This is a genomic window from Amycolatopsis sp. NPDC102389 (assembly GCF_044765885.1).
Classification (GTDB): Bacteria; Actinomycetota; Actinomycetes; order Mycobacteriales; family Pseudonocardiaceae; genus Amycolatopsis.
In genome coordinates this window covers 1-56,615 of record NZ_JBIWKX010000045.1, presented here as the reverse complement: position 1 = coordinate 56,615, position 56,615 = coordinate 1, and the positions used below count along the sequence as shown (strand labels likewise).

Annotated in this window: 54 protein-coding genes and 1 pseudogene (1 of these 55 running past the window's edge); 39 read left to right on the top strand and 16 right to left on the bottom strand. The window is 69.9% G+C overall.

The genetic code is table 11. From position 1 onward, the window contains the following. The 4 genes from ACIRGA_RS30420 to ACIRGA_RS30405 form a co-directional block, all read left to right on the top strand. A protein-coding gene (locus ACIRGA_RS30420) for a DNA translocase FtsK (protein ID WP_400947350.1) crosses the window boundary here: on the top strand, positions 1-1,278 show its 3' portion. It extends 1,050 nt beyond the left edge of the window; the window shows 1,278 of its 2,328 coding nt (coding positions 1,051-2,328); its start codon lies beyond the left edge, outside the window; the stop codon is at positions 1,276-1,278. 84 nt (positions 1,279-1,362) lie between these two features. Beyond that, positions 1,363-2,541, top strand: a complete 1,179-nt coding sequence (locus tag ACIRGA_RS30415; RefSeq protein ID WP_400947348.1) for an ATP/GTP-binding protein — start codon at positions 1,363-1,365, stop codon at positions 2,539-2,541. Further along, positions 2,538-3,113 carry an RloB family protein gene (locus ACIRGA_RS30410; protein ID WP_400947345.1) on the top strand — a complete coding sequence of 192 codons (576 nt, stop codon included), beginning with the start codon at positions 2,538-2,540 and terminating at the stop codon, positions 3,111-3,113. Before ACIRGA_RS30415 ends, ACIRGA_RS30410 begins: the two co-directional genes overlap by 4 nt. A gap of 43 nt (positions 3,114-3,156) precedes the next feature. Further along, positions 3,157-3,636: a hypothetical protein gene (locus tag ACIRGA_RS30405; RefSeq protein ID WP_400947342.1), complete on the top strand. Its 480-nt coding sequence runs from the start codon at positions 3,157-3,159 to the stop codon at positions 3,634-3,636. Here ACIRGA_RS30405 and ACIRGA_RS30400 read toward each other — a convergent pair. Next, positions 3,633-4,274 (bottom strand): nitroreductase family protein, encoded by a 642-nt coding sequence (locus ACIRGA_RS30400; protein WP_400947340.1) that lies wholly within the window; start codon positions 4,272-4,274, stop codon positions 3,633-3,635. The two genes, ACIRGA_RS30405 and ACIRGA_RS30400, sit on opposite strands and share 4 nt — an antisense overlap. A 10-nt stretch (positions 4,275-4,284) precedes the next feature. Next, a complete protein-coding gene (locus ACIRGA_RS30395; RefSeq protein WP_400947338.1) occupies positions 4,285-5,133 on the bottom strand; it encodes an alpha/beta fold hydrolase in 849 nt (282 codons plus the stop codon). A gap of 58 nt (positions 5,134-5,191) precedes the next feature. On the opposite strand from ACIRGA_RS30395, the gene ACIRGA_RS30390 reads away from it, so the two are divergent. After that, the gene (locus ACIRGA_RS30390) at positions 5,192-5,725 is read left to right on the top strand and encodes a CGNR zinc finger domain-containing protein (RefSeq protein WP_400947335.1); all 534 of its coding nucleotides are present in this window, start codon (positions 5,192-5,194) and stop codon (positions 5,723-5,725) included. Between the two features lie 349 nt (positions 5,726-6,074). On the opposite strand, the gene ACIRGA_RS30385 is transcribed toward ACIRGA_RS30390, so the two are convergent. Next, positions 6,075-6,602 (bottom strand): amino-acid N-acetyltransferase, encoded by a 528-nt coding sequence (locus ACIRGA_RS30385; RefSeq protein WP_016332644.1) that lies wholly within the window; start codon positions 6,600-6,602, stop codon positions 6,075-6,077. An 88-nt stretch (positions 6,603-6,690) separates the two neighbouring features. Between ACIRGA_RS30385 and rimO the strand changes: the two genes are divergently transcribed. The 4 genes from rimO (at position 6,691) to ACIRGA_RS30365 (ending at position 9,783) form a co-directional block, all read left to right on the top strand. Then, the gene (gene rimO, locus ACIRGA_RS30380) at positions 6,691-8,139 is read left to right on the top strand and encodes a 30S ribosomal protein S12 methylthiotransferase RimO (RefSeq protein ID WP_400947332.1); all 1,449 of its coding nucleotides are present in this window, start codon (positions 6,691-6,693) and stop codon (positions 8,137-8,139) included. Further along, positions 8,136-8,777: a CDP-diacylglycerol--glycerol-3-phosphate 3-phosphatidyltransferase gene (gene pgsA / locus ACIRGA_RS30375; protein WP_400947330.1), complete on the top strand. Its 642-nt coding sequence runs from the start codon at positions 8,136-8,138 to the stop codon at positions 8,775-8,777. The genes rimO and pgsA overlap by 4 nt, the downstream gene beginning before the upstream one ends. Beyond that, the gene (locus ACIRGA_RS30370; RefSeq protein ID WP_400947327.1) at positions 8,774-9,235 is read left to right on the top strand and encodes a CinA family protein; all 462 of its coding nucleotides are present in this window, start codon (positions 8,774-8,776) and stop codon (positions 9,233-9,235) included. The genes pgsA and ACIRGA_RS30370 overlap by 4 nt, the downstream gene beginning before the upstream one ends. Positions 9,236-9,336: 101 nt before the next feature. Further along, positions 9,337-9,783 (top strand): helix-turn-helix domain-containing protein, encoded by a 447-nt coding sequence (locus ACIRGA_RS30365; RefSeq protein ID WP_400947325.1) that lies wholly within the window; start codon positions 9,337-9,339, stop codon positions 9,781-9,783. 52 nt (positions 9,784-9,835) lie between these two features. On the opposite strand, the pseudogene ACIRGA_RS30360 reads toward ACIRGA_RS30365, so the two are convergent. Next, a pseudogene (locus ACIRGA_RS30360) lies at positions 9,836-10,320 on the bottom strand (carboxymuconolactone decarboxylase family protein). Positions 10,321-10,485: 165 nt separating this feature from the next. Between ACIRGA_RS30360 and ACIRGA_RS30355 the strand changes: the two are divergent. From ACIRGA_RS30355 to ACIRGA_RS30340, 4 genes are all read left to right on the top strand, one after another. After that, on the top strand, positions 10,486-11,367 hold the full coding sequence (locus ACIRGA_RS30355) for an RNA polymerase sigma-70 factor (protein WP_400947322.1): 882 nt from the start codon (positions 10,486-10,488) through the stop codon (positions 11,365-11,367). Between the two features lie 220 nt (positions 11,368-11,587). Further along, on the top strand, positions 11,588-12,430 hold the full coding sequence (locus ACIRGA_RS30350) for a PspA/IM30 family protein (RefSeq protein WP_350581813.1): 843 nt from the start codon (positions 11,588-11,590) through the stop codon (positions 12,428-12,430). Positions 12,431-12,503: 73 nt separating this feature from the next. Beyond that, entirely contained in the window at positions 12,504-13,487 is a 984-nt protein-coding gene (locus ACIRGA_RS30345) for a hypothetical protein (protein WP_400947320.1), read from the top strand. 369 nt (positions 13,488-13,856) lie between these two features. Next, a complete protein-coding gene (locus ACIRGA_RS30340; RefSeq protein ID WP_400947318.1) occupies positions 13,857-15,491 on the top strand; it encodes an amidase family protein in 1,635 nt (544 codons plus the stop codon). Here ACIRGA_RS30340 and ACIRGA_RS30335 read toward each other — a convergent pair. The 5 genes from ACIRGA_RS30335 to ACIRGA_RS30315 all read right to left on the bottom strand — a co-directional run bounded on the left by ACIRGA_RS30335 (position 15,451) and on the right by ACIRGA_RS30315 (position 20,297). Beyond that, positions 15,451-16,500 (bottom strand): quinone-dependent dihydroorotate dehydrogenase, encoded by a 1,050-nt coding sequence (locus tag ACIRGA_RS30335; protein WP_400947315.1) that lies wholly within the window; start codon positions 16,498-16,500, stop codon positions 15,451-15,453. The genes ACIRGA_RS30340 and ACIRGA_RS30335 overlap by 41 nt on opposite strands. 23 nt (positions 16,501-16,523) lie before the next feature. Next, entirely contained in the window at positions 16,524-17,084 is a 561-nt protein-coding gene (locus tag ACIRGA_RS30330; RefSeq protein ID WP_400947312.1) for a GNAT family N-acetyltransferase, read from the bottom strand. Positions 17,085-17,445: 361 nt separating this feature from the next. After that, entirely contained in the window at positions 17,446-18,495 is a 1,050-nt protein-coding gene (gene add / locus ACIRGA_RS30325; protein ID WP_400947310.1) for an adenosine deaminase, read from the bottom strand. 125 nt (positions 18,496-18,620) lie between these two features. Continuing rightward, entirely contained in the window at positions 18,621-19,424 is an 804-nt protein-coding gene (locus ACIRGA_RS30320; protein ID WP_400947308.1) for a DNA-formamidopyrimidine glycosylase family protein, read from the bottom strand. Between the two features lie 6 nt (positions 19,425-19,430). Next, a complete protein-coding gene (locus ACIRGA_RS30315) occupies positions 19,431-20,297 on the bottom strand; it encodes a ParA family protein (RefSeq protein ID WP_400947306.1) in 867 nt (288 codons plus the stop codon). Between the two features lie 109 nt (positions 20,298-20,406). Here ACIRGA_RS30315 and ACIRGA_RS30310 point away from each other — a divergent pair, with 109 nt between their 5' ends. The 3 genes from ACIRGA_RS30310 to ACIRGA_RS30300 all read left to right on the top strand — a co-directional run bounded on the left by ACIRGA_RS30310 (position 20,407) and on the right by ACIRGA_RS30300 (position 23,224). Continuing rightward, positions 20,407-21,141: a methyltransferase domain-containing protein gene (locus ACIRGA_RS30310; protein ID WP_400947304.1), complete on the top strand. Its 735-nt coding sequence runs from the start codon at positions 20,407-20,409 to the stop codon at positions 21,139-21,141. A gap of 251 nt (positions 21,142-21,392) precedes the next feature. Then, on the top strand, positions 21,393-22,610 hold the full coding sequence (gene dinB, locus ACIRGA_RS30305) for a DNA polymerase IV (protein WP_400947366.1): 1,218 nt from the start codon (positions 21,393-21,395) through the stop codon (positions 22,608-22,610). A gap of 197 nt (positions 22,611-22,807) precedes the next feature. After that, positions 22,808-23,224 carry a DUF3040 domain-containing protein gene (locus ACIRGA_RS30300; protein WP_400947302.1) on the top strand — a complete coding sequence of 139 codons (417 nt, stop codon included), beginning with the start codon at positions 22,808-22,810 and terminating at the stop codon, positions 23,222-23,224. Between the two features lie 525 nt (positions 23,225-23,749). On the opposite strand, the gene ACIRGA_RS30295 is transcribed toward ACIRGA_RS30300, so the two are convergent. Genes ACIRGA_RS30295 through ACIRGA_RS30285 form a run of 3 tightly spaced genes read right to left on the bottom strand, consistent with a single transcriptional unit; the run spans position 23,750 to position 28,630 of the window. Beyond that, positions 23,750-26,260 carry a transglutaminaseTgpA domain-containing protein gene (locus ACIRGA_RS30295; protein WP_400947299.1) on the bottom strand — a complete coding sequence of 837 codons (2,511 nt, stop codon included), beginning with the start codon at positions 26,258-26,260 and terminating at the stop codon, positions 23,750-23,752. After that, positions 26,257-27,531: a DUF58 domain-containing protein gene (locus tag ACIRGA_RS30290; protein ID WP_400947297.1), complete on the bottom strand. Its 1,275-nt coding sequence runs from the start codon at positions 27,529-27,531 to the stop codon at positions 26,257-26,259. The genes ACIRGA_RS30295 and ACIRGA_RS30290 overlap by 4 nt, the downstream gene beginning before the upstream one ends. A gap of 19 nt (positions 27,532-27,550) precedes the next feature. Beyond that, positions 27,551-28,630 (bottom strand): AAA family ATPase, encoded by a 1,080-nt coding sequence (locus ACIRGA_RS30285; RefSeq protein ID WP_400947295.1) that lies wholly within the window; start codon positions 28,628-28,630, stop codon positions 27,551-27,553. Between the two features lie 287 nt (positions 28,631-28,917). On the opposite strand from ACIRGA_RS30285, the gene ACIRGA_RS30280 reads away from it, so the two are divergent. The 20 genes from ACIRGA_RS30280 (at position 28,918) to ACIRGA_RS30185 (ending at position 49,219) form a co-directional block, all read left to right on the top strand. Then, positions 28,918-29,271 carry a hypothetical protein gene (locus tag ACIRGA_RS30280; RefSeq protein WP_400947293.1) on the top strand — a complete coding sequence of 118 codons (354 nt, stop codon included), beginning with the start codon at positions 28,918-28,920 and terminating at the stop codon, positions 29,269-29,271. A gap of 4 nt (positions 29,272-29,275) precedes the next feature. Continuing rightward, a complete protein-coding gene (locus tag ACIRGA_RS30275) occupies positions 29,276-29,818 on the top strand; it encodes a DUF3558 family protein (RefSeq protein WP_400947290.1) in 543 nt (180 codons plus the stop codon). An 11-nt stretch (positions 29,819-29,829) separates the two neighbouring features. After that, a complete protein-coding gene (locus tag ACIRGA_RS30270; RefSeq protein ID WP_400947287.1) occupies positions 29,830-30,408 on the top strand; it encodes a PE-PGRS family protein in 579 nt (192 codons plus the stop codon). Then, positions 30,405-31,157: an ESX secretion-associated protein EspG gene (locus tag ACIRGA_RS30265; protein ID WP_400947284.1), complete on the top strand. Its 753-nt coding sequence runs from the start codon at positions 30,405-30,407 to the stop codon at positions 31,155-31,157. Before ACIRGA_RS30270 ends, ACIRGA_RS30265 begins: the two co-directional genes overlap by 4 nt. Positions 31,158-31,209: 52 nt before the next feature. After that, complete coding sequence (locus ACIRGA_RS30260) at positions 31,210-31,737, top strand: YbaB/EbfC family nucleoid-associated protein (protein WP_400947279.1); 528 nt, start codon at positions 31,210-31,212, stop codon at positions 31,735-31,737. Next, the gene (locus ACIRGA_RS30255; protein ID WP_400947276.1) at positions 31,734-32,057 is read left to right on the top strand and encodes a type VII secretion target; all 324 of its coding nucleotides are present in this window, start codon (positions 31,734-31,736) and stop codon (positions 32,055-32,057) included. The genes ACIRGA_RS30260 and ACIRGA_RS30255 overlap by 4 nt, the downstream gene beginning before the upstream one ends. Then, entirely contained in the window at positions 32,054-33,193 is a 1,140-nt protein-coding gene (locus ACIRGA_RS30250; RefSeq protein WP_400947273.1) for a WXG100 family type VII secretion target, read from the top strand. Before ACIRGA_RS30255 ends, ACIRGA_RS30250 begins: the two co-directional genes overlap by 4 nt. After that, on the top strand, positions 33,186-33,779 hold the full coding sequence (locus ACIRGA_RS30245; protein ID WP_400947270.1) for a hypothetical protein: 594 nt from the start codon (positions 33,186-33,188) through the stop codon (positions 33,777-33,779). Before ACIRGA_RS30250 ends, ACIRGA_RS30245 begins: the two co-directional genes overlap by 8 nt. A 469-nt stretch (positions 33,780-34,248) precedes the next feature. Further along, positions 34,249-34,680, top strand: coding sequence for a division/cell wall cluster transcriptional repressor MraZ (mraZ, locus tag ACIRGA_RS30240; RefSeq protein WP_005156436.1), 432 nt, complete (start codon positions 34,249-34,251; stop codon positions 34,678-34,680). Positions 34,681-34,884: 204 nt separating this feature from the next. Continuing rightward, positions 34,885-35,844, top strand: a complete 960-nt coding sequence (gene rsmH, locus ACIRGA_RS30235; RefSeq protein WP_400947268.1) for a 16S rRNA (cytosine(1402)-N(4))-methyltransferase RsmH — start codon at positions 34,885-34,887, stop codon at positions 35,842-35,844. Further along, a complete protein-coding gene (locus ACIRGA_RS30230) occupies positions 35,841-36,548 on the top strand; it encodes a hypothetical protein (RefSeq protein ID WP_400947266.1) in 708 nt (235 codons plus the stop codon). Before rsmH ends, ACIRGA_RS30230 begins: the two co-directional genes overlap by 4 nt. Next, entirely contained in the window at positions 36,548-38,476 is a 1,929-nt protein-coding gene (locus ACIRGA_RS30225; RefSeq protein ID WP_400947264.1) for a peptidoglycan D,D-transpeptidase FtsI family protein, read from the top strand. The genes ACIRGA_RS30230 and ACIRGA_RS30225 overlap by 1 nt, the downstream gene beginning before the upstream one ends. 415 nt (positions 38,477-38,891) lie before the next feature. Then, positions 38,892-40,397, top strand: a complete 1,506-nt coding sequence (locus ACIRGA_RS30220; RefSeq protein ID WP_400947364.1) for a UDP-N-acetylmuramoyl-L-alanyl-D-glutamate--2,6-diaminopimelate ligase — start codon at positions 38,892-38,894, stop codon at positions 40,395-40,397. Beyond that, positions 40,394-41,926: a UDP-N-acetylmuramoyl-tripeptide--D-alanyl-D-alanine ligase gene (gene murF, locus ACIRGA_RS30215; protein ID WP_400947261.1), complete on the top strand. Its 1,533-nt coding sequence runs from the start codon at positions 40,394-40,396 to the stop codon at positions 41,924-41,926. The genes ACIRGA_RS30220 and murF overlap by 4 nt, the downstream gene beginning before the upstream one ends. Next, positions 41,923-43,008, top strand: coding sequence for a phospho-N-acetylmuramoyl-pentapeptide-transferase (gene mraY, locus ACIRGA_RS30210; RefSeq protein ID WP_007029326.1), 1,086 nt, complete (start codon positions 41,923-41,925; stop codon positions 43,006-43,008). The genes murF and mraY overlap by 4 nt, the downstream gene beginning before the upstream one ends. 3 nt (positions 43,009-43,011) lie before the next feature. Further along, the gene (gene murD, locus ACIRGA_RS30205; protein ID WP_400947258.1) at positions 43,012-44,415 is read left to right on the top strand and encodes a UDP-N-acetylmuramoyl-L-alanine--D-glutamate ligase; all 1,404 of its coding nucleotides are present in this window, start codon (positions 43,012-43,014) and stop codon (positions 44,413-44,415) included. Continuing rightward, on the top strand, positions 44,402-45,880 hold the full coding sequence (ftsW, locus tag ACIRGA_RS30200; RefSeq protein WP_400947255.1) for a putative lipid II flippase FtsW: 1,479 nt from the start codon (positions 44,402-44,404) through the stop codon (positions 45,878-45,880). The genes murD and ftsW overlap by 14 nt, the downstream gene beginning before the upstream one ends. Next, the gene (gene murG, locus ACIRGA_RS30195; protein WP_400947252.1) at positions 45,877-47,004 is read left to right on the top strand and encodes an undecaprenyldiphospho-muramoylpentapeptide beta-N-acetylglucosaminyltransferase; all 1,128 of its coding nucleotides are present in this window, start codon (positions 45,877-45,879) and stop codon (positions 47,002-47,004) included. The genes ftsW and murG overlap by 4 nt, the downstream gene beginning before the upstream one ends. Beyond that, entirely contained in the window at positions 46,997-48,406 is a 1,410-nt protein-coding gene (gene murC, locus ACIRGA_RS30190) for a UDP-N-acetylmuramate--L-alanine ligase (protein ID WP_400947249.1), read from the top strand. Before murG ends, murC begins: the two co-directional genes overlap by 8 nt. Positions 48,407-48,409: 3 nt before the next feature. Continuing rightward, positions 48,410-49,219, top strand: coding sequence for a cell division protein FtsQ/DivIB (locus tag ACIRGA_RS30185; RefSeq protein ID WP_400947246.1), 810 nt, complete (start codon positions 48,410-48,412; stop codon positions 49,217-49,219). Positions 49,220-49,290: 71 nt separating this feature from the next. Here the strand turns inward: ACIRGA_RS30185 and ACIRGA_RS30180 are convergent, their stop codons facing one another. Next, positions 49,291-50,040 carry a TetR/AcrR family transcriptional regulator gene (locus tag ACIRGA_RS30180; protein WP_400947244.1) on the bottom strand — a complete coding sequence of 250 codons (750 nt, stop codon included), beginning with the start codon at positions 50,038-50,040 and terminating at the stop codon, positions 49,291-49,293. Between the two features lie 95 nt (positions 50,041-50,135). Here ACIRGA_RS30180 and ACIRGA_RS30175 point away from each other — a divergent pair, with 95 nt between their 5' ends. After that, positions 50,136-50,969: an NAD(P)H-binding protein gene (locus tag ACIRGA_RS30175; RefSeq protein ID WP_400947241.1), complete on the top strand. Its 834-nt coding sequence runs from the start codon at positions 50,136-50,138 to the stop codon at positions 50,967-50,969. A gap of 117 nt (positions 50,970-51,086) precedes the next feature. On the opposite strand, the gene ACIRGA_RS30170 is transcribed toward ACIRGA_RS30175, so the two are convergent. Next, complete coding sequence (locus ACIRGA_RS30170) at positions 51,087-51,866, bottom strand: hypothetical protein (protein ID WP_400947239.1); 780 nt, start codon at positions 51,864-51,866, stop codon at positions 51,087-51,089. Positions 51,867-51,989: 123 nt separating this feature from the next. Then, positions 51,990-54,062 (bottom strand): PASTA domain-containing protein, encoded by a 2,073-nt coding sequence (locus ACIRGA_RS30165; protein WP_400947236.1) that lies wholly within the window; start codon positions 54,060-54,062, stop codon positions 51,990-51,992. Positions 54,063-54,247: 185 nt separating this feature from the next. Between ACIRGA_RS30165 and ACIRGA_RS30160 the strand changes: the two genes are divergently transcribed. Next, positions 54,248-54,616: an Rv2175c family DNA-binding protein gene (locus tag ACIRGA_RS30160; protein WP_400947234.1), complete on the top strand. Its 369-nt coding sequence runs from the start codon at positions 54,248-54,250 to the stop codon at positions 54,614-54,616. Here ACIRGA_RS30160 and ACIRGA_RS30155 read toward each other — a convergent pair. Further along, a complete protein-coding gene (locus ACIRGA_RS30155; RefSeq protein ID WP_400947231.1) occupies positions 54,585-55,751 on the bottom strand; it encodes an MFS transporter in 1,167 nt (388 codons plus the stop codon). The two genes, ACIRGA_RS30160 and ACIRGA_RS30155, sit on opposite strands and share 32 nt — an antisense overlap. Positions 55,752-55,773: 22 nt before the next feature. Here ACIRGA_RS30155 and ACIRGA_RS30150 point away from each other — a divergent pair, with 22 nt between their 5' ends. After that, positions 55,774-56,325, top strand: coding sequence for a CGNR zinc finger domain-containing protein (locus ACIRGA_RS30150; RefSeq protein WP_400947229.1), 552 nt, complete (start codon positions 55,774-55,776; stop codon positions 56,323-56,325). The last annotated feature ends 290 nt before the right edge of the window (positions 56,326-56,615 follow it).

Genomic DNA, 56,615 nt, shown 5'->3' with positions numbered 1-56,615 from the left:
AACATCGCCTACGCGGTGGCGACCGACAACGTCCGGCTGCTGGCGCCGATCCCCGGCAAATCCGCGGTCGGCATCGAGGTGCCGAACTCCGACCGCGAGATGGTGCGCCTCGGCGACGTGCTGCGCGCGCCGTCGACGGTCAAGGACAACCACCCGATGGTCATCGGGCTCGGCAAGGACATCGAAGGCCATTTCGTCACCGCGAACCTGACGAAGATGCCGCACCTGCTGGTGGCGGGGTCCACCGGTTCCGGTAAGTCGAGCTTCGTGAACTCGATGCTGGTGTCGCTGCTCGCGCGGTCGACGCCGGACGAATGCCGGATGATCCTGATCGACCCGAAGATGGTCGAGCTGACCCCGTACGAGGGCATCCCGCACCTGATCACGCCCATCATCACCCAGCCGAAGAAGGCCGCCGCCGCGCTGGCCTGGCTGGTGGAGGAGATGGAGCAGCGGTATCAGGACATGCAGGTCAACAAGGTCCGGCACATCGACGACTACAACAAGAAGGTGCGCTCGGGCGAGATCACCGCGCCGCCGGGCAGCGAGCGCGTCTACCAGCCGTACCCGTACATCATGGCGATCGTCGACGAGCTCGCCGACCTCATGATGACCGCTCCGCGCGACGTCGAGGACGCGATCGTCCGGATCACCCAGAAGGCGCGTGCCGCCGGTATCCACCTGGTCCTGGCGACCCAGCGCCCGTCGGTCGACGTCGTGACCGGCTTGATCAAGACCAACGTGCCGTCGCGGCTGGCGTTCGCGACGTCGTCGCTCACCGACTCGCGGGTCATCCTCGACCAGCCGGGCGCGGAGAAGCTCATCGGTATGGGTGACGCGCTGTACCTGCCGATGGGCGCCGGGAAACCGGTCCGCATCCAGGGCGCCTTCGTCGGCGACGAAGAGATCTCCGCGGTGGTGAACTTCGCCAAGGAGCAGGCGCAACCGGACTACCAGGACGGCGTCACCGCGGCGAAGGCGGGCGAAAAGAAGGAAATCGACTCCGACATCGGCGACGACCTCGACGTCCTGTTGCAGGCCGCCGAGCTGATCGTCACCTCGCAGTTCGGCTCGACGTCGATGCTGCAGCGGAAGCTGCGGGTCGGCTTCGCCAAGGCCGGGCGCCTGATGGACCTGCTGGAAAGCCGGGGTGTCGTCGGTCCTTCGGAGGGCTCGAAGGCGCGGGACGTGCTGATCAAGCCGGAGGAGCTGGAGTCGGTGCTGTTCATGATCCGCGGCGGTGGGGACGCGAACGGCGGGGACGTCTCCGACGACTGAACCGAACCTGGATGATGCTTCAGGCCGTTCTGTGCGGTTTACTGGCACAGAACGGCCTGAAACTTTGTCAGGGAGGTGGTCAGGATGCTGCGAAGCTTCCGGTTGGGCAATCATCGCTCGTTCCGAGACGAGCAGGAGCTGCTCCTGATGCCCGCTTTGCCGGGTGACGACCGCCCGGTGGTGCCGGTGGCGGCCATCTACGGGGCGAATGCCTCCGGCAAGTCGAACCTGCTCGATGGGCTCTTCACCATGAGGTCCCTGGTGGAGGGTTACTGGAGCCTTCTCCACAAGAGCCATTTCCGGCTCGGTTCTGACGGCGGCAGACGCCCGTCGACGTATGTCGTGGAGTTGATGCTCGACGGCATCCGGCACACCTACGGATTCCGGATCGACGGTGAGACCGCGGCCGACCGGGTGGCGGAGGAATGGCTCTACACCTACCCGGAGAAGCGGCGGCGGGTCGTCTTCGAACGGACGGGTGGCAGCGTCCGATTCGGGAGTACGACGGCGGACCTCAAGAGCAAATTCGCCGTGCTGGAGGAGTTGATCCAGCCGAACGCCCTGTTGCTCAGCGTTTGCGACCGTCTGCAATTGGGCCCGCTGGTCCCGGTCTATCGCTGGTTCAAGCAAGAACTGCGGGTCTGGCTTAGGAACCAGCAGTGGGAACCGCTCGAGGTGCAGCGCAGAGTCACCGAGTTCATCGACGTGGACCCGGAGAACCGCGAGCGGTTGATCGCCTTGCTGCGAGCCGCCGACACCGGGATCACCGACATGGTCGTCTGGCAGGAGAAGGGCAGCGACCAGCGGTCGGTGCGACTCCAGCACGGACCGGCCGCCGAGCCCTTCAGTCTGTTCGACGAATCGGCCGGGACCAACAATTGGCTCGGGCTGCTGCCGACCGTGTTGACCGTGCTCGACAACGGGTGGGCCTTCGTCGTCGACGAGATCGACACCAGTCTCCATCCCAAGCTCGTGGCGGAGCTGATCGGTTTGTTCCGTGATCAGGACATCAATCGCCGCGGCGCCCAGCTCGTCTTCACCACCCACGACACGAGTCTCCTGGGCACCATGCTCGGCGACAACGTGCTGGATCGCGACCAGATCTGGTTCGTCGACAAGAACGCCGAAGGGGCCAGCGAGCTCTATCCGCTCACCGACTTCAAGCCGCGCAAGGACCAGAACACCGAGCGCCGCTATCTCGCCGGTAGCTACGGGGCTGTTCCTGTGCTCGGTGACTTCGCCGAGGCAGTGCTGGGCAGATGAGTCGCAGGGAGAACAGTGGCCGGAGGCGGCCGGCGTTCCGTGAACAGCGAACTTCGGTACTCGTCGTCTGCGGTGCCGAGGCCACGGAGCCCGCGTACTTCGAAGGGCTCAAGCGTGCTCGTCGCAACCCAGCCGTCACGATCAAGATCAAAGCGAAGCGCGGCGACCCGGACTCGGTGGTCAAGTACGCGGCGGGAATGCGCGATCGTGCGGAGGGAACGCACGACGAGGTGTGGTGCGTCGTCGACGTCGACGAGTTCGACCTCGACAAGGCCGCGGCGACGGCCCGCAGGCTCCGGATCAATCTGGCGATCTCGAACCCCTGCTTCGAGTTCTGGTTGCTCCTGCATTTCGAGGCCTGTTCGGCGCCGCTGGCGTGCTACGGCGACGTCGCGAAACGCCTGGTCAAGCACGTGCCGGGATTCAGCAAGTCGGCGTTGCGGTTCGCGGACTACGAGAGCGGGATCGAACCGGCGGTTCTGCGCGCGAAGAAGCACGAAGTCGAGTTGGGCTCCGAGCACGGCCGGAACCCGTCGACCGGCGTCTGGGCCTTGGTCGAAAAGATCAACTGAAGACCGATGCAACGGACCGGAGCCTCCGTTACGTCTCTAGCCCGTGGACCTCAAGAAGCTGCTCGTCGTCCTCTGCGCCCTGGTCGGCCTCGCCTGCGGAGCCGGCAGCTCCGCCGCGCGTGAACAACCCGCGGCGCCCCTGCCCACGCCGGCCCAGCCCACACTGGCCCAGCCCGCGCCGGTGCAGCGGCCTCAGCCTGCTCAAGGCGCCGTCGAGCTGGGGAAGACCGTCGACCTCAAGCTCGGTGAAACGACCGAGGTCGCGTCGAAGGACGTCAGCATTCGCTTCGCTCGCTTGGTGTCCGATTCCCGCTGTGCCCAGGGAATGGTCTGCGTCTGGGAAGGGGAGGCCGTGATCGAGCTGACTTTGGCCGAACCAGGACGCGGTGAGCGGGCGACGGCGGAAGTCGCCTCCACGGGACGTGGGGGCAGGCAGTCCGTCGAGTTCGCCGCCTGCCGGGTGGACCTGGTCGCCGTGAGTTCGGGGGGCGACCAGGTCACCCTGCGGGTGTCGAAGGCTTAAAGCGCGTTTCCCCAGCCGTCGAGGTACGCGACTTCGGACAGCGGCACGCGCGCCGCGGGTTTGAAGTCCGGCACCGTCGTGTAGGCGACCGGCAGCAGCCCGACCTGCGTGACGTCGGCGGGGATGCCGAGGATTTCGGCCGCCTCCGCCTCGTGCGTCAGGTGGTACGTGGTGAGCGTCGAGCCGAGGCCGCGTGACCGCAGCGCCAGCTGGAAGTTCCACACCGCCGGGAAGATCCCGCCGTAGAACGCGGCGTCGGTCGCGTTGTCGCCGCTCGGCCTGCCGGTCAGGCACGGGATGACGAACACGGGCACCCGGTCGATCACGTCGATCAGGTGCTGGCCCGAAGCGAACGCCCGCGCCACGGAGGGTTCGGTGATCGCCTCGCCCAGCGCTTCCGCGTTCGCCGCCAGGTACGCCTTCCCGACCCGCCGGAACAGCTCGGACAGCCGGTCCTTCACGCCCTGATCCCGCACGACGAGCCACCGCCACGCCTGCTGATTGCCCGGTGTGGGCGCCTGCAGCGCGAGCCGCAGGCACTCGTCGAGCACCTCGGGCTCGACCGGCCGGTCCAGGTCGAGCTTGCGGCGGACCGCTCGCGTCGTGCTGAGCAGGTGGTCGGTGACCGAGGTGTCCATATGCCGCCCTTCAGTGATGTGCCGCCAGGAAGCGGTCGATCAGGTCGCTGATCGGCTCGAGATCCTCTTCCAGCGCGAAATGCCCGGTGTCGAAGAAGTGAACCTCCGCCGAGGGAACATCATTCCGGAAGGCTTCGGCCCCCGCCGGGAGGAAGAACGGGTCGTTGCGGTCCCAGACGGCGAGCACGGGCGGCTGGGCTTCCCGCAGCCACGCCTGGAACTTCGGGTACACGGGCGGGTTGTTCCGGTAGTCCCAAAGCAGGTCCTGCATCGCCTCGACGCGGCCGGGACGGTCGAGGAAGTACTGGTCGAGCAGGTAATTCGACGGATCGATGGTCTCCGGGTCGCGAGCGCCTTCGGTGTACTGCCACTTGACCTGCTCTGGCTGGAGGACTTCCGCGAACCCGCGCCGCGCCTCGGTTTCGTCCGTGAGGGAAGCGAAGTCCGGCATCGCCGGGCCGAGCCCTTCGATGTAGGCGTTGCCGTTCTGCGTGATCAGCGCCGTGACCTCGGACGGCCGCGCGACGGCCAGCCGCAGCCCCGCCGGGGCACCGAAATCGAAGACGTAGAGCGCGTATCGCCGCAGTTCCAGGGCGTCCAGGAATTCGCCGACCACGTCGGCGAGCCGGTCGAAGGTGAACGTGAAGCCCTCGGGCGTGACGGTCTGCCCGAATCCGGGCAGATCCGGCGCGATGAGCCGCCACCGGCCGGCGAGCCGGCGCATCAGCCGCACGAACTGATGCGAGGACGTCGGGAAGCCATGCAGCAGAAGCAAAACGGGTGCGTCGGGCGCACCGGCCTCGCGATAGAAGACCTCGACGTCGCCGAGTTTGACGGAGCGGTGCCGGATGGTCGCCATGAACACTCCCTAATGGTTAGAACTGTCTTGAACCATTAGTACCTGATAGTGTCAAGGCATGCTCGATCTGGACTCGCTTCCCGGTGACGATCTCGCGGTGAATCTCGCCGACACGGTGATACTGGCCGTCTCGCCGTCGATCGATCTGCTCGACGAGGGGCACGCCAGGTTCTGGTCGACACAGGCTTCGCTCCTGCCCGAAGGCGCCCGGCCGCCGTCGGCGGAGCAGACGAGGAGGCTGCGTTCGGCGGTCCGTGAGCTGCTGGAAGCGGTCGTGGCCGCGCGGGAGCCCGAGGCGTGGGCGGTCGAGCGGGTGAACGCGGCCGCGGCCGCCGTCCCGACCAGCCCGCGGTTGACCGTCGAAGGCGCGAAGACGTTCTGGCACGGCCAGGACGGGGGCGAAATCGCTCTCGCCGCCGTCGCGGTCGCGGCGATCGATCTCGTGTCCGGGCCGCGCGCGGCTCAGCTGCGACGCTGCGGCGCGCACGACTGCTCGATGCTGTTCGTGGCGGCCAACAGCAGGCGGGTCTGGTGCACGCCGTCCCTGTGCGGCAACCGGGTCCGGGTCGCCCGCCACGCCAAGAAAGGCTAAGGGGGACCATCGCCGCATGCGATGCGGTGAAAGCGCCCTTCAGCGCATCCGATGCGGGGCCTCAGGGCAGCTAGGTGCGGTCCTAGAGATCGTGTTTGCGGTCCTCGCGTCCAGGCGGTCCTTGACGGCGCCGGCGATCCAGTCGGCGAAGGCCTGCTGGGCGATGCTGCGGACGGGCCGGGTGGGCTGACCCGGAGGCGATAGCAAAGGTCCTTTGCTCTCCCCCTCCCGCGACGCCAAAGGTCCCGCTCCCTTTCCGCAGGTCAGCATGCCGGCGATACTTACAGGACAGCGCCTTAGTGGCGAAGGCGCCCTTCACTGCATCCGATGCGGGGAAAGTCCCCTTCAGCTAGAGCTCCAGCAGCATCCGGCTGTTGCCCAAGGTATTCGGCTTCACGTACGGCAGGTCGAGGAACTCCGCGACACCCGGGTCGGCCGAGCGCCGCATCTCCTCGTAGACCTCCTGCGTCACCGGAGTGCCGTCGATCTCGACGAAGCCGTGACCGGCGAAGAAGTGGGTCTCGAAGGTCAGCACGAACAGCCGCTTCAGCCCGATCTCGCGCGCGAAGTCGATCAGCTGCCCCACCAGCGCGTGCCCGATGCCGCGACCGCGAGAGTCCTTGTCGACCGCGATGGTGCGCAGCTCCGCGATGTCTTCCCACAGCACATGGAGCGCGCCGCAGCCGAGCACGTCGTCACCGTCTTCGACCACCCAGAACTCCTGGACGCTCTCGTACAGGGTGACGAGTTCCTTCTCCAGCAGCACCGTCCCGGCGTCGGAGTCGACCAGCGCCTTGATCTTGCGGACGTCCGCGATCCGCGCCCGGCGGACGGTGGGGCGGCGGTGCGGGAGGGGGTCTGAGGGCACGTCCACCATTAAGCCATCCCCGGCGGCAGGCCCGGTCGAAGGCTCGCCCGAGCGAGCGATCGCCGACCCCGCGAACAGGCCAGCTACCCTAAGGCACGTGCCTTCTCCCACCACTGATCCTGTCGCCACCCGTCGCGTTTCCTTGTTGACCCTCGGTTGCGCCCGCAACGAGGTCGATTCCGAGGAACTCGCCGGACGGCTGGCGGCGGGCGGCTGGGAGCTCGCCGCCGAGCCCGAGGACTCCGACGTCGTGGTCGTCAACACCTGCGGCTTCGTCGAGTCCGCCAAGAAGGACTCCGTCGACACGCTGCTCGCGGCGTCCGACACCGGCAAGAAGGTCGTCGCCGTCGGCTGCATGGCCGAGCGCTACGGCAACGAGCTGGCCGAGAGCCTGCCCGAGGCCGACGCGGTTCTGGGCTTCGATCACTACGCGGACCTCGCGGAGCGTCTCGACGACGTCGTGGCCGGCCGCAAGGTCGAGTCCCACACGCCTTCCGACCGCCGCAAGCTGCTGCCGATCAGCCCGGTCCAGCGGCCGACGGCCGCCGAGTCGGTCGAGGTGCCGGGGCACGCGCAGCACGGCTGGGGCCCGCGCGTGCTGCGGACCAGGCTCGACACCTCCCCGGTGGCCGCGCTGAAGATCGCCTCCGGTTGTGACCGCCGTTGCTCGTTCTGCGCGATCCCGTCGTTCCGCGGGTCCTTCGTGTCCCGGCAGCCGGACGAGATCGTCGCCGAGGCGATGTGGCTCGCGGAGAACGGCGTCAAGGAGGTCTTCCTCGTCTCGGAGAACTCCACCTCCTACGGCAAGGACTTCGGCCGTGACGGCGCCCGCGCGCTGGAGCTGCTGGTCCCGCGTCTGGCCGAGGTGCCCGGCATCGAACGCGTCCGCGTCTCGTACCTGCAGCCCGCCGAGACGCGCCCTGGCCTGGTCAAGGCCATCGCGACCACGCCGGGCGTCGCCGACTACTTCGACCTGTCCTTCCAGCACTCCAGCGAGACCGTGCTCCGCCGCATGCGCCGCTTCGGCTCCACGGACTCCTTCCTCGCGCTGTGCGACCAGATCCGGGAGTACTCGCCGAACGCGGGCATCCGCACCAACGTCATCGTCGGCTTCCCCGGCGAGACCGAGGACGACCTCGCCGAGCTGGAGCGCTTCCTGAACGGCGCGCGGCTGGACGCGGTGGGCGTCTTCGGGTACTCGGACGAGGACGGCACCGAGGCGGAGACCTTCGACGGCAAACTCGACGAGTCCGTGGTGGCCGAGCGGGTCGCGCGGATCTCCGCGCTGGTCGAGGAGCTGACCTCGCAGCGCGCCGAAGACCGGATCGGCGACTTCGTCGACGTCCTCATCGAGCAGGCCGAGGACGGCGAGGACCCGATCGGCCGCGCCGCGCACCAGGCCCCCGAGGTCGACGGCGAATGCGTCCTGATCGAGACGGACGACCTGCCCGCGCTGGCGGTGGGTGACTTCGTGCGCTGCGAGGTCGTCGACTCCGAGGGCGTCGACCTGATCGTGCGGCCCGCGCCGCCCGAGGCCGACCGGTGAATGCCGCCCCGAGCGACGCCGGGGCCGGTGAGGGGACGGGCGGTGAGCACGCCAGGGTTCCCGAGGCCACCCCGGTCCCGACCCTGAACCTGGCGAACCTGCTCACGATGTCGCGGCTGGTGCTGGTGCCGCTGTTCGTGATGGCGCTGTTCGCCGGGGACGGGGACGACACGTTCTGGCGCGCGATCGCCACCGCGCTGTTCGCGATCGCGTCGTTCACCGACCAGGTCGACGGCTGGGTCGCGCGCAAATACGGGCTGATCACCGACTTCGGCAAGATCGCCGACCCGATCGCCGACAAGGCGCTGATCGGCGCCGCCCTGATCGGCCTGAGCGTGCTCGGCGAACTGGGCTGGTGGGTCACCATCGTCATCGCGATCCGCGAGCTCGGCGTGACGCTGCTGCGGTTCTGGGTGATCCGGCACGGCGTCATCCCGGCCAGCCGGGGCGGCAAGGCCAAGACGCTCGCGCAGATCGCGGCCATCACCGCGTACCTGCTGCCGTTGCCCGCGTCCGCCGAGCCGGTGCGCTGGGTACTGATGGGGATCGCGCTCGTGCTGACCGTCGTCACCGGGCTCGATTACGTCGTGCGCGCGGTGCGGTTGCGCGCCGCCGGAAGGCGTGCCGCGGGCGCATGAAACCTGAGACCTTGATCACTCACCTGATCGAGCGCGGGGAGACGGTGGCGACGGCCGAGTCGCTGACCGCCGGGCTGGTCTGCGCGACGCTGACCGAGGTCCCCGGATCGAGTGCCGCCGTCCGGGGCGGCCTGATCGTCTACGCCACCGACCTCAAGGCATCGCTGGCCGGAGTCGACGAAGCCCTCCTCGCCGCGCATGGCGCGGTACATCCCGAGGTCGCGGCGCAGTTGGCCGCCGGCGCGAAGGATCGATGCGGCGCCACCTGGGGCCTCGGCCTCACCGGCGTCGCGGGGCCGGCCGGGCAGGACGGCGTGGCACTCGGCACCGTCCACGTCGGTCTCGCCGGGCCGGGCACGCTCACCGTCCGTACGCTGGACTTGAGCGGTGATCGAGCCGCGGTCAGGGCAGGTGCGGTCTCGGGCGCGTTCGCCCTGCTGGGGGAACATCTCGCATGATCGCCGCGTTCGCCCTTGGCGTATTGCCGTGTCAACACCTGCGCCCAGGGCACCGCTCTGGGTAACGTAGGGGGTAGTCAGTCCTGGAAGGGAGGCGCGTGATGACCGTGCTGTTGCGCGAGGCGATCGGCGACCGGCTCCGACACGCCCGCACGAACCAGCGTCGAACGCTGCGGGACATCTCCCGCGCCGCCAGGGTGAGCCTCGGTTACCTGTCCGAGGTCGAGCGCGGGCAGAAGGAGGCGTCCAGCGAGCTGCTGGCGTCCATTTGCGAGGCCCTGGACCTTCCGCTGGGCGAACTCCTGCACAAGGTCGCGGCGGACGTCTCGGCGATGGACAACGTCGAGGTCGCCCCGGTGGACGAGAAGGTCGAAGCGGGCAAGCGGCGCGCTCCGGAGCGGGAGAGCGCCGAGGCGGGCGTCGAAGGTGGCCGCCTGGTGTCCGAGCTGATCGGCAACGACCTGGCCGACCTGCGGATCTCGCCGCCGCCGCGGATGAGTCCCGCGCTGCGGACGACGATCTCCGCACCGAAGATGGTCGCCGCCTAGCAAAGGTCGTGAACGGGAGAGGCCCCAGGCAGTCCGCCTGGGGCCTCTCCCGTCAGTTCGCGGCGTTGTCGAACGTGCCCGCCACGTAGGAGCCGCCCTTGGTGTGCGTGATCACGAGCAGCCGGTTGGCGGCGTTGATCATCGCGACCAGGTAGACCAGCGCGGCGATCTGGTCGTCGTCGTAGTGCTTGCGCACCTGGGCCCAGGTTTCGTCGGAGACACCCTGGTGCGCGTCGGCGAGCCTGGTGCCTTCCTCCGCGAGGGCCAGTGCCGCCTGCTCGGCCTCGGTAACACCGTGGATTCGCGCCAGGCGGCGACCAGGTTGACGCGCACTGCGGGTTCGCCGGCGGCCGCCAGGTCCTTGGCGTGGGCGTCGACGCAGAAACCGCAGCCGTTGAGCTGGCTGGCCCGCAGCGATACCAGCTCTTGGGTGACCTTCGGCAGGGTCGAGCCCTTGATCGCCACACTCACGTTGGCGAAGCGCTTGCCGATCTTGGCGCCGAGCTCGTTGCTGTGCAGATCGAAACGGGAATCCATGATCTGGTTCTCTTTCGTGGTCGTGTGCTGAACCGGACGACCACCAGACACCGGCGGACGGACCGCGCTGACAGGACGAGAACGTGACGTGCGCCACGGCCTCGACGTGTCAGAAATCGACGGGACGCGGCGTCTGGTGGGGACACCTGTCGAAAGGAGCCGTCCATGTCCGACAGCGCCACGGAGGCGTTCGTCGCCCACCGGAACCTGCTGTTCACCGTCGCCTACGAGATGCTCGGTTCGGCCGCCGACGCGGAGGACGTCCTTCAGGAGACGTGGCTGCGCTGGTCCGGAGTCGACCTCGCCACCGTGGAGAACCCGCGGGCCTATCTGGTCCGGATCACCACCCGGCAGGCGCTCGGCAGGCTGCGCACGCTCGGCAGGCGCAAGGAGTCCTACGTCGGGTCTTGGCTGCCCGAACCGCTGCTCACCAGCCCCGACGTGGCCGAAGACGTCGAGCTGGCCGACAGTGTCTCGATGGCGATGCTGCTGGTGCTGGAGACCCTCACGCCGACCGAACGCGCGGTGTTCGTGCTGCGCGAGGTGTTCGACGTGGCCTACGGCGAGATCGCCGAAGCCGTCGGCAAGACCCCGGCCGCGGTCCACCAGATCGCCCACCGGGCCCGGGCGCACGTCGCAGCCCGGCGGCCGCGGGGTGCCGCGTCGCCCGGCGAGACCAAGGATGTGCTCGACGCGTTCCACCGCGCGGTCCGGACCGGTGACCTGCAGGGACTGCTCGACGTGCTGTCCCCGGACGTCGTCTTCCTCGGCGACGGCGGCGGAGTGGTGCAGGCCGTGCTGGAACCCGTGGTGGGGGCCGCGCTGGTCGCGCCGCTGCTGGCCGCGAGCCGTCCGGTGCGGGACGACGCGGCGACGATGCGGCCGGCGCTGGTCAACGGCCATCCCGCGCTGATCCTCCGGCTCGGCGACGAGGTCGACACCGTCATCGCGCTGCGTGTCGACGACGGCCTGATCACCGGGCTCTACGCGGTCCGGAACCCCGAGAAGTTGTCACGCCTGGAACAGGAGACCGCGCTGCGGCGCTGACTCCGGCCGTTTTCACCCACCGTCACCGGCCGGTGAACCCGAAAGGTCGTGGACATCACAGTCAGGGGGATCCCTGAATTCCGTCGGGGTCGCCTGGAACGCGGGACGCCGACCTGACACGATGGAACTCAACGCCGGGGTCGGGACGTTGCAACATCACAGAGGGGACGCCCCACCTCGAGGTAACAGCCCGTGGGATGCGAGAAGGCAGGCGGAGGAGATGGCCAACCCGTTCGTGAAGTTCTGGAAGTACATGATGGCGGCGTTCTCGTCGAAGATCGACGAGCACGCCGACCCGAAGGTACAGATCCAGCAGGCCATCGAGGAGGCGCAGCGCAACCACCAGGCGCTGACCCAGCAGGCCGCCTCGGTGATCGGTAACCAGCGTCAGCTGGAGATGAAGCTGAACCGCCAGCTCGGCGACGTGGAGAAGCTGCAGGCTTCGACCCGCCAGGCGCTGGTGCTCGCCGACGAGGCGCGCGCCAAGGGCGACGAGCAGAAGGCGACCGAGTTCGAGAACGCGGCGGAGAGCTTCGCCGCCCAGCTCGTCACCGCCGAGCAGAGCATCGAGGACCTCAAGACCCTGCACGACCAGTCGCTTCAGGCTGCGGAGCAGGCGAAGAAGGCCGTCGAGCGCAACGCGACCATGCTGCAGCAAAAGCTGGCCGAGCGCACCAAGCTGCTCTCGCAGCTGGAGCAGGCGAAGATGCAGGAGCAGGTCTCCGCTTCGCTGAACCAGATGAGCCAGCTGGCCGCGCCGGGCAACACCCCGTCGCTGGAAGACGTTCGCGACAAGATCGAGAAGCGCTACACCACCGCGCTCGGCTCGGCCGAACTCGCACAGAACTCCGTCCAGGGCCGGATGATGGAGGTCCAGGCCTCCACGACCCAGCTCGCGGGGCACTCGCGGCTGGAGCAGATCCGCGCGTCCATGAAGGGTGACTCCGTCGCTCAGGTGACCGACGGCAAGACCGCCGCCGCGCCGAAGGCGTCGGGCTCCGCGGACATCCAGCGTGAGATCCAGGCACGGGTTCAGGCCGAACAGGGCAAGAACCCCGCCTGACACACCGACTGGAGCCGGTCCCGCATCCCGCGCGGGTGCGGGACCGGTCTCAGCAGAAGACAGGGGAGAGGGCATGGGGCAGGGCAGGCGCAAGGACTTCGGGGAGTTCACCGCCAAGCTTGAGAAGCACATCGAAAAGCTGCCCGACTACGCCCAGCGCGCGCAGGAGAAGCTGCAGCGCTACATCCCGCCCTCCGAGGAGGGTTCTTCGCGGCCCGCTCGGCCGGCGCCGCCCCGGCCGCGCCCGCAGATGCCGCAGATGCCCGCCATGCCGAAGATCTCGCAGCAGCTGACGTCGATGGCCGCGGGGCAGATCCCGGTCGTGGCCGACGCGAAGGCCAAATGGGCGCGCTGGAACGAACCCGCCGCCAAACTGGAGCGACGCAAACGCCGTGCCTCGCGCGCGCTGACGTTCTGGATCCTCCTCACCTTCCTTTGTGGACTGTTCGCCGTCGTCGCGGGCACCGGTCTGCTAAAGGACGGTCAGGCCGACGTCCTCCAGGCCATCGCGGGCGGCGCTTTCGCCGTCATCTTCGGCACCTTCGGGGTCAAGTCGGGGCTGCGGCTGCGGACGCTCAACCGCACCGTGCTGCCCGCCGCTCCCGCCACCCCGCCGCCGCTGCCCCCGGCGCGGTCGGTCGCGCGTGAGCCGATGGAGCGCCTCGCCGAGAGCGAGGCTTCGCTGGCGGAGTTGCTTCGCCAGCTTTCGCAGCCGACGTCGCTCGGCACCATGCCGGTCTCGGAGATCGCCGTCGCGGACGCGCGCACCACCGCCGCCGAAGCGGCGCAGGCCCTGCGCGGGCTGGCGGGCCGGATCCAGGCCATCGAACGCGGCCGTGACGCCGCGCCCGAGCGGGAACGCGGCGCCCTCGACGCCGCCGTCAAGCAACTGCGTGAGCAGCTCGACGACGGCCTCGACGGCTACGGCGGTCTCGTCGCGGCCGCGGGGCACACCGTCGCCGCGAGCTCGGACGGCATGACGTCGTCCAAGGAGTCGCTGTCCGACGCGACCGACAAGCTCGCCGGCCTCGCGATGGCCCTGCGCGAACTTTCCTGAGTTCGGCCGAGTGGGGGGGGGGGGGGGGGGGGGGGGGGGGGGGGGGGGGGTGGGCCGGCCCCCCCCCCCCCCCCCCCCCCCCCCCCCCACCACCTGAGCAGGCGCTTTCCGGGACCATCGTCTCATTCGTCGTCGCTAATACTCCATTGCGTAACGACTCGCTCACTGTGCGATACCGAAACGCTCGCGTAACCCGAATCCGCTGGTGACGGCAACCCGCGATGCCTAACGTTTCTCACATGCACGCAGTGCTCCTCCCAGCTCGGGCCTGAACCCAGCCCGCGTGAGCGGGCGTCCCAGGGTGGCGGACCGGACACAGTGGATCTCGCGCAGTGGTCTTTCTCGTCCCCACCGAGGAAAGGACGCCCAGTGACGACGCTCCCCCCGGAACCAGAGCCGGCCCCCGTCCCGCCTCCCAGCTCCTACCAACGCGTCATAGCCGCCTACGACCGGATATCCGAGGTCGACCGCCCTGACGTCTGGATCACCCTCCGCCCCCTGGAAGACGCCCTCGTGGACGCGAAAGCCGTCGATGAACGGCTTCGCGCGGGTGCGGACCTGCCGCTCGCGGGCACCTTGGTGGCGGTCGCCGACGTGGTCGATGTCGCCGGTCTCTCCTCGGCGGAAGAAGACGGCTGCTGTGTCGGCGCCACCTCCGTGTCCCGGCTGACCGCGGCGGGCGCGGTCGTGATCGGCAAGACCAACTGCGATCGGTTCGGCAGCGACCTCGAACACACCCGCAGCCCCTACGGCGCCGTGAGTGCGGCGCTGAACACCGCCCGCGTCTCCGGGAGCGCGAGCAGCGGCGCGGCCGTCGCCGTCGCGCTCGGCCTCGTCGATCTGGCGGTCGGCACGGACACGGCGGGAGCGGGCCGGGTTCCCGCTTCGCTCAACGGGATCGTCGGCCTGAAACCGACGCTGGGGCTCGTCCCGAAGACCGGCGCCGCGCCGTGCGGCGGGATCGCCCTGTTCGCCCGCAGCCTCACCTTGGGGCAACGCGCGCTGGGACTGATGACCGGTCCCGACGGGATCGACCCGCTCGCCCGCGATTGGCCGCCGGACGTCCGGCTGTCGGCGGGTGACCGGCCGCGGGTGGCGATCCCGGGCTCCGACACGCTCACCGGCCTTTCGCTGCAGTCGCGATCCGCTTTCCTCGGCGCGGTTTCGGCGCTGAGGGCGTCCGGGGCGCTCGTGGAGACCGTGGAGGTCTCGGCACTGCTGAAAGTCGGCGAGCTGATCCACGACGACGGCTTCACCGCCGACCGGCAGCGCGTCGCCGAGGCCGGGATGCTCGCGCTCCGGACGCTGTCCGAGTACGACGCCCTGGTGCTCCCGACCGTCGCGGACCACCCCGAGGTCGCCGAGGCGTTGTCCGATCCGGACGGTGTGTCGAAGCGGCTGGAGCGCTTCACGGCGTTCGTCAACCTGCTCGACCTCGCCGCGGTCACGGTGCCGTCGTCGCCGTCGGATCTCGGGCCGTACGGGGTGTCGGTGGTGGTGCGGCCGTTCGACGACCAGGTCGCCATCGACCTCGCCGCCGTGCTCACCGACGAACAGGCCGAGTTCCCTTATCCCGCACCGGGTGCGGATCTCGTGGTGTTCGGCGCGCAGCTGCGCGGGCAGCCGTTGAACGGGAGCCTGGTCGCCGCCGGGGCGCGTTTCACGGGCCTGGTCCAGACCGGTGAGGGCTACCGGATGCTGTTGCTGCCCACCGATCCGCCCCAGCCTGGGGTGGTGCCGGTGAGCGCCACGGGCGAGCACACGATGCTTTCGGGTGAACGCTGGCGGCTCTCGCCCGCCGCTCTCGGTGCCTTCGCGGCCACGCTGCCCGCCCCGTTCGTCCTGGGCCGGATCCGGCTGGAGAACGGGGAAACGCCGCTGGCGGTCCTGTGCGACCAGGCCGCCACGGCGACCGCGACGGAGCTGACGCGATACCAGTGCTGGCGTGCCTACCTGAGGTTCGTCAGTACGGCCGGGCCGCGAGACCTCGGGCGACCCGCTTGACCAGACCGGGGCCGTGCAGGGCGAAACCGGTGTAGAGCTGGACGAGACCGGCGCCGGCGTCGAGCATCCGGGCGGCGGCGCCGGCGTCGAAGATCCCGCCGACGCCGATGATCGGCAGCTTGCCGCCGGTCTCGTCGTGCACGAACCGCACCACCTCGACCGAGCGCGCGGTGAGCGGGCGGCCGGACAACCCGCCCGCCTGCTCGCCGATCGCGGCTTCGGGCGGGGCGATCCCTTCGCGGGACAGCGTCGTGTTGGTCGCGATCAGCCCGGCGACCCCGTGTTCGAGGCAGACCTCCAGCAGTTCCGCGAGCGCTTCGTCGGTGAGATCGGGGGCGACCTTCACCAGCACCGGCGTCGGCTTCGCGTCGCCGGCGAGCTCGGTCGAGGTCTTCCGCAGCTCGCCGAGCAGTTCGGCCAGCGCGGACTTGTCCTGCAGCGCCCGCAGCCCCGGCGTGTTCGGGGAGCTGACGTTGATCGCGAAGTAGTCGGCGTACGGGTACAAGGCCCGCAGCGAGAACCGATAGTCCTCGACGGCTTCGCCAAGCGGCGTCACCTTGGACTTGCCGATGCTGACGCCGAGCGGCACCGGCGGTTTCCCGGTCGCGGCGAGGCGGGCGGCGAGCGCTTCCGCGCCTTCGTTGTTGAAGCCCATCCGGTTGATCACCGCGTCGGTCTCGGCGAGGGTGAACAGCCGCGGTTTGTCGTTGCCCGGCTGCGGATACCGGGTGACCGTGCCGACCTCGACGAAGCCGAAGCCGAGCGCGGGCCAGGCGTGCAGCGCGCGGCCGTTCTTGTCCATCCCGGCGGCGAGGCCGACCCGGTTCGGGAAGCGCAGGCCGAGGAAGGTGACCGGATCGTCCGTCCGGTAGACGCGGCCGAGCGCGGCGAGCGCGGGGGAGACCCGGCTCAGCCTGGCGAGCGCGCCGATGGTGCGTTCGTGCACGGTTTCGGGGTCGCTGCCGGAGACCCGGTAGAGAGCGGGGCGGACGATCTTGTCGAAGAGCACGGCCCCATCATGCCTGGTGAGCTCTAGCGCTTCGCCTTCCACTCGTCTTCGAGCATCGCGAAGACGAGTTCGTCGGTCCACTCGCCCTTCACGATCTCGTTCTCGCGCAGATGCGCTTCCTTGCGCATCCCCAGGCGCTCCATCAGCGCGGCCGAGGCGGTGTTGCGTCCGTCACAGCGGCCGATGATCCGGTGCAGGCCCAGTTCTTCGAAGCCGAGCCGCAGCAGTTCGGTGGCGGCCTCCGCGGCGAACCCCTTGCCGTGGTGATCGGGATGGAAGACGAACCCGATCTCGCCCTGACGGTGCTCGCTGCTGAGGTACTCGAGGTTCAGATCGCCGATCAGCTGCCCGGTCTCGGTCAGCTCCACGGCCACCGCGAGGAGCTGGCCCTCCTTCGACAGGCTGCTGCTGTGCACCCGTTTGGCGAGCGCGGCGGCGGATTCGGCCCGGCTGCGCGGACCCCAGTAGAGGTAGCGGGCGACGTCGGCGCGCGACTGGAAGGAGTTGAGTTCGTCGAGATCCGCCGAGGTGAAGGCACGGAGGGTCAGGCGCTGGGTGATGATCGGGAAATCGGGCCTCAGCATGGCGTCAGGCTATCCAGTCGACGGGGTTCCCGGGTGCGGAACTGCGGCGGACGGTCCTTCGGGGCGGCGGATGGTCGCCCGGCCCCGGAAATAGGGGTACCCCCGAGGCGGCTCCCGAACGCCGGGAATCGGCGTCCGGGCCCGAGCCGGACCGGTGCTCGGGAACCTCGGGGGCCCGGTGACTGCCTGGTATTCGCTATCAGGCATCACGCGAAGCAGAGACGACGAGCCGAAGGTGGCTCCAACTTGCGTTGTATCGCTGCTCTGAAGTCCTACGCGTGGGGTCCGCTAGCGGACAGCCACCTCACGAGTCCTGTTGGAATACAACTTTGGACCACCTCCTCTCTCGTGTACCGCCACGCTATGCGAGGAGTTCGGGGTCCTGCAACAAGATTTCTTCGATCTCCGTCAGCAGGACGGCCTTGTCCGCCGACGGCAGAAAAGAGGCCTCCACGGCGTTCTTCGCGAACAGGGCGATTTCGGCCGCCGTCAGCCCGAGCGTTTCGGCCACCGCCGTGTACTCGCCGTCGAGGGTGGCGCCGAACATCGGCGGATCGTCGGTGTTGAGCGTGACCAGCACGCCGTGGTCGAGCAGCCGCCGCACGGGATGCGCCGCGATCGACGGGAACCGCCCGGTCCGGAGATTCGACGTGGGGCAAACTTCCAGCGGGATCCGTTGCACGGCAAGGTATTCCAGGAGCGCCGGATCGGTGTGCGCGCCGATGCCGTGCCCGATCCGCTCGGCGCCGAGATCGTGCACCGCCGACCAGACGGTGGCGGGCCCGGTGGTCTCGCCCGCGTGCGGGACGCTGTGCAGTCCTGCCTCCCTGGCCGCGGTGAAGAACGGGGCGAACTGCGCGCGGCCGACGCCGACTTCAGGGCCTCCGAGCCCGAAGGACACCAGCCCTTCGGGGCGTTCGCGGAGCGCGAACACGACCGTCTCGCGGCCGGCGACGACCCCTTTCTCGCCGGGAATGTCGAAGCACCAGGCCAGTTCCACGCCGTGGTCGGCCCGCGCCGCGGCCCGTCCGGTGGCGAGACCGGTGAGGAGTTCGTCCGGCGGCATACCGTCGAGGACGTGGTTGTACGGCGTCACGGTCACCTCGGCGTAGCGGGCGTTCTGCGCGGCCAGATCGGCCGCCAGCCCGGTCACGAGGGTGTGGATGTCGCGGGCGTCGCGCACGAGCGACGTCACGGCCAGGTAGTTGCGGAGGAAATGCGGGAAATCGCGGAAGGTGAAGAACTCGGCGAGCGCCGCGGGCTCCGTCGGCACCCCCGCGGACGGGCGGCGGCGGGCCAGCTCCAGCACCGTGGGCAGGCTCGCCGAGCCGACGAGATGGACGTGGAGTTCGACCTTGGGCAGGGCGTGCACGAACGCGCGCAGCGCCTCGCCCGTGAGGATTCCGGGCATGACAAAGCTCCCTGGGAGATGAGTGAAGGTGACGTACGGGCGGAACGGGCGGCTCAGGGAGCGAGGTCGCCGCGTTCGGTGTCGGCCCCGTAGAGCGGGAGCTTGAACGACGTCACCGGGTCAGCCTACCGGTCCGGGCGGGGCCCAGGCTGGCAATTCGGGCAGAACCAGGTCGGGCGCTGCTGGTATCCGTCGCCCTGTTGGAGTACCTCCACCTTGCCGCCACAGCGGAAACAGCCCTGTCTCGTCCGCTCGTAGACCCACTGGCGCCTGCCGCGGCGCGGATCGCCGGTGGTGATCTGCTCATGCCGCCAGGCGTTGGCGACCAGCAGCTTCCGGCCGAGCGCCACCGCCTTCGCGGTGTCCACTTCGGACACTGGCGTCCACGGGGACACCTTGAGCAGGAAGCAGATCTCGACCTTGTACAGGTTCCCGATCCCCGCCATGATCCGCTGATCCAGCAGGGCGTCGCCCAGTTCGCGATCAGGGTCCGCGGCCAGCGCGGCCGCCGCCCGCTCCGCGAGCTCGTCCGTCCATTGTGGATCGAGCAGATCCGGGCCGAGGTGGCCGACCAGGCGGCTTTCCTCGTCCGTGGGCACGAGTTCGAGGTCGTGCACGCGGAAGCCGATCGCCTGCAGATCTTCGGTGGCCAGGATGACCCGCGCCTGATGGGCCGGATTGCGCCAGCGCGCTCCCGCCCGGTAGACGTCCCACGTGCCGTCCATGCGCAGATGGCTGTGCAGGGTGAGATCGCCGGAGAACCGCGTCAGCAGATGTTTGCCGACCGTGCCGACGCCGAGCACGTCACGTCCGGCGAGATCCGTCGTGGCCAGCTGGGGGACCCTGAACTCGCCTCGCAACAGTGTCTTGCCCGCCAACGCCTTGTCGAGGACCTTGCCGGCGAGGAAGACGGTGTCGCCTTCGGGCATCGGCGTCTATCCCGTGCCGGTGTCGCTCAGCTTGGCGGGGGTTTTGCCGGTCTCGGGCTCTTCCTCGCCGCGGACGCGATGCCGTCCGGCCCGGCTCGAGCGCAGGACCTTCGCCAGCACCATGTTGAAGGTGAGCGCGATCTCCTGCGCGCCGGGGGAGTGCCACTCGTGGATCGGGCTGCACGCGCCCTGCGCCTGCTGCACCGCGAGCCGGTCCGGGATGGCGGTCGGCATCACCAGCGGGCCGAAGTTCTCCCGCAGTTCGGCCACGCGGAACTGGTGCTCGTAGGAGCGCACGCGGAGCTTGTTGACCACGACGCCGATCGGCCGCAGCCCCGGGTTCTGCTCTTCGCGGATCTTCTCGATCGCGTCGAGGGCGCGGCGGGCGCCGGAGACGGCGTACATCGTCGGCTCGGTGACGATCAGGGCGCTGTCCGCGGCCACCAGTGCGGAACGGGTCAGCCTGCCGAGCGACGGCGGGCAGTCGAGGATCACCAGTTCGTAGGGTTCCTCGCGCAGCGGGTTCGTGTGCAGCTCGTCGAGCGCGCGGGAGAGGTTCTCCAGGCGGCGGCTGTCGGCGTCCGGCTCGTTGAGCATCTCGAGCTCTTCCGCGCCGACAAGGACGTCGATCCGGTCGCTCCACACGCTGGGCGCGATCGCGCGTTCGAGCACCGAGCGCACCGGCGTCTCCAGGACGTCGGCCAGCGTGCGATCGGTGAAAGGCGGGTCCAGCGAGGTGGTGGCGTTGCCTTGCGGGTCGAGGTCGGCCACGAGAGTCCGGGCGCCCCTACGCAGCGCGGCGGACGCGACACCGAGGGCGACCGTCGTTTTACCGACGCCACCCTTCAGGCTGAGAACAGCGACCGTGTGCACTCGATACAGCCTACGGGCAGTCGGCGGGGTGGCCCCTTGGCAAGGTGTCGAACACCGCATCGGACTACACCCGGCGGGCCGGCGAAGGCGGGCATTACCCTGTGCGTTTATGAAGACGGACACCGTGGCCACGCGGGGATCGGGGGCGGTTCGCCGGGTTCTCGAAGCAGAACTCCGGGCCGCACGGGCGCGAGGCGCACAACAGCCGCACGTCGTCGACGTCGGCGGCGGCAGCGGGGGCTGGGCGGTGCCGCTGGCCTCGGCGGGCTGCCTGGTGACCGTGGTCGAACCGAACCCCAACGCGCTGGCGACCCTGCGCCGCCGCGCCGAGGAAGAGGGCGTCTCCGGCAGCATCACGGTGATCGCCGACGACTCCGACGCGCTCGGTGCCCACGTCGCCGCCGGATCGGCCGACCTAGTGCTCGCGCACGGCCTGCTCGAAGTCGTCGACGACCCGGCGCTGGTGCTCACCGCGCTGGCCGCCGCGGTCAAACCCGGCGGCGCGGTCTCGGTGCTGGTGGCGAACCGGCACGCGGCGGTCCTGCAGCGGGCGCTGGCCGGACGGCTCGGCGAGGCGCGGGAACTGCTCGCGGCCGAAAGCGGCGTGCTCGGCGGTGGCCGGGAGACCGTGCTGCGGCGGTTCGACGCGGAGGCGCTGCGCGCTCAGCTGATCGAGGTCGGGCTCGAGGTGACCTCGCTGCAGGGCGACGGCGTCGTGGCGGACTTCGTACCCGGGGGAGTGCGGGAAGAGGACCTGGCCGAGTTCGAGCTGGCGGCTGCGTCGGTTCCGCCGCTGCGGGACATCGCCAGCCGGCTGCACGTGCTGGCCCACCGCCCCGCCTGAGCCATGCGGCGACCGGGCTGCCCGGAGTCCCAGAAGTGTCGGTGCCTCCGGCTAACGTGCCTACAGGGTCGCCGGAGGGCGCCCCGCGCCCGACGGCGACTTCACCGTCGCGCGCCCTCTCTGGGCCGAAGGCCCCCGGAAACGTTTTGGCAGGGCGCCTCCATGACCACCGCAGCCGACATCGACTACGTGCGCCCTGGCAAAACGTTTCCGGCAGCGCGCGGCAAATGAACACTGAACTGCCCGGAGGGATGGCCCGCTACCGGGTGACGAGCGGGGCCACCACCTGGCCCGACGACACCGGGTGCGGCTTGCTGCACGTCGACATGGACGCCTTCTTCGTGTCCTGTGAGCTGCGCACCCGTCCGGAGCTGACGGGCAAGCCGGTGGTCGTCTCCGGTGGCGGCCCGAGGTCGGTGGTCGCGGCCGCGAGCTACGCGGCGCGCGAGTTCGGCGTCCGGTCGGCCATGCCGTTCTCGACGGCCAAACGGCTCTGCCCGCAGCTGATCTGCATCACCCCGACACCCGGGCTCTACGGCGAGGTGTCCCAGGGCGTCATGGGGATCTTCCGCGAGCTGACGCCACTCGTGGAGCCGCTGAGCCTGGACGAGGCCTTCCTGGACGTCAGCGGGGCGCTCAAGCGGCTGGACTCCTCGCCCGCGCGGCTCGGCGCCCGGATCCGGGAGCGGGTGGCCGCCGATTTCGGCATCAGCTGCTCGGTCGGCGTCGCGAAGGTCAAGTTCGTCGCGAAGCTGGCGTCCGGGATGGCGAAACCGGACGGCATGGTCGTCGTCCCGGCGGCCGAGACGCTCGCGTTCCTGCACCCGCTGCCCGTGTCGGCGCTGTGGGGCGTCGGCAAGCGCACCGAGGAGCACTTGCGTCAGCAGGGCCTAGACACCATCGCCGACGTGGCCGCCGCTCCGCTGTCCAGGCTGAGGCGGTCGCTCGGGCGTGCGCTGGGGGAGCATCTGTACGCGCTCGCGAACGGGCACGACGACCGCAAGGTGGTCCCGGAGACGCCGGACAAGTCGATCGGCGCGGAAGTGACCTTCGACGTCGACCTCCACGACCGCGCGGCGCTCGGGCTGGAACTGCTCCGCCTGTCGGAACGCGTCGCCGCCACCCTGCGCCGCCGGGGGCTGCGCGGGCGGACGGTGTCGATCAAGGTCCGGTTCGCGGATTTCAAGACCATCACCCGCGCCAGGACAACCGCCGTACCGGTAGACGTGGCCCGCGACATCCACCGCACCGCCGTCGAGCTCCTCGCCGAGCACGCGCCGACGGGCGCAGTCCGCCTGATCGGCGTAAGAGTCGAGGGTTTGGACACGGAGAGTAGCGGAGAGCAACTGCTTTTCGCCTCTTCCGAACCCCGTTGGCGGGATGCGGAAGTCGCCGCCGACGTCGCGAGGTCGAAGTTCGGTGCCGCCGCGGTGCGGCCCGCGTCACTGCTGACCCCCCGTGACCAGTGACATCGCCTGCTCGGTCGTCTTCGAGAGAGCCGAGTCGAGTGGTTTCGGCCAATTCGATCCCTTCTGGATACGGGATCGGGTAGTCGGACGAGCGCGGGGCTCGTATCCTGGACAGAGACACCCCGCCTGGGGTGGACTGTTGGGTCCATGACGTTGCGCGGCCCGGCGCCCGCGACAGCTGTGCCGGAGGAGGAAAGATGCCACTCTCCGAGCATGAGCAGCGGCTGCTCGATCAGATCGAGCGCGAGCTCTATGCCGAGGACCCCAAGTTCGCATCCACGGTGCGAGGCACCCGGTTGCGCCGCCCCGCCCGCCGACGGCGTTTGCAGGGCATCGCCCTGTTCGTAGTGGGCGTCGCACTGTTGGTGCTCGGCGTGGTGGTCAACATCCGGGTCGCCGAGATCCCAGTGATCAGCGTGCTCGGGTTCCTCGTGATGTTCTTCGGAGTCATGATGGCCGTCACATCGATTCGGCAAGGAGCCGAAACGGAAGGCGGTAAGGACAGCGGTGGCCCGGGGGCCGGCGGGGGTGGCGGCGGCAAGTCGTCCACGCGCCGGAGCTCGTTCACCCAGCGCATGGAAGAGCGCTTTCGCCAGCGCTTCGAGGAGCAATAGCTCCCACACACGCGAACATGCCGACGGGGCGACGCCTCGTCGGCATGTTCGCGTTGTCATGCCGTGGCCGGTTGAGCGGTAAGGCAGACGCGGTGCGCTGGTGGCGGGGGTCGTGAGTGGTAGGTGTCGTTAGAGCGGACCGGTTTGCCTATCTGGTGCCGGCCTCGGACCTTGATCAACGGAGGATCGGGGACAGTCAACGTCCGCGATCCTCCGTTGATCAAGGTCATGCCGTTCAAGCCTGATGGTCGACACCGGGACGAACAAATGCCGTTCGGTCAGAACCGGTCTACCACTCGCGGGTTCCGGCGCCGGCGGTCTCACGTGACCGACCGGACGACACGGGTGATCCGACGGACGACTCGCGTGATTGGACGGACGACACGCATGTCTGGACGGACGACACGACCGTGGCCAGGGTGCTACCGCGAGTGCGGGCACTGATGGGCGCGGGGGTCGTGAGTGATAAGGAGCGTTAGAACGACACTTACCACTCACGACCCGCCACCAGGCATTACGGACTTGCTACTTGTCCCGCCGCCGCAGTGACCGCGGGAACAGGCGGCCCTTCCACGACATCGGCGCGTTCCGCTTCAGGCTCTTGCGGACCTCGTCGAAGGCCGGTCCCAGCGTCTGATCGTCGGCCGGCTTGTCCGAGTACCAGGACCGCTCCACGACACCGATCACCGTCCGCAGACCGGAGCGGCCCTCCTCGTCCAGACGGTGCTTCTCGACGACCTTCCGGCCCGCCACGCGCACCGTGTCGCCGCCGGACAGCGGCAGGCCGCGGTCCGCGCACTCGTCCATCAGCTCGCGCCACGCCGCGTCGGCCGCGGCGGGGGAGCGGGACGCGATCTTCTGCAGCCGCAGCCGTCGCTTGATCTCCCGGATCGCCGTCGGCGTGCCGAGCCCGCCGAGGATGATCACCAGCGCCAGCGCGAACCACCACGACACCCACGCCGCCAGGAACGCGAACGCCGCCACCCACAGTCCGATCGCGATCAGCGGCAGCCAGTTCGTCACGTTCTGGTTGTCGAGGAACCCGTGTTCCGGCTCGGGCGAGTCCGGGGAAGAGGACGGCCGCATCAGCGCCCGGTATCTCAACCGCGACCGCACGATCGCGACCACGGTCAGCGCGGCCGCCAGCCCGCCGAGGATCCCGGCGAGGATTGCCGGCCACAGCGGCTCTTCCTCCTGCTGGCCCGGGCCGCCGTCGGCGCCGAGGTCCGCGCCCGGGTCACGGGGCGTGCCGGTGGCGGGGGCGCTCGACGCGGGCGCGCTCGGCACTTCCTGCGTGTCGTTGGTCGTGGAGCTGCCGGCGTCGTTCTGCAGGTACGGCGGGACGACCGCGCGGCCGTCGAGCAGCGGGGTCGGGTCGAAGCTGACCCAGCCCTTCGTCTGGAAGTAGACCTCGACCCACGCGTGCGCGTCCTCGGAGCTGATCGAGACGTGATCGCCCTTCGGCGTGCCGGACGTGAAGCCGATGGCGACCCGCGACGGGATGCCGACCGACCGCAGCATCACGGCCATCGCGGACGCGTACTGCTCGCAGAATCCGCGTTTGCCGTTGAGGACGAAGTCGGCGAGCGCGTCGGAGTCGGTGGCGTCGGCGGTCTTGGTGTCGTAGACGAAACCGTTCTGCGCGGTGAAGAACGACCAGATCGCCTGCGCCTTGTCGAAGTTGTTGGACTCGTTGTCCGTCAGCTGCTTGGCCTTCGCGACCACACGGGGATCGACGCGATCGACCTGGGTGAACTGCGGTGGCACCTCGGCCAGGCGGGCGTCGTCGAGCCGGAGTTCGTCCTTCGACGGTTCCTTGATCGACGCGGTCTCGGTGTAGGCGGGCGCGTTCTGCTTGGTCGTGGTGAACACGGCCCCGCCGACCGGGTCGTACAGCCAGTTGTCGGCCAGCCCGTTGAGCGACCTCGGCGCGCCGTAGATCGGCAGCCAGTTGTCGACCCAGTTCGTCGGCTCGATCCGGATCTCGCGCGCGGGCCCGGCGCCGTCGTCGCCCGGAGCGGGCGGGAGCCCCTTGTTGGCCTGCACGCCCTGCTGGGCGCGGCCGTTCTGCGCCAGCCCCCAGCCCTTGTTGGGGGTGTAGGTGTCCAGGGTGAACGCGCGCAACAGCCGCTTGTCCGCGCCCAGCCCGTAGACCTTGAACAGCTCCACGTTCTCGCCCTGATCGAGCAGGCCGCGCAGCTGGGTGAACGGCTCGACGCCGAAGCCGCCCGCGCCACCGCGGCCCGAGCCGGTCCCGCCGGGAAGGCTGCCGACCGTGCCGACCCCGGTGACGGCGGTGCCGATCACCAGGCCCATCGCGATCGCGGCGGCCACCACGCCGACGGGGGCCGACAACGTGCTCGCCGAGTTGCCCAGCCCGGGTGCGTCCCGGTTGCGCCAGCGGCGATGCCGGTGGTTGCCGTCGACGGCGAGCAGGCCGGCGAACGCGGCCGCGCCGAGCAGGAACGTCCACCACGGCAACATGTCCTCGGCCAGCGCGGCCGGGACGGCGTACACGCACAGCAGGACCAGGCCGGTCGCGGCGGGCGCGGCGGCGGCCACGGCCAGCGTGTCGACCAGGACCGCGACCAGGCCGATCGCGATGGTGATCAGGCAGAGGATCGGCGGGGTGCCCTCGACCGGGGGCAGGCCGATGCGGATCTGCTCGGCCGCGGCGCCGAGGACACCGCGCAGTTCTTCGAGCGCGTCCGGGCCGGGGAAGATCTTCAGGATCCCGCTGGTGGTGAACGCCCCGGTGATCAGGAACAGCAGCACCAGCAGCTGCGCCAGGCCGACGACGATGGTCGGCGCGCGCAGCGAGCGCAGGGCGAGGCCGGTCGAGGCGATCAGCACGACGGCGACCAGCAGGTAGCCGAACCATGCCCAGCCCGAGACCACGCCGGTGAGCGAGGTCGAGGCGAACAGCGTGGCGAGCCCGGCGGCGACCGGCGCGAGAACGCTGCTCGTCCAGACGGGCGGCGGCGCGGCGGGACGGGGTTTCGGGGTATGCGGCAGGGGTGGCGCGGTCGTGGTCACAGGCCACCTCCGATGAGCGTGCCCCGGCGGGTGGCCGTCTGGCAGAGCTCGGCCCAGACCTGCGGCATGGGCGACCCGGGTCCGGCGATGACGACGCCCCAGCCCGCGGCACGCAGCAGCGCCACCGATTCTTCGGTGGCGGCGGCCCGGTTCTCGGGCCGGTTGACGCCGGACGACCAGCCGGGGGTGTCGAGCAGGACGGCGAGGCTCCGGATCCCGCGCGGGCGGTACCGGGACAGCTCGTGCACGGATTCGTTGCTGACGGTGCCGAGCACCGCGATGAGTTCCTGTCCTTCGGCGGGGTCGTGGCCGAGAGTGATGTCGCGCTGGTGCGCGGGCTGGAGCGCGGCGAGGACGTCGAGCACGACGTTGTCGTAGTGCTCGCCCCCCTCGCCAGGGGTGTCGGCCAGCGTCTGACCGTGTTCGGTGATCAGGCGGACCCGGTGACCGGAGCGGCGCAGGTGCAGCGACACGGAAGCGGCGAACGAGACGGCCCATTCGAGGCTCGCCGCGGGGCCGGTGCCGTGGTGCGCCGCCGCGCGGTGGTCCAGCAGCACCGTGGTGCCGCCGCGCCAGGGCCGTTCCTCGACGCGGACCATGATCTCGTCGCGGCGGGCGGTCGAGCGCCAGTGGACCTTCCGCAGGTCGTCGCCCTGGCGGTACTGCCGGACGATCACGTCCGACTCGCCCTGTCCGGCGTGCAGGCGGATGCTGCCGTCGTCACCCGCGCCGATCCCGGCGCCGCTGGGCAGCCCCCACAGGCCGGCCACCTTCGGCACGACGACCAGCCGGGAATGCCCGATCAGCTCGCGTTCGAACTCGCACAGCCCGAACGGGTCGGTGATCGTCGCCCGCAGCGGGCCGACCTGCTGGACCCCGCGCAGCACCGGCTGCAGCGGATACCGCAGCGCGACCCGGCGGTCGTGGGGAAGGCGTTCGACGACGAACCGCGGCCGCGAACCCAGCGCGTAGGGCACGCCGTCTTCGAGCAGCACCTCGCCGGCAGGCAGCCTGCCGTTACGCCAGAGTTCGAGCTGGACCTCGCCCGGCGAGCCGACCGAGACCCGTTCCGGGCGCAGCGAACGGGCCGCGCCCAGCCGCAGCCGGGTCGCCGAGATGAAGAAGGCGACCAGCAGCGGCAGGGCGATGACGAACACCGCGACCCGCAGCAGATCCCGTTCGTTGAGCACGAACGAGCAGACCGCCGCGGCGACGCCGGCGGCGAGGAGGCAGCGGCCGCGTGTGGTCAGGCCGGACAGCGCACGCAGCATGGCTGTGTCTCTTTTTCTCTCAGCGGTGGTTCGAGCCCTGCGGAACGGGAACGCGGTGCAGGATCGCGCGGACCACGTCCGTGGCCGAACGGCGGGCGGCGTGCGCCTCGGTGGTGAGCACCATGCGGTGCGCCAGCACCGGGACCGCGACCGTGTGCAGGTCGTCCGGGACGACGAACTCGCGACCGGAGAGCGCGGCCTGCGCGCGGGAGGCGCGGACCAGCTGCAGGGTCGCCCGCGGCGAGGCACCGAGGCGGATCTCCGGCACCTGACGGGTCGCGGACACGAGGTCGACGGCGTACCGGCGGATCTCCGGCGACATGTGCACCGAACGCACCGTCTCGATCAGCCGCTGCACCGACTCGCGGTCGGAGACGGGTTCGAGGTCGGCCAGCGGGTTGTGCCCGGCGTGCTCGTCGACCATGGCCAGCTCGGCCTGCTGGTCGGGGTAGCCGATGGACACCCGCGCGGTGAACCGGTCCCGCTGGGCCTCGGGCAGCGCGTAGGTGCCCTCCATCTCGATGGGGTTCTGGGTGGCGATCACCATGAACGGCTCTTCGAGGTGGTAGGTCGAGGTGTCGACGGTGACCTGGTGCTCTTCCATGCATTCGAGCAGCGCCGACTGCGTCTTCGGCGAGGCGCGGTTGATCTCGTCGCCGACCACGATGTTCGCGAACACCGGACCGGGACGGAACTCGAACCCGCCGCTCTGCCGGTTGTAGATGGACACCCCGGTGACGTCACTGGGCAACAGGTCGGGGGTGAACTGGATCCGGCTGACGGTGCAGTCGATCGAGCGGGCCAGCGCCTTCGCCAGCGAGGTCTTGCCGACCCCGGGCACGTCTTCGACGAGGAGGTGGCCTTCGGCGAGCAGGGTCACGAGCGCGATGCGGATGACGTCGGGTTTGCCGACCAGTACCCGCTCCACGTTGGCGGCGATCCGCCGCGCGGTCTCGTGCAGTTCGTCCAGCGACGCTCTGGCCTCACGGCCGTTCTGCCGACCGCTGACCGAGCCGGCGTCCGTGGGGTACGGCGCTTGCCCGGTTGCCTGCTCGCCCTGGTGTTCGCCGGGCGTCGCAGACTGGATTCTCGACGTCACTCGACCTCCTGATGCCGCGTGGCTGGATGTCCGCTTTTGGTCAGCTGAAGGCCAGCTTTCAAACACCCGAGCAGTCCCCCGGGCAGCGGTCAGCCTCCCACGAAGTGTGTCAAACTCGGGCGAACTCGTGGGGGGAACCCCGCCAACCCCAGTCGATGACTCTGTGCAACCAGAGACCTTACCTCGATCGGGTGAGTTGAGCGCGTTTTCGGGTGCTCCCGCTGACGCCGGGTTTTGTCGTATGCTCCGGTGCGAGGTCGCTCGACTACGGAGAGGCGTAATCGCATATGAGCGAGGTGAGTGCCGCCAAGCCACGGTTCGACCTGAGCGGATTCGCGGTCGCGCCGGAGCTGGCCGCCGACGCCCACGTGAAGATCTCCGCCCTGCAGGACGTGGTCGGGCAGATGGTCCGCGAGGCCAAGGTGCTCGGCCGCACGGTTCCCCTCGGCGGGGGATACGCGGACGAGGTCGGCAGGTTCATGGCGCAGTACGGGATCGGCGCCGAAGGCTCCGCGGTCGAGGCGCTCACCGCGTTCGGCAAGGAACTCGAGGCGCTCAAGAACCGGATCGCGAAGGCCCTGGCGAAGTACACCCGACAGGATGAACAAGCGGCGGCGGACGTGGATTGTGTCGGCGGCTGATCCCATGAGCTCCCGCCTTGTCGGTCTCGGCGTCCTCGTCGTTCTCATAGTGTCCGCCTGTGGGCAAGGGGCCGCCGGTCAGGCGCGGATTCCGGCCGCCGATGACGGCGCGAGCCCGGCTCCCGCACCTTCGTCTTCGGCGCCCGCGCCGGATCGCGGCGTGGATCCGTGCGCGCTGCTCGACCCGAAGGACAGGTCGACCGCCGGGATCAACGTGCTCGGCGTCGCGAAGGAGATCAACGGCGCCCGCGCCTGCGACTGGACGGTGCCCGCGACCTTCGGCGTCACCATCACCGTGGACGAGAAGAACGGCCTGGCGGATCTCGAGATCGCGCGCAAGACCGCCACCAAGACCAAGGTCGGCGGCCGGGCCGCGCTCAAGGTCGCCGACAAGAAGGCCGCCGACGGGACCTGCGCGGTCCTGCTCGGCTTGGGGGAGAAGGCGAGCGTCCAGATCGACGTGAGCAACACGAACTTCACCGACACCCCGCTCGCCTGCGAGCGCGCGGTGACGGTGGCGGGATTGGCCGAACCCAAACTGCCTTAGGAGAAGGTGTCGTGTCTGATGGAGAGACGCCGGGACGCGAGGTCCCGGTCGCGGCCACGCGGTACGAGGCGTACAGCCACGAAGCGCTGGCCGCCGAGGTCGAAGCGGGCAACGACCCCGAGGCCGCGGGCGGTATCGGCGCCGGCTGGGACGCGCTCGCGCGGCGGATGCAGGACGCGACGGCCGAACTGGCCGGGCTGGTCGGCAGCAGCGAAGAGAACTGGCGCGGGGAAGCGGGCGACGCGCTGCGCGGTGTGCTGACCACCGCGTCCGGCTGGCTGGCCTGGTCCGCGGACCTCTCGTCCTCGCTCGGGAAGGCCGTCTCCGGACAGGCCGAGGCGGCGGCGCGGGCCCGCGCCGACATGCCGCCGCCGGTGGACTACGACCCCGGCGCGATGATCCGCGGCGCCGCGGCCGGCGGGAATCTCGCGCTCCTCGCCGCGCTCGCCGACGAGATGGAGGCCAAGCACGCGGAGGCCGAAGAGGCCCGTCGCAAGGCCGTCGACGTCATGAACACCCGCGACGCCTCACTGCGTTCGCTGACCCCGCGGGTCTCCTTCGCGAAGCCGCCCGAGCTGGGGCGGTCTTGATCCGCGTTTCCGCGTCGGCGTTCGACGTCCTCTGGTCCGATCTGGGACACGCGGCCCCGCCGTGGCCGCTGTCCGTGCGCAGTGTCGGCGCCACGGAGGCGGAACGCGCCGAGATCCGCGGCGCGGTCTACGAAAACCTCGCCGAACGAGGCCTTTATGACGGGGACCGGCTCGACGCCGCCCTGGAAGCGCGGCTCGATCTGCTCGCGCGCGCCGAGGTCTACGTCGAATGCGAGGCGCTGGCCGACATGACGGCTCAGGCGCCGTTCCGCGCGGTCGCGGCCGCGCGGGGGCGGCACGGTGTGCTGGCCACGCAGCCCGAGCAGACCATCGCGCTTTCCGGGATCGGCGACGGCGAGGTGTTCGCCGCGATCGTCGACGTCCTGCCGGAACTGCGGCCAGGGCCCGGTTACGGCATCAGCCTGCCCGCGGCGCGCTTCGGCGGTGACCTGGCGGATCCGGTGTTCGGCGACGGCGGGCGATCGTCGGCTTCGGACACCCAGCTGCGCGAGGTGCTCGCGATCCAGGCGCGGCCCGTCTACAGCGCGGGCCAGTTCACCGTGCGGACCCGCGACCGCGACGGCCGGGCGCACCGGGCAGGCGGGCTGACCTGGTTCGACACCGACGTCGGCGCGTACTGCGCGGCGCGGACCGAGGGCCGCGGCGGGCAGGCATGGGTGAACGTGTCCCCTGTGGACGGTCCCCGGCTGGCCGCGCGTTTGGCTTCGCTGCTGGACCCGGACCGCTAGGTTGTGACGAGCCGAAAGCCTGAGGGGGCCTTCGGGAAGTGGGGGTTTCGGAATGACCGTGCCATTCGGTGGCGACATGCGCGATCCGCAGGAGTGGATGCGCGAACAGGAGCGGCGCAGCGCCGCCCTGCTCGCGAAGGCGGAACAGGCGAAAGCCGATCTGGAGAACAACGTCGTCACGCTGAGCAGCCCGGATCGGCTGGTCACCTTGACGGTCAACCCCGGTGGCGGACTGACGTCGCTCTCGCTGGCCCCGCAGGCGCAGGAACGGCCGCCCGCCCAGCTCGCGTCGCTGATCATGAGCACTTACCGCAAGGCGACGACGAGGGCCGCCGACCGGACCCTGGCGATCATGGCCGGGCTGACCGGCGAAGGCTCCGACGCGGTCGACTTCATCAAGAGCACCTTGCCGCCACGGGAAGAAGCGCAGCCCGCTCCGGAACCGGACGACTCCGCGCGCTTCGGTGTCCCGGCCGAGCCGCCTCCCGCTCCACCCGCGAAGCCACGGCCGTCTCGTCCCGTGTCCGATGAGGACGACGGTGAAGACTTCCAGCACGTCGACTGGACCGGCCGCTCGTGAGCGGGCCGGGATACGGCGTCTCGCCGGAACGCCTCAAAGCACACGCGGACCAGGTCGCCGACCTCGCCGACCGCATCCGCGGCGCGGCCTCGGCGGCGAACCAGGTCGGAATGGGCGGCTTCCAGGGATACGGCCTGCTGTGCGCGGTGCCCGTCGGCGGTGTCCTGCAACTGGCCCAAGGCGACGCGGACGAGCTGATGACCAGCGCGGCGAACCTCGGGAGCGCGTTGTCGGAAGCCCTGCGCAAGGCCGCCACGGACTACACGAAGATCGACGACGACGCGGCACAGCTCGGCCGGGACCTGGGGAAGAAGCTGTGAGCGAAGAACCGGTCGCGGGGCCGAGGGAACAGAACCTGGTCGCGCAGAAGACGGAGGAGAAGAAGAACTTCAAGGGTGGCGGCCTGGCCGACAGCCTCGAAGGGATGGCCGGCACCCTGAATCCCAAGCACGGCGAAGACATCGACACCTTCGCGCTCGCCATGGACGGGGTCTCGGTCGGGCTCGACCTGCTGTCGATGGGCTTGAACCCGCTCGGCGAGCTGGTGAAGGCCGGTGTCGGCTGGCTGATGGAGAACCTCGACTTCATCCGCGAACCACTGGAGATCCTGACCGGCGATCCCGATCTGGTCCAGCAGGCGGCACAGACGTGGAACAACATCGCGACGGAACTCGAGGCGGTGGCGGGCGACTACGAAGGTGCGCTGAGCACGACATCCGGATGGGACGGTGACGCGGCGATCGCGTACCGGAAGGTCGCACTGCAGTACACGCAGTCCTTGCGCGACGTCGCCGCCGAGGCGAAGGATTCGGCGCACTGGATCACCACGGGCGGGATGGTGGTGGCCACCGCACGGGCGCTGATCTTCGACATCATCGCCAGTTTCATCAGCGACGTGATCACCCGTGCGCTCCTGGCGCTCGCTTCGTCGTGGTTCACCCTCGGCGGTTCGGTCGCCGCGTTCACCGCGAGCATCTTCGCCGACGCGGTCAAGGTCATGGCGAAGATCCAGAAGAAGATCGGGAAGCTGCTCAGCGCCATCCAGAAGTTCGTCAAACGGTTCGAAGGATCGAGCGACCGGGCCCGGGAGGCGGCACGGGCACTGGGGCGTAAGGCTTCGGACCTCGGGCACGAGGCCAATCAGGCGATCAAAGCCAGCGACAAGACGCTGGACACCTTCAAAGCCGACAACCTCAAGCTCGCGAAGAAGGCTCTGGACTCCGACGCGACGGGCGCCGAGCGGCTGCTCAAACACACGCGGGGCGGGATGGACCGGATGGAGAACTCCCTCGGGGGCAAGGTCGCCGACAACCCTTACCTGAAGGCCGGAAAGGAAGCAGGCAAGGCGGCCGCGGAAAACCGCGTCCAATACGACGGCGGTTCGGCCGAGCGCGGCAGGGTCACACCGCCCACCACCGGCAGGATCAGCGGAACGCTCGACGACGACGATGACTGAACCGACCGGACAAGACGAGCGGCCGGGTCGGAAACGGCGCGGCCGGTTCAGTCTGAGGGTGCTCGCCGGTGTCGTCGTCGCGGTGGTGGTCGCCTGGTTCATGTTCTCGCTGGGATTGTCACTAGGGATCAGTGACACGGGGAAAGTGGACCGGTTCGGGGTGGCGCGCATCCAGGAATGCCATCGCAGCCCGCTGCGGTTCTGGATGATCCATGTCTGCCAAGCCGACGTGACGTGGGATCGGAAGGCGCCGGGCAGGCCCCTGGTCAGTTCCGCCGTGATCGGTTCGGTTTCGAACCTGTCGGGTGAGGTGAACGTCGTGTCCTACCAGTCCGCGGGCCGCTATGGGGGGCTGCAGTACAACGTCGTCCCTGTGGACCGGCCCCGGCCGTTGTTCTCGTTCGGTTGGTGGTTCTTCTTCACCGTCGTGAGCCTGATCCCCGGTTACACGGCCGGTTGGTTCGCGGGTAAGGGCATCGACCGGTTGCTGCCCGAACCGGCGGAGAAGCCGAAGGACTGGCGCGGCGTCGACCGTCGCGCGACTCCAGGGATGAACGGACGCCGCCGGAAGCGCAACCGACGCTGAGCGGAGGCGCCCCCAATGTGGCATTGGAGACGCTCAGAGTCCCCAATGCCACATTGGGGACACCGCGAGCGGGGTGACGGCTGTCCTTTGTCGACATTTCGTGGGATGACCCGACGTCGGCACCCTCCACAGTGTCCTCAACCGCCCCCACCGCTCCCCACCGGATTCCCCACTTTCCCCCCACTTCGTGCCACAGCAGGGTTCCGGCGGCCGATATCCGGACGCTTCAGGCATGGATGAGGTTGCTTTGATACCCGCCCAGGGGGATCTTGGCCACCGTCCCCCACCGAGCCCCCACCTGGCCCCACCTGGCTGACCAGCGAAAACGTCTGACACGACGGAGTGGTCGCGGCTTTTGCCGCGTTGACTGTGGTGAAAAGTGGGGTACGGTGGTGCGCAGTGGGGCAGAAGGGAGCCCCGTGGCCGGGCTTGGTTGTTCGCAGCCGAGATCGGTAGGGAGGTGGAGCCGGTGTTCCTCGGCACCCACACCCCGAAACTGGATGACAAGGGGCGGCTCACGCTGCCCGCGAAGTTCCGCGACGCGCTCGCCGGTGGGCTGATGGTCACCAAGGGACAGGATCACTGTCTCTTCGTCTTTCCCCGGGCAGAGTTCGAGCAGATGGCGAGGAAGGTCGCCGACGCCCCGTTCACGAACGAGGCGGTCCGGGCCTACCAGCGTTATCTCTTCGCCGGGACGGACGAACAACGCCCGGACGGGCAAGGACGTATCGCGATCGCGTCCGAGCTCCGACGCTACGCCGGGCTGAACAAGGAGTGCGTGGTGATCGGGGCGATCACCAGGCTGGAGATCTGGGACGCCCAAGCGTGGCAGGGCTACCTGGACGAACACGAGGACAGCTACGCGAAGGCTCGAGAGGAAGTTCTGCCGGGCGTCTTCTAGACGTGACCGAGGAAGCACCCACGCCGTCGGGGGGCGCGGGTTCATGCTTCGGACACGCCGGGAACCGTCCACACGGATGCCGTGAGGCCTCTGTCCGCTCAGTGGCCCTGGTACACCTTCCCCGGTACCAGGTCAGCAGGCGGGCGGACAGGGACCTGACGGCATCCGGCATCTTCCCCGGCACTACAGGAAAGGGGGGAAGACATGGCAGACGAACACGAGCACGTCCCGGTGCTGCTGGACCGCATCGTCGAACTGTTCGCGCCGGTCTTCTCCGACCGCGAGGCCGTGCTGGTCGACGCGACCGTCGGGCTCGGCGGTCATTCCGACGCGCTGCTCACCGCGTTCCCCCTGCTGCGCCTGGTCGCCCTCGACCGCGACCCCAACGCGCTGGAACTCTCCGCGAAACGGCTTGCGCGGCACGGTGATCGTGTCGATTTCGTGCACGCCGTCTACGACGAGATGCCGTCCGCACTGCAGGGTCTCGGACTGTCCAGAGTGGACGGGATCCTGTTCGACCTCGGGGTCTCCTCGATGCAGCTGGACCGTGCCGAGCGCGGTTTCGCCTACTCCAAGGATTCCCCGCTCGACATGCGGATGGACCCGACCACCGGGTTCACCGCGGCCGACGTGCTCAACACCTACGCCCCCGGCGAGCTGATCCGGATCCTGCGCGACTACGGCGAGGAACGTTTCGCCCAGCGGATCGTCAAAGCCGTTGTGGCGGAACGAGAGAAGGAACCCTTCACGCGCAGCGGGCGGCTGGTGGAACTGCTGTACGACGCGGTCCCCGCGGCGAGCAGGCGCACCGGCGGGCATCCGGCGAAGCGCACGTTCCAGGCGTTGCGGATCGAGGTCAACGGCGAACTGGAGGTGCTGCGGCGGGCGATGCCGAGGGCGCTGTCCTGCCTCGCCGTCGGCGGCCGCATCGTGGTGGAGTCCTATCAGTCCCTCGAAGACAGGCTGGTCAAGCAGGCCTTCGCGGAACTGGCGAAATCCCGGACGCCGGAAGGGCTTCCGGTGGAACTGCCGGGCCACGGCCCGGAACTGAAACTGCTCACCAGAGGGGCCGAGAAGGCCGGCGAGGCGGAGACCGAACAGAACACGCGGGCCGCCTCCGTGCGGCTGCGAGCCGCCGAACGGATCGGAGACCGAGCACGATGACCGCTCCCGCGAAGTCCCGCGGCCGCCGGACACCGCCGCCCGGACGGCGTGCCCGCGCGACCGCCACCGTCGATCAGACGCCCGACACCACCGAGACCACGACGTCCCGTGCTTCCCGGGGCCGGACGTCGGCGGCGGAGCGTGCCTACGCCCGCCGTGCCCAGCGCGCCGACCTGCTGCAGCGAGACCAGCAACGCAACCGTCCCGACGCGGAAGGCGGCGCGGGCAAGGAAGAGCCGAAGAAGAAGCTCAAGCTGCGCTGGCCGCGATCGCGTGCGTCGTTCGTGCTGATGATGATGGGTCTGCTGGCCGTCGGCGTGGCGTGCACGCTGTGGCTGACCACGCAGGCCATCGCCGATTCGTACCGGCTCGAACAACTCCGCACGACCAACGCCGGGCTCGCCGAAGCGAAGGAACGGCTGCAGCGCGAGGTCGCGAAGGCCGAGTCGCCTGCTTCGCTGGCACCCAAGGCCAGGGAACTGGGCATGGTGCCCGGCGGCGACCCCGCGCATATCGTGGTCAGCCCGGATGGACAGTCCACTGTGGTCGGTGAGCCGAAGAAGGCCGAAGGCGAGGCGCCCGCCGCCACGCCCGACTCGTCGGCGCCGCCGCCCGCCGAGGGCACGCAGCAGGGAACGCCGTACGAGGGCGACCAGCCCGCGGTGCCCCAGGAGAACGCGGCCCCGGCGCAGGGAGGTCAGTGATGTCGCCCGGCCGCCCGGCGCAGGCCAGGGCCCGGTCGGCGGGGAGTGCGCGACGGACCTATGCCGCCGGGACCCGCCGTGCCACCGCCCGCCGTGGCAACGGGGGGAACCGGAGCCGGTTCACCGGCGTCCGGATCCTGTTGATCGTCGTGATGGTGCTCGCCGGCCTCAAACTGGTGCAGGTGCAGTGGTTCGAGGCCGGTGCGCTGTCCGAGGCGGCGGAACGGCAGCGGACGTCGGTGATCGAAAGTCCCGCGCAGCGCGGGTCCATCCTGGACCGCAACGGGACGAAGATCGCGTTCAGCGTCGAGGTGCGGACCCTCGCGGTGAGCCTGAACTGGCTCCACAAGACGATGGACGACTTCGCCGCGAAGAACCCCACCAAGGGCAAGAACTTCGAGACCGAGGTGGCGGGCGCGGCGAAGTTCATCGCGGCCAAGCTGCCCGGCGTGATCACCGAGCAGGAACTGCTGGACAAGTTCCACAAGCCCGACGGATTCACGTATCTGGTCCACGACATCGAACCGTCGGTCGCCGAGGCGATCGTCAAGGAATACTCGTGGATCAGCGTCGAGAAGCGCTCGAAGCGGGAATACCCCGGTGACTCGGTCGGCGCGAACATCGTCGGATACGCGAACTGGCGCACCGACGACAAGGACCTCTCCAAGCACAACCTGCACGGTGGCTACGGTCTCGAAGCCTCGCGGGACAACGACCTCGCCGGAACGCCGGGCCGCAAGATCGTGAACACCCGGAACGGCAACGACAACCTCGTCATCCCGGGCACCGAACGGGACATCCAGAACGCCGTCCCCGGTTCGGATCTGCAGCTCACGATCGACACCGACCTGCAGTACGAACTGCAGCGGCAGTTGAGCGACTACGTCGCCAAGTCGAAGGCGAAAGGCGGCCAGGCGGTCATCCTGGACTCGAAGACCGGCGAGGTCTACGCGCTGGCCAACGACAAGACGGTCAACCTCAACGACCCCGCTTCGCGCAGCGAGACGGAGAACCTGAACAACCGCGCGGTGACCACGCCGTTCGAACCCGGTTCGGTGAACAAGATCGTCACCGCCGCGGGCGCGATCGACGCGGGTATCACCACGCCGGAGGCGTCCCTGCCGGTGCCGGGTTCGTTGCAGGTCGCGGACAAGATCGTCAAGGACGCCTGGCATCACGGCACGCAGCAGTTCACCACCACCGGCATCTTCGCGAAGTCGTCGAACGTCGGCACCCTGTTGCTGGCGCAGAAACTCGGCGAGGACCGGTACGCGGATCTGCTCAAGAAGTTCGGTCTCGGCCAGCGCACGGGTCTCGGCCTGCCCGGTGAGAGCCCGGGCGTCGTGCCTCCGCGTAACCAGTGGTCGGCGACGACGTTCGGAAACCTGCCGATCGGGCAGGGGCTTTCGATGACGGTCGTGCAGATGGCCGGGATGTACCAGGCCATCGCGAACGACGGCCTGCGCGTGGAACCCCGGGTGGTCAAGGCGAAGGTCAACCCGGACGGGACCCTCGTCCCGGAACCGGCGCCGAAAACCGTTCAGGTCATCAGCCCGGAGGCGGCGAAGACCGTCCGCGACATGATGCGCGCGGTGACGCAGAAGGGCCGCGGGCAGCAGAGCGGCACCGGGCCGAAGGCGGCGCTGGAGGGCTACCAGATCTCGGGCAAGACGGGCACCGGTCAGCAGGTCGACCCGCAGACGAAGACGTACAGCAACCACCTGTACAACATCACCTTCGCCGGGATCCTGCCCGCCGACAACCCGCGTTTCGTGGTCGGGATCCGGCTCGACGCGCCGGACGCCACCCTGCAGCAAGGGCTCTCGGCCGCGCCGCTGTTCCACTCCGTGGCCGCGTACCTGGCCCAGCGGTTCCAGATCCCGCTTTCGGACGGCCCGTCGCCCCAGGTCCCGCTGGTGCTTTCCTGACGCGACACGCGTGCTTGAAGGCGTAACACGCGTGCTTGAAGGCGTAACTCGCGTGCTTGAAGGCGTAACTCGCGTGCTTGAAGGCGTAACTCGCGTGCTTGAAGGCGTAACTCGCGTGCTTGAAGGCGTAACTCGTGTGTTTGGACGCTGTCCTCAAGCGACAGTCGGAAGCCCTTGCGTGCCAAGGAGAGCTCACGAAACCCAATACCACGCGAGTGATCGTCGCGTGCACACACCGCACCGCTTCAGTCACCCGGATGCCGCGCCGGTAACCTCCTTGGCTGTGTCGGTGCCTACTTCAGATCCCCGCAGCGGTCCCGCCGTCGAAAGCGGGTCCGGCGCGACGGCTGCCCAGGTCCCGGACAGCCCGGTCAAGGCCGTCGCCGCACCCCCTCGTCCGGCCAGGATCGAGCCGATGCCGCTGGGCACGCTGCTCGCCAGGGCGGGCGCCCGGCTCGTGGTCGGTGACGACGACTACACGGCCGCGGCCGAGTTGACCGTCACGGGCAGCACGCTCCGCGCACAGCACGTCCTCCCCGGTGACCTCTTCGCCGCGCTTCCCGGCGCTCGCGCCCACGGCGCGGACTTCAGCGACCAGGCCATCGCGGCAGGCGCGGCCGCCGTGCTCACCGACGAGGCCGGCGCCGAGCGTCCGGTGCTCCGCGACGCCGGCGTGCCGATCCTGGTGCACCCCGACCCGCGCGCCGCCCTGGGCGAGATCGCCGCCTGGATCTACGGCGAGCCGTCGCTGGAGCTGTCCGTCCTCGGCATCACCGGGACGTCCGGCAAGACCACGACGTCGTACCTGGTCGACGCCGGGCTCAAGGCGGCCGGGCTCACCACCGGGCTGATCGGCACGGTCGAGACCCGGATCGCGGGCGAGCGGCTGGCCAGCGGGTTCACCACCCCCGAGGCGCCGGATCTGCAGGCCCTCCTCGCGGTGATGGTCGAACGCGGCGTCACGCACGTCCCGATGGAGGTCTCCAGCCACGCGCTGGCGCTGGGCCGGGTCAACGGCACGCGCTTCGCGGTCGGCGCCTTCACCAACCTCTCCCAGGACCACCTGGACTTCCACAAGGACATGGAGGAGTACTTCGCCGCCAAGTCGCTGCTGTTCGACGGCCGCTCCACCGCCGAGGTGGTCGTCGTCGACAGCGCCTGGGGCCACGCGCTCCTCACCCCGCACACGGTGACCGTGTCCACCGAGCCGGGAACGGACGCGCTGTGGCGCGCCACCGACCTCAATCCCACCCCGGCGGGGGAGCAGACCTTCACCCTTCACGGTCCCGACGGCCTCACCGCTCCGGCGAAGATCCCGCTGCCGGGTGAGTTCAACGTGGCGAACGCCGTGCTCGCGGCCGCGATCCTCAACACCGCCGGTGTCCCGCTCGACGCCATCGTCGCCGGGCTCGCCTCGGTCGAGGTGCCGGGCCGGATGGAGCGGGTCTACCTCGGCCAGCCGTTCACCGCCGTGGTCGACTACGCGCACAAGCCCGCCGCGGTCGCGCAGGGGCTCGACGCGCTGCGTGCGCGCACCGAGGGCCGGATCATCACCGTCCTCGGCTGCGGCGGGGACCGCGACACCGCGAAACGCCCGATGATGGGCGAGGCGGCGGTCCGGCGCAGCGAAGTGCTGATCGTGACCGACGACAACCCCCGGTCGGAGGATCCGGCCGCGATCCGGGCGGCGATGCTGGCCGGTGCCCGCAACGCCGGACCGGCCTTGGGCGGCGAGATCGTCGAGATCGCCGACCGCCGGGAAGCCATCGTCCACGCGGTGGAGCTGGCCCAGCCCGGCGACATCGTGCTCATCGCGGGCAAGGGCCACGAGACCGGCCAGGAGATCCAGGGTGTCGTGCACCCGTTCTCCGACCGGGAAGAGCTGGCCTCCGCCATCCGCAGACGTCTGGAGACAGTGTGATCGTGCTCAGCCTGGCCGAGATCGCCGCCATCGTCGGCGGCAGGCTGCATCGGACCGACGGGACCGCCGAGGTCACCGGAAGCGTCGAATTCGACACCCGCGAGATCACGCCCGGCGGTCTGTTCATCGCGCTGCCCGGGGCGAAGGTCGACGGCCACGACTTCGCCGCTCAGGCCGTCGAGTCCGGCGCGGTCGCGGTGCTCGCGGCCCGTGAGGTCGACGCCCCGGCCGTGATCGTGCCGCCGCTGAACGCCGGCGAGGGGCACGAGCGGGCGTTCGCGCTGGTCTCGGACAAGGACGGGGCGGGTGCCGCGGTGCTGGCCGCGCTCGCCAAACTCGCCCGGCACGTGATCCGGAAGCTCGCGGGGGACCACCTGACCGTCGTCGGGGTCACCGGTTCGGCGGGCAAGACCTCGACCAAGGACATCATCGCCCAGCTGCTGGAGCCGCTCGGCCCGACGGTGGCGCCGCCGGGATCGTTCAACAACGAGCTGGGCCACCCCTGGACGGCGCTGCGGGCCGACGACACGACGCGGCAGCTCGTGCTGGAGCTGTCCGCCCGCGGACCCGGCCACATCGCCGAGCTGGCGGCCATCGCGCCGCCGCGGATCGGTGTCGTGCTCAACGTCGGCACCGCCCACGTCGGCGAGTTCGGCTCCCGCGAGGGCATCGCCAAGGGCAAGGGCGAGCTCGTCGAGGCACTGCCGAGCGCCGAGGACGGCGGTGTCGCGGTGCTGAACCTCGACGACCCGTACGTCGCGGCGATGGCGAGCCGGACGAAGGCGCGGGTCGTGTTCGTCGGGGAGAGCGAATCCGCGCAGGTCCGTGCCGTCGACATCACCCTCGACGGTGAGGCGCGCGCGTCGTTCCGGCTGGTCACCCCGGACGGCGAGGCGCCGGTGAAACTGCCGCTCTACGGCGAGCACCAGGTCGGGAACGCGCTCAGCGCGGCCGCGGTGGCGCTGGAGATGGGCTCGACGGTCGAGGAGGTCGCGGCCCGTCTGTCGAGCCTCGAACGGCGGTCGGAGCGCCGCATGGAGGTCACCACCCGGGCCGACGGCGTCACGGTGCTCAACGACTCCTTCAACGCCAGCCCGGAGTCGATGCGGGCCGCTCTCAAGGCGCTCGCGTCGATGAGCGCGAACCGCCGCTCCTGGGCCGTGCTCGGCGTCATGGGCGACCTCGGCGAGAACTCGGTCGAGGCGCACGACGGCATCGGCAGGCTCGTCGTCCGGCTCAACATCGACAAGCTCGTGGTCATCGGCCAGGCGGCCGCGGCGACCCATCAGGGCGCGCAGCAGGAGGGTTCCTGGGGCGAGGAGTCGGTACTGGTACCCGACGTCGAGGCCGCCATCGCCCTGCTGCATGATCAGCTCCGCGCGGGAGACGTGGTGCTGGTGAAGGCGTCCAAGGCCGCCGCTCTGTGGCGAGTGGCCGACGCCGTGCTCGCCTCTCCCGCAACGATCGCTGAATCCCCTGTAGTAGCCCCTTCCCCCTCTCAAGAACGCTCGAACGGTGGTGACGCGTGATCAGCATCCTGATCGCGGCCGCGGCGGGCCTGCTGGTCTCCATCCTCCTCACTCCCTATCTGATCCGGGTGTTCTCCCGGCAGGGCTTCGGCCAGGAGATCCGGGAGGAAGGACCGCAGGGACACAAATCCAAACGCGGTACCCCGACGATGGGTGGTGTCGCGATCATCGTCGCGATGGTCGTCGGATATTTCGTGGCGCATCTGATCAGCGCGCTCAGCGGTGGCAACGGCACCGGCGGCCCGTCCGCCTCGGGGCTGCTGGTCCTCCTGCTGGCCGTCGGCCTCGGGCTCGTCGGGTTCCTCGACGACTTCATCAAGATCCGCAAGCAGCGCAACCTCGGGCTGAACAAGACCGCGAAACTGGTCGGCCAGCTGGTGGTCACGATCGCCTTCGCGATCCTGGCGCTGCAGTTCGCCGACGAGCGCGGGCTGACCCCGGCGTCGGAAAGCCTGTCCTACGTGCGGGACCTCGCGCTGATCACCTTCCCGTCGGTGTTCTTCGTGATCTTCTGCTACATCGTCATCTCGGGCTGGTCGAACGCGGTGAACTTCACCGACGGCCTCGACGGTCTCGCCGGCGGCACCGCGGCGATGGTGCTGGCGACCTACGTCGTCATCGCCTTCTGGCAGACCCGCCTCTCGTGCGCGGTCACCCCGCAGACCGCCTGCTACGACGTCCGTGACCCGCTGGACCTGGCGGTGGTGGCCGCCGCGGCGACCGGTGCCTGTGTCGGGTTCCTCTGGTGGAACGCCGCCCCGGCGAAGATCTTCATGGGTGACACCGGTTCGCTGGCCCTCGGTGGCCTCGTCGCCGGTCTGTCGATGACCACCCGCACCGAGCTGCTCGCCATCGTCATCGGCGGTCTGTTCATGGTCGAGATGATCTCGGTGGTCGCGCAGATCGCCGTGTTCCGCACGACCCGGCGGCGGCTGTTCCGGATGGCCCCGTTCCATCACCACTTCGAACTCGCGGGCTGGGCGGAGACCACGGTCATCATCCGGTTCTGGCTGCTGTCGGCCATCTGCTGCATGTTCGGTCTGGGCCTGTTCTACAGCGAACAGCTCAGCTTCGGGGGTTAGCACATGGAGCTCGCCGGGCGGCACGTCCTCGTCGCCGGAGCCGGGATCACCGGCAAGTCCATCGTCCCCGTCCTGGCGGACCTGGGTGCGCGGATCACTGTCACCGACGGCAACGCCGAACGGCTGGCGGAGCTCGAAGGTCTCGGCGCTGAACTGGTGCCCGGTCTCGCGGTGCCACCCGAAGGCGTCGAGCTGGTCGTGACCAGCCCCGGCTGGAAGCCGACGTCTCCGCTGCTGGTGGCGGCGGCCGAGGCGGGTATCGAGGTGATCGGCGACGTCGAGCTGGCCTGGCGCGTCGGGCAGCTGCGCGACAAGCCGCCGGTGTGGCTCGCGATCACCGGCACCAACGGCAAGACGACCACGGTCGGGATGCTGGAGTCGATCCTGCGTTCCGCCGGGGTGGATGCCGTGGCCTGCGGAAACGTCGGCTTCGCGGTACTCGACGCGGTGCGGGCCGGGCGCGAGGTGCTCGCCGTCGAGCTGTCGAGCTTCCAGCTGCACTGGTCGTCGACGCTGGCCCCGCTCGCGTCGGTGGTGCTGAACCTGGCCGAGGACCACCTCGACTGGCACGGCTCGATGGAGGAGTACGCGGCCGCGAAGGGCCGGGTCCACACCCACTCCCGGAACGTGGTGCACAACCTCCACGAGCCGTGGTCCGCCCGGCTCGCCGACGAGCACGCGCCCGCCGACGCCCGCCGCGTCGCCTTCGGCATGGACACCCCGCGCCCCGGCGAACTCGGGATCGTGGAAGACCTGCTGGTCGACCGCGCCTTCGTGGCCGACCCGGCGACCAGCGCCGACGAGCTCGGCACGCTGGCCGACGTGCGTCCCGCCGGCCCGCACAACGTCTCCAACGCGCTCGCCGCGGCGGCGCTGGCCCGCGCGTACGGCGTCACCGGCGAGGACGTCGCCAAGGGCCTGCGCGAGTACCGGCCCGCCCCGCACCGGGCCGAGGAGATCGGCGAGATCGACGGCGTCCGGTACATCAACGACTCCAAGGCGACCAACCCGCATGCGGCGAGCGGTTCACTGCGCGCGCATCTGAACGTCGTCTGGATCGCCGGTGGCCAGCTCAAGGGCGCTTCCGTGGACGAGCTCGTCGGCTCGATCGCCGGGAGGCTGCGCGGCGTCGTCCTGTTCGGCGTCGATTCACCCGTGATCGCCGCCGCTGTCGCGCGACACGCGCCGGATGTCCCGGTGAACAGCCTCCCTTCGGGTGACGATGACACCATGACTGCGGCGGTGAAGGCGGCCCGCGCCCTGGCGCGCCCTGGAGATGTGGTGCTGCTGGCCCCCGCCGCGGCGTCGTTGGACATGTACTCGAGCTACGGCGCACGCGGCGACGCGTTCGCGAGCGCGGTCCGTGTCCTGCGCGACGGTGCGGGGGAGACCAGTGACGGCGGTTGAGGAAAGAAAGCGCGAGACTCCGCCGCGCAAACGACGTGAGCGCAAGGAAAGCCCGTTCGTCGTCTTCCGCACCGCGCTGACGGCCTGGCTTTCGCGGCCGCTCGCCTCGTTCCACCTGGTGCTGGCGCTCACCGGCGTGCTGACCGTGATCGGCATCGTGATGGTGCTGTCGGCGTCGTCGGTCGCTTCGTACAACCCCAAGACCGGCACCGGCGTGTACGCCCAGTTCAGCAAGCACCTCATGTTCGTCGGGATCGGCGCGGTGGTGTTCTGGGTCGGACTGCGGGTGCCGCTGGAACGCGTCCGGCGGTTGTCGGCGACGGCGACGGTGGTGTGCCTCGGGCTGCTCGTACTGGTGCTGACCCCGCTCGGCTCCGAGGTCAACGGCTCGCAGGGCTGGTTCCGGCTCGGGGGGTTCGCCTTCCAGCCGGTCGAGGCGGCGAAGGTCGCGCTGGCCTTCTGGGGCGCGCACATCCTGGTGATCAAGTACAACATCATCAACCAGTGGCGGCATCTGCTCGTCCCGGTCGTGCCGATCGCGCTGCTGATGTTCGCGCTGGTCATGATGCAGCCCGACCTCGGCGGCACGATCACCCTCGCGGTGGTCCTGATGGCTTTGCTGTGGTTCGCGGGCGCGCCGAAACGACTGTTCGGGGTCATCCTCGCGGGCGGTCTGGCCGGGGTTCTGGTGCTGGCGATCATCGCCCCGTACCGGCTGGCGCGGGTCATGTCGTTCGTCTCCGGCGACCCGGACACCAGCGCGGACGGCTTCCAGGCCAACCAGGCGAAACTCGCGCTCGCCGATGGCGGGTTCCTCGGCAAGGGCCTCGGCCAGGGCCAGTCCAACTGGGGCTATCTGCCGAACGTGCAGAACGACTTCATCTTCGCCCTGATCGGCGAGGAACTCGGCTTCGTCGGCTGCGTGGTGGTGCTCGGGCTGTTCGCCGGGGTCGCCGTCGTGGGCCTGCGGATCGCCACCCGCAACCTCGACCCGTGGATCCGCATCGTGGCCGGCACGCTGACCGTCTTCCTGGTCGCGCAGGCCGGGATCAACATCGGCTACGTCGTCGGCCTGCTGCCGGTCACCGGGGTCACGCTGCCGTTGATCTCCTACGGCGGGACGTCGCTGGTGATCACCATGCTCATCATGGGGATCCTCGCCAACGCCGCCCGGCACGAACCGGAGGCGGTGGCCGCACTGCGCTCGCAGGGGCCAGGTAAATTCGGACGCCTGCTGAGGCTTCCCGCGCCCGAGCCGTACCGCCCGCCCGCCAAGCGCAAGGGCACCGCGGCCAGGGGAGGCGCCGCCAAGGCGGCGAGGCCCGCGCCGAGGACGGCCAGGCCTTCGCCCGCTCAGGAGCGGCGCCGTTCGGTACGGGAGCCCGGCAGGAGGACGGCCGCGCGAACGGCGGTGAACCGCGGTACCGCGAAACGGGGTACCGCAAACCGGAGAGGTCATAGGTGAACAACCCAGTCAGAGGTGGCGCCGCAGGCGAGGTCGCCGGCAAGGCACCGGTGGTCGTGGTCGCCGGCGGTGGTACCGCCGGCCACATCGAACCGGCACTCGCCCTCGCCGACGCGGTGATGCGCCTGCGTCCCGACGCGAAGGTGATCGCGCTCGGGACCGAGCGCGGACTGGAGAACAAGCTCGTCCCGGCGCGGGGCTACCCGCTGGAGCTGATCCCGCCGGTGCCGATGCCACGCAAGCCGACCCCCGAACTGCTGAAGATGCCGCTGAAGGTCCGCGACGCGGTCAAGCGCACCCGTGAGGTCCTGGACCGGGTCGGCGCGGACGTCGTCGTCGGTTTCGGCGGCTACGTCGCGCTTCCGGCGTACCTCGCCGCGCGCGGCCGCACGCCGATCGTGGTGCACGAGGCCAACGAGAAGCCGGGCCTGGCGAACAAGGTCGGCGCGCGGTTCGCCGTCCGCGTCGCCGTCGCCGTCCCGGGGACGCCGCTGGCGAAGGCCGAGGTCATCGGCATCCCGCTGCGCCGCTCCATCACCTCGCTCGACCGGCCCGCGCTGCGCGCCGAAGCCCGCGAGTTCTTCGGGCTCGACCCCGACGCCCCGACCCTGCTGGTCTTCGGCGGTTCGCAGGGCGCGGTGTCGATCAACGGCGCCGTCTCCGGCGCGGCCAAGGAGTTCGCGGACGCGGGCGTCGGCGTCCTGCACGCCCACGGACCGAAGAACACGCTGGTCGTCCAGGAGTTCCCCGGACGGCCCGCGTACGTCCCGGTGCCGTACCTGGAGCGCATGGATCTCGCGTACGCCGCCGCCGACGCGGTGCTCTGCCGCTCCGGCGCGATGACCGTCGCCGAGGTTTCCGCCGTCGGCCTGCCCGCGGTGTTCGTCCCGCTGCCTTACGGAAACGGCGAACAGGCCGTCAACGCCCGGCCCGCGGTCGACGCCGGTGCCGGGCTGATGGTCGACGACGCCGACCTCACCCCCGCCAAGGTCGCGGAGTTGGTGATCCCGCTGGTGTCCGACGCCGACAGGGTCGCGAAGATGAGCGCGGCCGCCGTCGGCCTCGGCCACCGTGAGGCCGACGAGACCCTTGCCAAGATCGTGCTGGAGGCCGCAGGTGCCTGATCAACTCCCCGACACGCTCACGCGTGCCCACCTGATCGGGATCGGCGGCGCCGGGATGAGCGGTATCGCCCGCATCCTGCTGGCGCGCGGCGCCCAGGTCTCCGGTTCCGACGCCAAGGAGTCGCGCGCGTTCCTTTCGCTGCGCGCCCAGGGCGCCGAGATCGCCGTCGGCCAGCGCGCCGAGAATCTCGACGCGTTCCCCGAAGGTCCGTCCTCGGTGATCGTGTCGACCGCGATCAAGGAGTCCAACCCGGAACTGGCGGCCGCGCGGGAACGCGGGATCACCGTGCTGCACCGCGCCGAGGCGCTGGCCGGGCTGATGGAGGGGCACCGCGTCGCCTGCATCGCCGGGACGCACGGCAAGACGTCGACGACGTCGATGCTGACCGTCGCGCTGCAGCAGTGCCGTCTCGACCCGTCGTTCGCGATCGGCGGCGACCTCAACGAGTCGGGCGCGAACGCGCACCACGGCGAGGGCGGGATCTTCGTCGCCGAGGCCGACGAGAGCGACGGGTCGTTCCTGGCCTACTCGCCGTCGGTCGCCGTGGTGACCAACGTCGAGCCGGACCACCTGGACCACCACGGCACGGCCGAGGCGTACGTCTCGGTGTTCACCGACTTCCTCGGCCGGATCGTGCCGGGCGGGCTGCTGATCGTCTGCGGTGACGACGAGGGCGCCGGGAAGCTGGGCGAGCGGGCCGCGGCGCAGGGCATCCGCGTCCGTCGCTACGGGCGTTCGGTCACCGGCGGCGACGACGCCAAGGTGCTGGACTACGCGCCGGCCCCCGACGGCGGCGTCGTCCGGATCTCCTTGCGGGGCGAGGAAATCGTCCTCCGGGTCGCGGTGCCGGGCGAGCATATGGCGCTGAACGCGATCGCCGCGCTGCTGGCCGGGATCGAGCTCGGCGCGCCGGTCGAAGGACTGGCCGAAGGGCTCGCCGCGTTCGGCGGCGTCCGGCGGCGGTTCGAGTTCAAGGGCCGCTCGGGCGACGTCCGCGTGTATGACGACTACGCGCACCACCCGACCGAGGTCGACGCGCAGCTGCGCGCGGTGCGGACGGCCGCGGGCTCGGGCCGGGTCATCGTGGTCTTCCAGCCGCATCTGTACTCGCGCACGAAGACGTTCTCGAAGGAGTTCGCGGCCGCGCTGTCGCTGGCCGACGAGGTCGTCGTGCTGGACGTCTTCGGGGCGCGCGAGAAACCGGAGCCCGGGGTGAGCGGCGCGCTCATCGCCGACCAGATCTCCGGCGTTCCCGTGCACTACCAGCCCGCGTTCGACGTCGCGGCGAAGCTCGCGGCGGATCTGGTCAAGCCCGGCGACCTGCTGGTGACCATGGGCGCCGGCGACGTCACGCAGCTCGGCCCGGAGATCCTGGCCGAACTGGACCGGCGGGCGGGATAAGCCATGACGCAGACCGGGGAACGCCGCCGCCCGGCCGAACCCGGTCGGCGTCCGCGCACCGAACGAGCCCAACGCTCCAAGGCCCGGCGCGGCAGGCGGTCCGTGTACGACCGCCGCCGCACCACCCGGCCCACCCGGCAGAAGGAGATGCGGCGGCGCTGGGTCGCGCTGCTTTCGGTGCTGACCGCCGCCGCCCTCGTCTACCTGCTGTGGTTCAGCTCGATGCTGGGAGTTCAGCAGGTCGACGTCGTCGGGGCGGGCTCCGTGCCCGCGGACCAGATCCGCGCCGCGGCGGCGGTGCCGGACCAGAAGCCGATGCTGCGCCTGGACACCGACGAAATCCGGGACCGGGTGGCGCAGATGCCCGGCATCGCCACGGTCGACGTCTCCCGGTCGTGGCCGAGCACCCTCGAGATCACCGTGACCGAACGGACCGCGATCGCGTTCTTCGACAGCGGGCCCGGCGGCGACGGCGTGCACCTCGTCGACGGCGGGGGAGTGGTGTTCAAGACCGTCAAGGAACGGCCCGCCGGGTTGCCCGAACTGAAGCTGCCATCGGTGTCGGCCGACGACCCGGTGACCCGCGCGGTGACCGGCGTCCTCGGCGTGATCCCGCAGCAGCTGCTCAAGCAGGTCACCACCGCGACGGCGAAGACCCCCGGCAGCGTCGAGTTCGCGCTGGCCGACGGGAAGACCGTGCGGTGGGGGACCTCGGCCGACACCGAACGCAAGGCGAAGGTCCTGGCCGCGCTGCTCACACGCGAGGGAAAGGTCTTCGACGTCTCGGCACCCGATCTGCCCACCGTCTCCTGACGCGTTTAGTCCTCTGAATGCGGTAGTTCGCGATACGAACCACCGCATTCAGAGGACGAAACGCGGGAGGGTCAACCGGTGACGAGGGCTTCGATGCCGTCCAGCATGCGTTCCAGGCCGAACGCGAAGGTCTCGTCGGCGGCTTCGCAGGTGTCCGCCTCGTAGCCGCCGCTTTCCCAGATCCGTGTCATCGCCGGATGGCGTTCCACGTCGAAGTACTTCTCCCAGAACACCGACCGCTGCCCCCACCAGGCGTCCGTCGACTGCCCGGTCTCCTGCTCGACCTGCGCGGTCTCGGCGAACAGCGTCGCGTTCGCCTGCACGTAGATCTCGATGCTGTTCGCGGCCGCGGCCGTCTTGCGCGGCTCCAGCCCGATGTCCGACACCGCCGCGATCAGGTACTCCTGGCCCGCCATCAGCCCGGGGCCGAGCACCGGTCGCACCATCGACGTCGACCGCAGCCACGGGTGTGCCCGGAACACGGCCAGGGTGCGCTCGGCGTACAGCCGCACCTGCTCGCGCCAGCCGTCCGGCCGCGGATCCCCGGGGCCGGGGAGGTCTCGTTCGGCGAGCACGGAGTCGACCATGAGGTCGAGCAGTTCCGTCTTGCCGGGGACGTAGGTGTAGAGCGTCATCGTGCCGGCGCCGAGTTCCTTGGCGATCTGGCTCATCGACACGGTCGCCTCACCCGCGCCGTCGGCGAGCGCGACGGCGGTGGCGATCACCTGGTCGAGGGTCAGTTTCGGTTTTCGTCCCCTGGTCGGCTGCCGGGCTTCGCCGCGGTCACGCCACAACAGTTCGAGGCTGCGCTCGAAGTCCATCCACACTCCACTCGGCCGTGAAGCTGGATTCTACATTCTCGTATGAGGTACGGTTAAGGTTATCCCGTAGGGCGTACGAAAAGGAGTGGGGAATCGTGACGATCCTGGTGACCGGTGCGACCGGAAGCGTCGGCAGGCTGCTCGTCGACGAACTGGTGCAGGCCGGGGCGCCGGTACGGGCGCTGACCGTCAACCCGGCGAAGGCGGCGCTGCCCGAGGGGGTGGAGGTCGCCAAGGGCTACCTGGGCAAGCCGGAGACGTTGCCGGAAGCCCTCGAAGGCATCGAGACCGTGTACCTGGCGCCGCTCGCGGCCAAGGTGGACGACTTCGTGAAGCTGGCGAAGGAGGCCGGGGTGCGCCGTGTGGTGGCGCTGTCGGGCAGCAACGCCGACGATCCGGCGGACAACTCGAGCGGCGTGGACTACGCGATCATCGAGAAGGCCGTGGTGGAGGCGGACTTCGACTGGACGTTCCTGCGGCCGGGCGCGTTCATGAACAACACCCTGGGCTGGGCGGAGACGATCAAGGCCGAGCGGGTGGTCCGCGAGGCCTACCCCGAAGCACGGATGACGCCGATCGACCTCGCGGACATCGCCGCCGTCGCGGCGCACGTCATCTTGACCGAGGGGCACGTCGGCAAGAAACACACGCTGAGCGGGCCGGCGGCGATCAGCCAGCGCGAACAGGTCGCCGCCATCTCGGCCGCGCTCGGCGAGGAGGTGGTCTTCCAGGAGCTGACCCGGGAAGAGGCGAACAAGCAGTGGGCCGCCGCCGGTGTCCCGGCCGAGATCGCCGAGTGGCTGCTCGACGGCTTCGCGTACTTCACCGAGAACCCCGACAAGCCGACGGGCGTCGTCCAGGAGCTCACCGGCCGGCCCGGCGTCACCTACGCGGAGTGGGCGATGGCGAACGTCGAAGCGTTCCGCTGAACCCGTCACTCACGTGATTGGAGCCGTATCTCGCGTGATTGAAGCCGTAACTCGAGAGTTTCGCCTTCAATCACGCGAGTGACGGCCAGGAACACGCGAGATACGGGTTACCGGTCCTCAGCGAGCTCGGCGCGGGAGGCGGGTCGGGAGCGGCGCACCGCGCTGTGGCGGAGCAGGAGCCTCGGCGGGCGGCGGGGACGACCGCTGCGGCTGGGGCAGCGGGGGCGGGGCCTGCGATTCGCGGGGCCAGGCCGGGGTGATCATCGCCTGCGCCCCGACCCGGCGGACGGGCAGCCCGTGCGACTCCCGTGCCGGCAGGCCGGGCCAGATCTCGCCCGCCTCCTTGGCGGCGTCGCGGATGGCGGTGCCGTCGAGCGAGGTGCGCGACTCCTCGATGTCGCGGTCGAGCCACTGGACGATGAACTCCAGCGGCCCGTCCGGCGGCAGCGGCCACAGGAAGATCTCGTGGTCGACGTGGAACGCCGAACCGCCGAGGCCCTGCGCGCGCAGCACCGGCTGATCCGGTTTGGTGGCCGACGGCACGGAGATGGTCTCCGAACTGGCGCGCCTGCCGTCCGGGAAGAGCACCCCGACCAGCAGTGCGTTGTAGTCCGGCACCCGGCGGTGGTCGATCAGGCCTTCGCCGGGTTCGTCGAGCAGCAGATCCCGCGAATACACCGACAGCTGGAAGGACACCGACTCCGGCCACACCTCGATACCGCGCAGTGCCACGATGGTCCGTTCGGCCCGGCCCAGCGGCATCGACCAGGGCAGGATCGCCGGGACGATGTACTCGTGCGGCGTCTCCACCCAGGGACGGCCGTTGTAGCCGAACAGCTCCTGTTCCGGCACCGGGAACAGGGGGCGGCTGCGCGGACCGTCCGTGAAGAAGCTCATCGTGGCGCGGCAGAACGCGGGGTGAAGCTGTCCGACCTGCCGTTCACGCCGTCAACGACCACCATGCGCTCACGGTAGCCGATGACCATGCCGGTACTGAACGGTTTCAAAGCACCTTTCGCGTCACCCGAAGCCCTTGAGCTTCACTTTCGTGCCCTTGGGCACCTTGGTGCCCGGCGACGGATCCTGCTGCAGGACGAAGTCGAAACCGCCGTTTCCGCCGCCGTGACCGTTGCCGTTTCCGCGTCCCTCACGGTCGGGTTCCAGACCCGCCTGTTTCAGGATCTGGAACGCCTCCTCCATCCGCTTGAACGTCACGTTCGGCACTTCGACGGCGTTCGAAACGAACACGCCGATCCGGCGGTTGCTCGCCTTGCCGCCGCCCTTCGGGTCGGTGCGGATCACCTGACCGGCGGCGAACTGGTCGGAGAACTCCTCGCCCGCCTGGAACGGCTGGAAGCCCGCCTGCTGCAGGATCTGGAACGCCGCGTCCTTGCTCTGGCCCGTGACGTCCGGGACCGGCGGCAGCGGCTCGGGGCCCTTGGACAGGATGATCGTGACCTGCCCACCGATGTTCAGCTGCGAACCGGGGCCAGGATCGACGCGGACCACCTTGTTCTTGGCGACGTCGCTGTACTCCTGCTCGCCCTGGACCGGGGTCAGCTGCGCGGCCTTGATCGCCGTCTCCGCGTCCTGCTGGCTCGTGCCGGCCTGGATGTCCGGCACGATCGGACGGCCCTTCGACAGCACGACGTTGACCGTGGCGCCCGGCGCGAGCGCCGTGCCCTCGGCGGGATCGGATCGGATCACCGTGTGCTGGGCGGCGGTGTCGCTGTACTCCTCGGTGTAGGCCGGAGTCAGCTTCGCCGACCGGAGTGCGTCACCGGCGGCGGCCTGGTTCATCCCGGCCAGCTTCGGCACCGACGACGACGTCGGGCCGGAGTCGTTGAGGATGAAGGCGAACGCGCCGATCAGGCCGCCGAGGACCAGTACCGCGGCCGCGATCATGATGTAGAGCCGCTTGCGTGACCCCGGCTGCTCGTCGTCCGCGGCCGGTTTGGGCCGAGGGGGCGGCGTGCGGGGCGGCTGCGCGGCGGGGATCTGCGGCTCGCGGTGCAACGCCTGCGTCCCGCGCGGCCCGGTGACCGGCATGGTCGCCTCAGCGACCGGGGCCAGCACCGTCGTCGCCATGGCCGGGTTCACCGCGGGGACGGCGGGGACCGCGGGGACGGCGGGGATGCCGGGGGTGGTGCGCTCGGCGTCGGTCTCCCGGTCGGCGTCGGCGGGCAGCGGCACGGGCACCGGGACGGCCGGGACGCCCAGGACGGTGCGCAGATGGTTCAGCTCGGCGAGGAACGCCGCGGCGTCGGCCGGGCGCTGCTCGGGGTCGCGGCGCGTGGCGCGCAGGATCAGCTCGTCCAGCTGCGGCGGGATGCCGGGCCGCAGCTCGCTCGGGCGCGGTACGTCGTCGTTGACGTGCCGGTACGCCACCGAAAGCGCGGTGTCGCCGGTGTACGGCGGGCGTCCGGTGAGCATTTCGTACAGCAGGATCCCGGCCGAGTAGACGTCGCCCCGCGAGGTGGTCGCGCCGGTCGCGACCTGTTCGGGCGAGACGTAGGCGACGGTGCCGAGGATGACGCTCGAACTCGTGGTGCCCGCGCTCGCGACCGCGCGGACCAGCCCGAAGTCGCCCACCTTGACCACGCCGCCCGAAAGCGCGGTGCCGCCGCGGCCGATGAGGACGTTCTCCGGTTTGACGTCGCGGTGCACCAGCCCGGCGGCGTGCGCCGCGGCCAGCGCGGAGAGGACCGGCTCGGTGATGCTCAGCGCGAGCGCGATGTCCAGTGGACCGCGTTCGGCGAGCAGTTCGCGCAGGGTCCCGCCGTCGACGAGTTCCATGACCAGGAACGCGCGGCCGGACTCCTCACCGCCGGGGGTGTCGAAGCCCTGGTCGTGCACCGCCACCACGTGCGGGTGGTGCAGCCGGGCCGCCGAACGGGCTTCCCGTTCGAAGCGCTCGACGAAGGACCGGTCGTCGGCGAACCGCGGGTCCATGATCTTGATGGCGACCTGGCGGTCCAGGCGGGTGTCGACGCCGCGGTACACCGACGACATCCCACCGCGTGCGAGCAGCTTGTCCACCCGGTAGCGGCCCTCGAGCAGAGTGCCCACCAGAGTGGGATCCGTGCGTGTCACGGCTATGGATCGTACGGAAGTGCCCATGTTCTGGTGTACGGGACCTGGGTCGCCGGGGATCACGATTCCCGTCATTTCGTCGAATCGGCGGTATCCGTGACCGTGCGGGCACTCTCCGTCATGTCCGGGGTCGTCACCCATGCGCACTAACGGGGGGAGAGACGGAATGTGGCACAGTGTCACCTGTGAGTGGTATTCCCGTCGCCGACGACGTTCTCGATGCAGATGTGGCCGTTCTCCCGCTTCCGGAGGTCGCGACCGCGCTGGGCGTTTCGGCCAACAAGGTCCGCCAGATGCTGCGCGACGGCCACCTGATCGCCGTCCGGCGCAAGGGTGAACTGTACGTCCCGGTCGCGTTCCTGGTGAAGGACGGCGTGGTCAAGGGCCTGGCGGGCACCATCACCGTGCTCGCGGACTCCGGTTTCAGCCGGACGGAGATGCTGCGCTGGCTCTTCGCCGCGGACGAGACCCTGCCGGGGTCCACCCCGGTCAACGCGCTCCGCACCAGCCACGGCACCGAGGTCAAGCGGCGCGCGCAGGCGATGGCGTTCTAGGTTTGACCAGCAGATACGTCGCGGCCGCGAGGAGCTGGCAGCCCGCCGCGGCACTCAGCGCCGCGGTTACGGAGAGTGCGCTCAACGGTCCCGCGGCCGCCGCGCCCGCCGCGAGCCCGGTGATCTTCAGGCTCGCCGCCGTCGTGAAAACCTGAGCCCGCACCGCCGCGGGTGCTTCACGATGCCGGATGGCGAAAAGAGCCGAAAGTTGCGGTCCTTCGGCGAAACCGGCGAGCACGGCGGCTGCCAGCAGGGTCACCACGTCGTGCCCCGACGCCGCGAGCAGGAAACTCGCGCCCAGCAGGACTGTGCTGGCGAGCACGGTGTGGTCGGGCTGTGGCGGCTTACGGGCCAGCACGGCGTTCGCGGCCAGTGACGCGGCGGCCAGCACGGTGAGCAGCAGCGCGCCGAAACCCGGATTCCCCAGCCGTTGGGCGCCGAGCAGTGGATAGCAGACCACGGCGATCCCGATGCCGGCGAAGGACACCGTCGACGTCGCGGTGGCCCGCAGCAGCGCGCGGTTGCGGAGAAGGACCGCGAAGCCGTCGGCGAGGTGACGGCGGATCGGTCTCGCGGGCTTCGCTTCGGCGGCGGGCAGCGACCATGCGGCGGGGAAGGCCGCCGCGACCAGCGTGATCGCGAGCGCCACCGCGGCCGGGGCGCCGGCGTACGCGGCCACGAGCCCGGCGAGTCCCGGCCCGGCGAGACTCGCGGCGGTGAACGTCATCGCGTCCAGCGTGCTCGCCCTTGCCAGGGGTGTCGTGCCGTGGACGTTCGGCAGCTGAGCCGTCCACCCGCCCGCCAAGGCGGGGTTGAGCAGCCCGGCCGCGACGGCCACCACGATCGCCGCGGGGAGTTCGACCAGCGCGAGCACCGCGCCGAGCCCGCCCGCGTAGGCGAGCAGTGCCCACGCCAGCAGCCGTCCCGGCCGGGGACTGCGGTCGAGCAGGGCGCCGAGCAGCGGCCCGCCCGCCGCCGCGGAGATCGTCAGGCCCGCGAGCAGCGCGGACCCGGTCGCGGCCGAGCCGTCGACCGCGATGCCGAGCAGGAGCAACGCCGGTCCGGACAGCTCGTCGCCGGTCCTGGCGACCGTCGCGCCGGTCAGGTAGACGGCGAGCCTGTAACGGCTTCTCATGAGAAAGACGTTACAGTGGGATATGACTTCAGCGCAGCGGGATTTCCTGCCCGGCCGTTCGGCGCGGGCGGCGGCCCAGCGGGCGGTGGATCTGCTCGAGGTCCTGCTCGCGTCGGAACCCTCGGTCGCGTCGGTTCGGGCGGTACTGGAAGCGCACGGCGAGACCTCGGTCGAATTGGCGCCTTCGGACGTGACGTCGTTGCGTGAGGCGGCCGTGGAACTGCGTGCGGTGTTCGCGGCGCGGGATGTCGCGGAGGCGGCCGATGTGCTCAACCGGCTGCTGGCCAGGTACGCGCATCCGCCGCGGTTGACCGATCATGCCGACGGGTTCGGCTGGCATCTCCACGTGGACGCCGACGACGACGGGCCGTGGGGCGCGTGGCTGGTGACCTCGTCCGCGCTGGCGCTGGCCGTGTTGCTGTCGGATCGTCAGACGCCGCCGGGCGGGTTGTGCGCGGCAGCGGGGTGCGGGAAGCCGTTCGCACACTTGGGTGGGGGAAGTCCGCGGCGCTACTGCTCGACGCGGTGCGCGACCCGGGAGCGAGTGGCGGCGCACCGGCGACAACGCTCGTGAGTGGTAAGGACGGTTATTGAGCCGAAAGTCAACCGTGTCGTGGTGAGACCGCGAGCAAGGAGGACTTCGGCGCGAGGCACGTGCACCGACGGCGCACTGCCGCACCTTGAGCGTCCACAGGGACTGTTGCCGGCGACCGAATGTCCGTTTGATGCTCGCATGACCGGTTTTCCCTGGGGTCGTGAGTGGCAAGTGGGGTTAGAACCCCATGTCTGAGTTCAGGACATGTCGGACAGTTGATGTTTCAGGACCTCACGGACACTGACCGGCCTGTCGGCGTGGTGACCAGG

Coding starts and splice junctions, on each gene's coding strand:
- ACIRGA_RS30415 (WP_400947348.1), top strand. CDS start 1,363: ATGCTGCGAAGCTTCCGGTTGGGCAATCATCGCTCGTTCCGAGACGAG.
- ACIRGA_RS30410 (WP_400947345.1), top strand. CDS start 2,538: ATGAGTCGCAGGGAGAACAGTGGCCGGAGGCGGCCGGCGTTCCGTGAA.
- ACIRGA_RS30400 (WP_400947340.1), bottom strand. CDS start 4,274: ATGGACACCTCGGTCACCGACCACCTGCTCAGCACGACGCGAGCGGTC.
- ACIRGA_RS30395 (WP_400947338.1), bottom strand. CDS start 5,133: ATGGCGACCATCCGGCACCGCTCCGTCAAACTCGGCGACGTCGAGGTC.
- ACIRGA_RS30390 (WP_400947335.1), top strand. CDS start 5,192: ATGCTCGATCTGGACTCGCTTCCCGGTGACGATCTCGCGGTGAATCTC.
- ACIRGA_RS30385 (WP_016332644.1), bottom strand. CDS start 6,602: ATGGTGGACGTGCCCTCAGACCCCCTCCCGCACCGCCGCCCCACCGTC.
- ACIRGA_RS30370 (WP_400947327.1), top strand. CDS start 8,774: ATGAAACCTGAGACCTTGATCACTCACCTGATCGAGCGCGGGGAGACG.
- ACIRGA_RS30365 (WP_400947325.1), top strand. CDS start 9,337: ATGACCGTGCTGTTGCGCGAGGCGATCGGCGACCGGCTCCGACACGCC.
- ACIRGA_RS30355 (WP_400947322.1), top strand. CDS start 10,486: ATGTCCGACAGCGCCACGGAGGCGTTCGTCGCCCACCGGAACCTGCTG.
- ACIRGA_RS30350 (WP_350581813.1), top strand. CDS start 11,588: ATGGCCAACCCGTTCGTGAAGTTCTGGAAGTACATGATGGCGGCGTTC.
- ACIRGA_RS30345 (WP_400947320.1), top strand. CDS start 12,504: ATGGGGCAGGGCAGGCGCAAGGACTTCGGGGAGTTCACCGCCAAGCTT.
- ACIRGA_RS30330 (WP_400947312.1), bottom strand. CDS start 17,084: ATGCTGAGGCCCGATTTCCCGATCATCACCCAGCGCCTGACCCTCCGT.
- add (WP_400947310.1), bottom strand. CDS start 18,495: ATGCCCGGAATCCTCACGGGCGAGGCGCTGCGCGCGTTCGTGCACGCC.
- ACIRGA_RS30320 (WP_400947308.1), bottom strand. CDS start 19,424: ATGCCCGAAGGCGACACCGTCTTCCTCGCCGGCAAGGTCCTCGACAAG.
- ACIRGA_RS30310 (WP_400947304.1), top strand. CDS start 20,407: ATGAAGACGGACACCGTGGCCACGCGGGGATCGGGGGCGGTTCGCCGG.
- dinB (WP_400947366.1), top strand. CDS start 21,393: ATGGCCCGCTACCGGGTGACGAGCGGGGCCACCACCTGGCCCGACGAC.
- ACIRGA_RS30300 (WP_400947302.1), top strand. CDS start 22,808: ATGCCACTCTCCGAGCATGAGCAGCGGCTGCTCGATCAGATCGAGCGC.
- ACIRGA_RS30290 (WP_400947297.1), bottom strand. CDS start 27,531: ATGCTGCGTGCGCTGTCCGGCCTGACCACACGCGGCCGCTGCCTCCTC.
- ACIRGA_RS30280 (WP_400947293.1), top strand. CDS start 28,918: ATGAGCGAGGTGAGTGCCGCCAAGCCACGGTTCGACCTGAGCGGATTC.
- ACIRGA_RS30275 (WP_400947290.1), top strand. CDS start 29,276: ATGAGCTCCCGCCTTGTCGGTCTCGGCGTCCTCGTCGTTCTCATAGTG.
- ACIRGA_RS30260 (WP_400947279.1), top strand. CDS start 31,210: ATGACCGTGCCATTCGGTGGCGACATGCGCGATCCGCAGGAGTGGATG.
- ACIRGA_RS30245 (WP_400947270.1), top strand. CDS start 33,186: ATGACTGAACCGACCGGACAAGACGAGCGGCCGGGTCGGAAACGGCGC.
- rsmH (WP_400947268.1), top strand. CDS start 34,885: ATGGCAGACGAACACGAGCACGTCCCGGTGCTGCTGGACCGCATCGTC.
- ACIRGA_RS30230 (WP_400947266.1), top strand. CDS start 35,841: ATGACCGCTCCCGCGAAGTCCCGCGGCCGCCGGACACCGCCGCCCGGA.
- ACIRGA_RS30225 (WP_400947264.1), top strand. CDS start 36,548: ATGTCGCCCGGCCGCCCGGCGCAGGCCAGGGCCCGGTCGGCGGGGAGT.
- ACIRGA_RS30220 (WP_400947364.1), top strand. CDS start 38,892: ATGCCGCTGGGCACGCTGCTCGCCAGGGCGGGCGCCCGGCTCGTGGTC.
- murD (WP_400947258.1), top strand. CDS start 43,012: ATGGAGCTCGCCGGGCGGCACGTCCTCGTCGCCGGAGCCGGGATCACC.
- ACIRGA_RS30185 (WP_400947246.1), top strand. CDS start 48,410: ATGACGCAGACCGGGGAACGCCGCCGCCCGGCCGAACCCGGTCGGCGT.
- ACIRGA_RS30180 (WP_400947244.1), bottom strand. CDS start 50,040: ATGGACTTCGAGCGCAGCCTCGAACTGTTGTGGCGTGACCGCGGCGAA.
- ACIRGA_RS30170 (WP_400947239.1), bottom strand. CDS start 51,866: ATGAGCTTCTTCACGGACGGTCCGCGCAGCCGCCCCCTGTTCCCGGTG.
- ACIRGA_RS30155 (WP_400947231.1), bottom strand. CDS start 55,751: ATGAGAAGCCGTTACAGGCTCGCCGTCTACCTGACCGGCGCGACGGTC.
- ACIRGA_RS30150 (WP_400947229.1), top strand. CDS start 55,774: ATGACTTCAGCGCAGCGGGATTTCCTGCCCGGCCGTTCGGCGCGGGCG.